We start from the raw sequence: 57,671 nt of genomic DNA, 5'->3' as shown, positions 1-57,671 counted from the left end.
CTTCCCTGTTAACAACGTCCCACCAAAACATGTCGCTTCTACCAATTTTGTGGGTTATATATCCAAGCTCGTTATTTGCTTTTGAAAAAATGGTTTTTCCTGTTTGCAAGTTGTGTTCCCAAACGTTATCGCCAATTTTCTCCAGCGCAAGCCTGAAACGGGCTTCCGATTCTTTAATTAACTCCGATGCATTTTTTTCGGAGGTGATATTTTCTTCAACCGCAAAAAAACCTATCAAGCCGCCATTTGAGTTGTGTATAGGTTGCCCTTGTATCCGTAGCCAATAGGCGTTGCCCGACTTTGAGTAATTTAAAATTTCGGTATTAAAGGGCAAGCCTTCAGTGATCTGATTTTTTAAATAGGCTATAGTTTTGGGATCTGTATCAGGGCCCTGTAGCAAATGCCCTGGTTTTTTATTGATTGACTCGTTGAGTGTGTAGCCTGTTACCTTAGTAAAGCTTTTGTTAACCCAGGTAATTACGCCTTTTTCGTCCGTTAATATTACCGGGTTAAGGTTGTCCTCAGCTATTTTCGATAATACCTCGAGTTTCTCTTCCTTCTGTTTTTCGAGGGTTATGTCTTCAACTATAGCAAAACATTTTAGCTCCTGGGTATCGCCGTTTTTATATAATTTACCTTTTACCCTCCCCCAAAACCACGATCCATCCTTCCGATAGTGTATTAGTTCTTCAGTAAAAGAGGTCTTTTTGCCAATTGACTTTGCGATATCCATTATAACAGAATCATCGGTTAAAGGTCCCTTGCAAAAATCTAGCGGTGATTTACCTATAATTTCACCAGAACCATACCCGGTTAGCCTGCAAAAACTTTCATTTACCCAAAATATTTTCCCATCGGCGCTGTTGAATACCACCCCGTTGTCGTTTGCACTTGCAACCAGCGAGAGTTGTAATAAATCCTGGCTTGCTCCATCCAGGGTACAATCATCAACCAAAAAAATTTGTGGATCCATGTTTTAGCTATAATTAAAAACAAAAACCATCCCGTATTAAGGCAATAGTTCATGATATTTTATTATGTAGCTAAAAATTGTACCAATTAGACTTGTGATAATAAGTGTCTTATTATCAAATAGATACAATCAATTGTTTTAATTCGACTTCCATATTTTGGAAAAAAATCCAAATTGGAGATGCTATCAATTTAGTTCGCCGCTCTGCATCATTTTATAAATGGTGCTTTTGCCAATATCAAGCGCTTTGGCTGTTGCGATTACGTCATTGTTATGCTTTTGAAGATAAATCTTAATTATTTCGCAGTTTTGCTCTCGCAAAGTTTTGCCCTCCATCACAAATACATCGCCTTTGCGGGTAGAGTTAAAGGTTATATCGTCCCCTCTAATTTCGTTATTGTCGCACATCACGGCAGCTAAGTCAATAATAGCCTTTAACTCCCTTATATTTCCCGGAAACGGGTAGTGTAATAATTTATTCTTTGCATCCTGCAATATGGTGATCGCTCCCATTTTGTTTTGCTTTGCAAAATCATCGGCGAAATGTTTGGCCAATATCAGTATGTCATTCCCGCGGTCACGCAAGGGTGGCAGGTCAATGGGTAAACCAATTATCCGGTAGTAAAGGTCCTCCCTGAAATTTCCTTTTTTAACTTCTTCTGCAAGGTTTTTATGTGTAGCCACAATTACGCGGATGTCCAGGTTTATCTTGTCGTTTCCACCAACCCTTACTACTTCACGCTCCTGCAGCACCCGCAATATTTTGCTTTGAACTGCCAAATCAAGTTCAGCAATTTCATCTAAAAATATAGTGCCGCCGTTTGCTTCTTCAAACTTGCCAATTTTACGCGCTACAGCGCCTGTGAAAGCTCCTTTTTCGTACCCAAACAATTCGCTCTCAATTAATTCGCGAGGTATGGCGGCCATATTTACAGGCACAAAAGCTTTCTTTTTACGATCACTATTGTAATGGATGCCCTTAGCAACAACTTCCTTCCCTGTACCCGTTTCACCGGTAATTGACACATTTATATTTGTTTTGGATGCTTTTTCCATCATCACAAAAATCTTCTTTAATGCATCACTTTGCCCGATAATGGTTTTCTCGAATGAGAATTTTTGCCCAAGTTCCTCCCGCAGCGTTTCAACCTCTTTTTTTAGTGACTGGGTTTCCCTGATCCTTATAATACTGTTCCATAATAAATCTTTGGTCGAATCATCTTTTACCAGGTAATCGCTCACTCCCATTTTTAACAGGTTAACCGCCACGACAATATTTTCCTGCGAACTGATCATGATAACCGGAACCTGCGAGTTTATTTCCCTTATTTTTTGATAAAGCTTATCGCCAAGCATATCGGGCAGCGAGAAGTCAAGTGTTATCAAATCAGGCTGCAGGTATAATTTATCCAGTAGCTCCTTTCCGGTTTCAAAAAGGGTTACTTTATAGTCTGGGTTTAAGCTAATATGGTACTGGAGTATTTCTCCATACCATTTATCGTCTTCAACAATAAAAATATTATAAGCGCTCATATTATCGGACAGGTTTTAAGGGTGGGTTCATAAATTTTTGATACGCAAATCAAAAATAAAAGTTAGTAATATAAGTTTATTTAAATTTAACAAATCGCATATTTAATATTAAAATTACATAATGTCCTGAAAAATAGTTAATTGCAAATAGTTAACTATAGATTAAAAACATTTACACCCTCAAAAATACCGTTAAAACACGGGTTGTAGATATTAATTATTATTGTAACATTTATCTATTCATTCTGCCCGTTAAACCCTGTAGATGTAAGAATAGCTTTTTTTGAATTATAACAAAAGCTATTGAATAACTATCCAGGTATTTTTTACTGTTGCTGAATTAACAATATGTCAATAAAACCTAATCCTGAAACTACAAAAAAGGCTCCCGATAAAATACCTGACAAGCGGCATATAGCCGATGAAAAGCTATGCAGGGCAATGGTTAACAGCATTATAGATTATGCAGTAATTTTAACCGACCCGCAAGGCTTAATTATCAGCCTGAATAAAGGTGCGGAACTTATCCTGCAGTATAAAGAGAGCGAAGTAATAGGTAAATCGATAGCTATTTTTTATCCGGGCGAAACGTTATCAACAGATGGTCCCACACCAAATTTGCAGGAGGCCCTTATAAACAACAATTACCAGGTAAAAGGCTGGCGGTTAAAAAAGAATGGCGACAAATTCCTGGCAAATATTCACTATACTGCTTTATATGATGAAAGTCGTGAATTATTAGGGTATACTAAAATAATATACGAGATAAAGGAAGATGACATTGCGGAAAAGTCGGCTAAAATAAAGCATAACCCTACAGAAAGTAACATTAGCTTCCGCAAGCTTATTGAACATAGTTATAGCGGGATATCCCTTCTTGATAAAGACTTTAAAATTATTTACCGGAGCCCCTCAGCTGAAAGAATTAGAGGTTGGAGCACAGTCGACTTGAAAAAGCGCGGCATGAGTGAATTAACTCATCCTGATGACAAAGAAAGGGTACGCCTGGTGATGAACGATATATTAAAGTCGCCGGGTGAACCTAAGTCCTGCACATTTCGGTCAAGTAACTCCTACGGGGATTATATATGGCTGGATTGTGTGTTTACCAATTTTTTAAATGAGCCCAATGTTAATGCCATTGTATGCAATTTTATTGATGTTACCGCCAAAAAAAATGCGGATAATTTACTTCATCAAACTGTACAAGAGCTTTCGGCTTATAAATATGCATTGGATGAGTCGGCCATAGTTGCAATTACCGACCAAAAAGGCATCATACACCACGTTAATGATAATTTTTGCAAGATCTCGAAATACAGCAAAGAAGAGCTTATTGGGAAAGATCACCGTATTATTAATTCTTCGTACCATGACAAAGCCTTTATTAAAACCCTGTGGACTACCATCGCCGCAGGAAAAATATGGAAGGGTGAGCTTAAAAATAAAGCTAAAGATGGCAGTTTTTATTGGGTTGACACAACGATAGTTCCTTTCATTAACGAAAAAGGCAAGCCGTACCAGTATATAGCAATCCGCTCCGATATCACAGAACGAAAACTTGCCGAGCAAGAGATCAAGAAAAAAACCGGGCAAATTGAAAACCTGCTCGAAAACATTTCGGACGGCTTTATAGCGCTCGATGAAAAGATGTGTTACACCTATGCTAATAAGCAAATTGGCGATTTTTTAGGCATCCCGCCCGAATCTTTAATTGGAAGATATATTTGGGATGTTTTCCCGGATGCAATTGGTTCCGAAACCTATAATGCCCTACAAAAGGCTTATGCCGAAAAGACATATGTTACCAACGAAGATTATTATGCACCGTTAACCTTGTGGCAGGAAAACAGAATTTATCCAACCGAAGGTGGTGTTTCGATGTTTGTAAGAGACATAACCGGGCGAAAACAGGAAGAACAGCAAAAGGCTTTGCTTGCCGAAATAAATATCATATTTAATGAACCTATTGCATTGAATGATATTCTTTTAAAGGTGCTGAATCGATTAGCTGATTTCGGTGATTTCAGCATGGCCGAGGCATGGCTGGTTTCGCCAGACAAAAGAAAGGTTAACCTGGTTGTTAAATATCCTGCCACGGCAGCTATGCAAAACTTTTATAACGAAAGCGCTGCAATAAGGAGCCTGAGAAAAGGCGAAGGAATACCGGGCTTGGCATGGGAAACAGGCAAAATTCAATTTGTACAAAATGTTGCCGGGGACGAAACCTTTTTGAGAAAAAAAGCCGCAATAAAAGCAGGGCTAATAAGCGTTTATGGGATACCTGTGCGATTTAAAGATGAAGTAATTGGCGTTTTAATATTAGGATTAAACAGGGAAGAAAAGCAGGAAAACGATTACGCGGTATTATTTGAAAACTTCAACAATCATTTTGGAACTGAAATAAAAAGGAAACAACTTGAAGAGGAGTTGAACCAACTATTCAACTCAGCGCCTGACGTTATATGTACCGCTAGTGTTGACGGATATTGGAAAAAAGTTAACCCGGCAATGATAAAATTGCTTGATTACACTGAGCTTGAGTTATTAAACCGGCCATTGATGGAATTCATTCATCCCGATGACAGGCCTGATTCAATAAACCAGTTCCAGGAAATTACTGATGGCGAAGCGGTGATTTATTTTGAAAACCGGTATATAACAAGGTCCGGCAAAATAAAGTGGCTGGCCTGGACCACTTCAGCAGCTTCGCCAGAGGGCTTGATTTACTGCGTTGCTAAAGACATTACAGACAAGAAAGAGCTTGAGGACTTACTAAAAAAGGCAACCAGCCTGGCGCGAATTGGCGGTTGGGAAATCGACCTGGTAAAAGGAACAATATATTGGTCTGAGATTACAAAGGAAATACACGAGGTTGATGCCGACTTTAAACCCGATTTGGAAAGCGGGTTAAGCTTTTATAAGGGAGGCGACACCAGGAGTTATATAACAAAAAAGGTTAAGGATGCTATAGAGAAGGGAATGTCGTGGGATGTAGAGTTGCAAATTGTTACAGCCAAAGGGAACGAAAAGTGGATAAGGTCTATAGGAGAGGCTGAAATGCAAGGCAATAAATGTATAAGGGTATATGGTAGTTTCCAGGATATTGATGCACGTAAAAAAGCTGAGATCTCAGTTACGGAGATTTTGGAGGACCGAAACACAATATTAGAGAGCATTGGCGATGCTTTTTTTGCGGTAGATAAAAACTGGATAGTTACCTATTGGAACAATATGGCCGAAAAGGTATTAGGAAAGCAAAAACAAGAGATGCTTAACCACAACTTGTGGGACATATTTAGTGACGCCGTAGGTTCTGAATCATATAAAAACTATCACCAGGCAATTGAAAGCGAAACGGCAATTCATTTTGAGGATTACTATCCGCCGCTAAATAAATGGTACGAGGTAAGCGCATATCCATCGGGAACTGGGCTGGCTGTTTATTTTAAGGATATTACTGAAAGAAAAGTTTCTGACAGCCGCCTTAAGGAACTGAATGAAAACCTGCAACTGCAAACAAAGGAGCTGGCAACGTCAAATGCTGAGTTGGAACAATTCGCTTATGTAGCATCGCATGATTTACAGGAACCGTTAAGAATGGTAACCAGTTTTTTAACCCAGATAGAGCGAAAATATGGCGATATGCTGGATGAAAAAGGCAAACAGTATATAAACTTTGCAGTGGATGGCGCTAAACGGATGCGCCAGATAATACTCGATCTGCTTGAATTTTCGAAGGTTGGCACCCTTGAAGATAGCCTTGAAGATATAAAACCCGACAAGCTTGTAAGCGAAATTACAGCCCTTTACCGCAAACAAATTGAAGATAAAAAAGCAATCATTTTATTTGACGATTTGCCGGTAATTCATTCATACAAAACCCCGCTAAGGCAAATATTTACAAACCTGATCAGCAACAGTTTAAAATACTCCAGGACCGGTATCGTGCCCGAAATTAAGATTGAATGCAAAGAAACAGCAAGCCACTGGCGATTTTCAGTAAGCGATAACGGGATAGGCGTTGAACCGGCATACTTTGATAAGATCTTTATAATTTTTCAGAGATTGCATAACAAGGAGGAATACCCGGGCACAGGGATGGGATTGGCTATAGCTAAAAAGATAGTAGAGAATTTAGGAGGCAGAATATGGGTAGAATCCACTTTGGGTGAGCGAAGCACTTTCTATTTTACCATTTTAAAAAATGAGGACTTATGAAATCAATAAACATTTTGCTGGTGGAGGATAACGAAGGCGATATTTTGCTCACTACAGAGGCCCTTGAAGAATGTAAAATAATTAATGAGATTACCATTATCAGGGACGGCCAGGCAGCTATTGATTTCTTTGAAAAGCTAGAGGACACTAACAATATCCCGGATATAGTTTTACTGGATATTAACCTGCCGAAAATGAGCGGGCAGGAAGTGTTGATTTATTTAAAAAATCATGTTAAATATAAACAGGTACCGGTAATAATGTTAACTACTTCATCATCAGAAAAGGACATAATGGCTTCTTATAAAAACCATGTAAACTGCTATATAACTAAGCCCGTTGATGTTACTGACTTCATTAAAGCTATAGCAAAGATCGAAGATTTTTGGATCAACATAGTTTCAATCCCTAAAAAATAAGACAATGGCCACCGATAAACGGGAATATAAAGTTTTGGTAATTGAGGACAACCCAGGCGATTTTGCCCTCGTTGAAGATTTTTTATTTGAACACATTGCATCCCCTATAGTCTCAAATGTTACAACTTACAGATCTGCACTTGAATCTTTAGCAGGCAATAAATTTGATATCATCCTGCTGGATCTCTCCCTGCCTGACAGAACCGGTGAATTACTGATAGAAGGTATTATTGAAAGATGTGCAAATACCCCGGTAATTGTTTTAACCGGATACACCGATTTCTCATTCGGTGTGAAGTCTCTTTCCCTGGGTGTTTCAGATTATATGCTAAAAGACGACTTAACTTCCACATCGTTATATAAAAGTGTTATATACAGTATTGAACGCAAGAAAAACATATCCGAGCTCAGTTTATCCGAAATGCGTTACAGCAATTTATTTAACCTCAGCCCGCTGCCCATGTGGGTAGTTGATTTAAATACATTGCAGTTTCTTGATGTGAATAATGCTACTGCAAATCATTACGGATTTAGCCGCGACGAGTTTTTGCAGATGACACTTAATGATATCCGCCCGGTTGATGAAATCGCAAACCTTGAAAAGGCGCTTGCGGAAGACAGGTTAAATCCTGAACGGCGTTCGCAGTGGTTAATGGTTCATAAAAAGAAAAACGGAGAAATTATTAATGTTGAACTTCAAATAGCGCCTATTCAATATAAAGGACGTAGTGCTAATCTTGTTATAGCTAACGATGTAACAGAAAGATACAGTTATGTTAAGGCGATTGAAAAACAGAATGAAAAGTTGAAGGAAATTTCGTGGATCCAATCGCATGTTGTACGGGCCCCCCTTTCGAGAATTATGGGCCTTGTGCCCTTAATTAGCGGGGCAAATGAATGCGACGAGGAAAGAGAAAAAATGCTTGAATACATTTTAATTTCAGCAAATGAGCTGGATGAGGTAGTTAAAAGTATCACTGATAAATCAAGAGTGGAAGATTTTCAGAATTTGTTAAATCAAATAGAAAAGGAAAAGGTTTAGACTTTTACTTTTACCCATTCTTTTTTTTCAAAATCATATTGTTTGATAACTTTTGCTGGATTGCCTGCGGCTATGCTGTAAGTAGGAATATTTTTAGTTACCACCGAGCCACCTGCCACAACGCTGTGCTTGCCAATAGTTACCCCGGCTGTAATAACGGCGTTGGCCCCAATCCAAACTTCGTCTTCTATTACTATTGCGGCGGTTGTTACTTTTTGAAGCCGGATGGGTACAGTTACATCCGCATAGGTATGGTTTAAGCCACTTACAACTATGTTTTGAGCTAAAATTACCTGGTTACCCATGGTTACCGGGCCAATTAGCACGCTGCCAATGCCAATCCGTGAGTCATCACCAATAACAACGTCGCCAACACCATTGTTTACGGTGCAATAATCTTCAAATGTGAAATATAGGCTTTTTGATAATTGGATTTCATTCCAAATCATGGAAAGTTTATCCATGTAACTTTACTCATATTCAATTAGTTATGAATTGGCATGTTTATAGGGCCCCGATCTAAGTTAATCGTAAACATTAATAAAACTTAAAAATCAAGCTTATGAATTTTTCAAATCAAAATAATATTAAAATACTTGTGGTTGAGGATGACTTGTATATGCAAGCGATTTTACAGGAATTTTTACAAACAACTTATGAAGTTGCAATTTATCCAAATGGCTTTGATGCCCTGGCCTGCCTGCAAAGAGGGAATCTCCCGGATTTAATTATAGCCGATTTAAATACCCCGCAGTTTAGCGGGGTTGAGCTTATTGAACAAATAAAGATCAGTGATTTTTTCAATTCAATAGCAATCATAGTCCTGTCGGGCGAGGAAAGTACCGCAAAAAGGATAGCGTGTTTAAATGCGGGGGCAGATGATTTTATAGTAAAACCTTTTAACCCCGCCGAACTTGAAGCGAGGATAAAGGTTATTTTGAGGCGGATGGGCAAATTAGCTGTATGTATATAAGTACTGAGTACACTCTACGATCGGCCACGCCAATTATTGCTATTGTTGGGTTTGAAGATGATCAGCTGGCAATAATTGCAGCATGTAACTTTAAGTACAGGTTTATAGTACCTTTTATTAACGATATAAAAATGGCGTCGGCATAGCAAGCAGACAACCTTAATATCGTTGCCATTATCTCCTTTAGTGAAATTATGACACCAACAGGGCTTCCACTAATTGAGGCACCTGCGATAGCGCATGTTTGCTGCCGTTTTGATTTACCTTTTCTGCATAAATTTCTTTATCCAGGTTCTCTTTTGTTTCGGCCACATACCTGGTTTGCTCGTAATAATTTATAACCCGGTTTTTCTGGCCCAATAATGTAACTTTTTGTTTCATGGTGCTTTTATTAAGTTTATTGGATAAACTCAATACAAGTACCATTAAGCAACTTATTGATAATAAGATATTTAAATTATGTTACATTTCCATTTTTAGGAATATTTCCAAAAAAGTCAGGAATTTTGGTTTACCGGCTTTTATAATCTACTAGTATCAACGCTTGGCGATTAATACTTTCGCATAATTTTAACCAGCATTTGCGCTATCCGCTCGTGTCCCTTATCTGAAGGGTGCAGGCCGTCATACGTCATGTTCATCGCATTTACCGGGTATGGATAATCGTCGGTAGCGGGATGATATGGTATTGTGATAAAATCCGGATAGGTGTAATTTTTATATTGCCCGGTTTGAGGATCGCGAAGCCTGCGGTAATTAACCGCATTTTTTAACGTTACACCGCTTTTATAATAGAGATCAACCAGCTTAAAATCCTCGGTTTCAGCAATTGTTTTGATCGCATCTGCATATTGTGACAAAAACACACCATTCTTAGCCGTATAATCTCCGGGAATGAAAACCGATGGATTATTCAGATCTACATAATCGGTTCGCTGCAATGGGGTCATCAGGATAATTACCGCCTTGCTATTCAGGCTGAGGATCTTGTTGACGATAGTACGATAAGACCCATACACCGTTTGGTTGCCGGTATTATTTTGATAATCGCTAAGGGTGCCGATCGGGAGGCCGGTCCACCAATCATTTGTCCCGAGAAACACTGAATAAAAATCAGCCTTTTCCAGGCCTAAATTCTCAATATTATCGGCAATGGCTTTTGCCGTCCAGCCGGAATGTCCCTGATTTACAAAATGGATATTTGGTAATTTTTTAACCACCTCATTCATGTATCCCGTGCTGATCCGGTTTTTAGTAAGTTCAGGCCGTCCGTTCAGGTAAGTTATAGAATCACCAATGGCAGTCCATGTCAGCTCTTTAGGAGTATTAAAGGAGGTAAACACGGTTAAAACAAGCAGTAAGGCGATTGTTTTTTTCATATTAATTTAGATTGGGCCTATATTGGTAACCGTAAATTTAAGGATGTTCCGCATTTTTCAACAGGAGCTTACCAAATAAAACCAGGAAGGCGGATAGTATTGACACTATCCGCCTTCCCTGCTTATTACTTTTATGATTTTTCCTTATTGATTTGATCGATAGCCGCTGCCGCTGCCCCGGCAGATTCACTGTCATTAAGCTTCTTCCTGGCATCTTCTATTTGCTGTAACGCAGCTATAAGCTTCGGCGCAATATTGAACCTTTTGAAACTGATGGCCAAATCCTTAATCGAGGTTATCCCCTGTAACACATATGTTTTGTTATCCAGACGGCAGATCATTTGCGTAAGCGGCCCCTGTGTCAAATTAAACTTCTGCTGAACGGAACTTTTGCCATAGGCATCAATCACGTATAGCCATTCCTTATCAGAGCCGCTGGTAGCATAAACAGTAACAATGGCTTGTCCTAACTGGCCCTTGCCATCAGTCTCCACGCTTTTGGCGCTTTTAAACGCAGCATCCGGGTCTACACTATTTAAAGCAATAAGCGCAGCACCTTTAACGGTGTATGACGGGCTTGCAAGTGAAGCCTTATAGATCTCCACATACTCTTTCGATTTTGTTTTACCTAATACGCCGATTACTGCGGCCCTTACCGGGTAATTTGCATCATGACTCGCCAAATCGGCAAGGATAGGCAAAGCCGCTTTGGCTACCGTTGCGCTATCCATTTTAAGCGACCTGATCGCTTTGATGCGCAGGCCATGGTATTTGTCCTTTAACGCTGATAAAACAATGCTTAGGCCTTGTTCTGATGTTTCCTGTGCAATTGCTGCATTTATAGCTTCCAGCCTGTCAAGGTAAAGCGGGGCATGCTGGTATTGGTAAGCAAACTCCGCAAGTGTTTTATGATCGGTTTTTTTGGTGATCAGGATCTTGTCGGCATCAACATTAACCAGATCAGGTTTTGCAGGCAGATCAAAAGTAAGCGTGTCGTCTTTCTGTGAAAGCCAAACTTGTTTCCTTATTGTTTTTCCACCGGCATAAAGATCGACAGCGATAGGCACATGGAAAGTCTGGCCATCCTGTTTTTGGCTGATGAATACTTTTTCCTTATGGTCTGCATCGCTCCATTGGTAAGTGATATCCAGCACCGGGTGACCTGCACCATAGTACCATTGATTAAAGAACCAGTTTAGATCCTTACCCGAGATCTCTTCTTCAGCAAGCCTCAAATCCTGCACTTCGCCATTTTTAAAAGCATGGGTTTTCAGGTAAAGGCCTAATCCTTTAAAAAAGGCGTCGTCGCCAAGGTAATTCCGAAGCATGGTTAAAACCAGGCCACCTTTGTCATAGATATTCGAGCCGTTAACGCCTTCCTCGTCAGTATACACAAAGGGTGTAAGCGCTTGTTGATAGGCGGTTTTGTTATTGAGATAGGCCTGCAGTTCGTCATAACGTTTTGCGTCGCCGTCATCTTTGCCGTACGTTTTCTCATTCCAGTATTTTTCACCAAACACCGCGAACGATTCGTTCAGCGTTTCATTACTCCAGCTCTCACAAGTCACCAAATCGCCAAACCATTGATGAAATAGTTCGTGCGCTATTGTTGTTCCTCCCGATCCATTCGGGTCGTCGATCAGATCCCAGGGCGAATTCTGCACATATGCGCCATGCAGGGTGGCCGAACTGTTTTCCATCGCGCCAAGCGGGTAATCGCGCACTACTATTTGTGCATATTTCTCCCATGCAAAATCAACACCCAGCGCCTTCGAGAACAACTCCATCATCGCCGGGGTTTGCCCGAAGATCTGTTTGGCATAAGGGAAATAAGCGGGCTCCAGGTAATAGTTAACCTCTTTATTTCGCCATTTATCCTTATAGATCTTAAAGTCGCCCACTGCCATCATAAACAGGTAAGGGCAATGCGGCAGCGACTGTTTCCAGGTATCGGTACGCGTGCCATCGGTATTGGGTTTCTGGCTGATGAGCAAACCGTTTGACAGTGTGGTATATTTTGCAGGCACCGTCATGCTCACCTGCTCGGTTGTTTTTTGATCGGGCTTGTCGATAGTGGGGAACCAACAGGAGGAACTTTCCGCCTCTCCCTGCGTCCAGATCTGGGTTGGTTTGTCAAGCTCCGTACCTAAAGGGTTTACAAAATACAACCCCTTGCCGTCGTACTTAAAGCCCGGCTTGCTGTGTACGTCATTCGGTTTGGCAACATAGTCGATATAAAGCACGTAGCGTTCATTGTTCTTGTAAGTCCTGTCCAGCTGAATGGCTACGGTGAGGCTGTCCTGGTATTCGTATTTAAGTGGCGTTACCTTCCCATTTTCCATAATTCCGATGGTTTTGATGTCCATCCACTTGGCATCAAGCCTTACCGAATCCGTAGGATAAAAATGCGGTTTCAGGGTTACCCATTCCTTACCTATCAAATGTGAATGCTGATAGTCGAACTTTACGTCAAGTTTTGTATCTACCAGGTCATTGATCTTGGGAGCGGTTGCGTGGTAATACGGAACATTTGCAGGATGAAGATTTAGCTGAGCTTCTGCGGATTGAGAAATAGCGCAGGTAATTGACAGGCTGCCAAGCAGCGTCGTGTATAGTTTTTTCATTAAATCAGTTAATGTTGACAAAGTGCAAAGCTAAACACCTGTAATGAAGTTTGGTGTAATTTTTACAATACAAAGCGCCTGTTTATTTTCAATATTGTTAACGGCACAGAGGTTTCTACTGCTGTCGGAATTACCTTAAACGGAAGCAATTGTCAAATTGCTTCCACAACATAAGGCCAGCTATTTATTCCTTTTAACGATTGAACATTGGGAAAATGCTAAAAAAACAATGGCCTATAAGTAATTACAGGCCATTGTTTCTATTCTGCGGTGAGGTAGGGAAACAAACCCAACCCATAACGCGCTGTATTTCAAATATTTATATTGTCTTATTTATACCACTACACGAATCGTGCAATGACATTTTGAGGCTTATTTGAATCGTTAAATAAAGGTACAAATTCCGCCCTAAAAACACAAGAAAAATCTTCAGATTTAATATTTTAGGTTGCCAACCTTGCTCCTACCTTTTTGCTAACTCACCTTGCCAGAACTTTGCTATCCCAAATTTTTCATGATGACAATAGAGTTTATAACTAAGGAAGATCTGTATGTATTTAAAAACGAGTTGTTGCAGGAACTTCTGGCTGCATTGAAGCAACAACCCCAAAAGAATAATCAATGGTTAAAGAGCTGCGCGGTCAGGAAAATGCTCAACGTTTCACCCAACACGTTGCAGCGCCTGCGCATAAGAGGCGTTCTGAAATTCTCAAAAGTGGGCAGCACGTTCTACTATAAAGCCGATGATGTTCAAAAAATGCTGGAAGGAAAGGTTACACGATGAGCGATCAAAAAGATATTCTTTTCGATTTTTTAGATAAAGCAAGCTGCGACGAGCGCTTGCTGCCTTCTCACATTTCATTGTTTACTGCAATGTACAACCTATTAAGGCAGACAGGCGCAGGAAACAAAGTGAGGATTTCCCGGAAAAAATTAATGCCCATGGCAAAAATTCAATCCATCTCCACTTATCACCGATGTATTAGTGATCTGACAGCATTTAATTATGTTATTTATCAACCTTCTTATGATCATTTTTCCGGGAGTTTCATTATTTTCAACGATACTGGAAATTAAACCTATCCTTTCCCCGGCATCTGCCCTCCCCGCACGTTTTCCCAACCGTACTGCCTGATATAATCCATCAGCAGCCGGTTCTTCAACTCAAGATAACTCCCCGCATCCGGCTTGATTGTAATCATCTCACACACCCTGAGTACCCGGTTGTCACGCGTCCAGGCAATTCCCTTTCCACTAAAATGTTCGCCAAGTGATTTTCCCAGGCGCTGGCAACTACCTATATAATAGCAGTCATTCTCCAACTCCAGCACATACACGTGCCAATCGTCACAGGTGCCAAACAGGTAATGGCAACCGGCAACATAGTACCTTATTTTATTGAGCTCAAAATCGTAAATGTGTTCCAGCCGCTCCTGCAGCCTGTATGACTCGACAATGGTAAAATCGCCGCCCCTGACGTTTTCCCAGCCAAAACGCTCCATTTGCTGCAGCGTCATCCAGTTTTCGTGCAGCATCGCTTCCGCCGGGCTATCAACCGATAATTCTTTCGTTAACAGGATATGCAGCGGTTTGTGCAGCCTGGTCCACTTCGCACCCTTTCCCGAAAGGTGTTCGCTAAACCTGAAATCAGGGTTATCCGTTTGACCGACGTAATATTTATCGTTCTCCAACTCTAATAAATATAGCTTCAGTAATATTGCCATTTCCAGGGGCGGAAATCCTTTTTGTTATGCTGAATTCCCCAACCAGCACTAAGTTAAAGGCAAACTTATTACGAGGTGGTAGATAACAAAGATTTTAGGCAATAATTTATTGCAAAACCCCGGTCCCGCTGATTAGGCTTTTGTATATTTTTAATGCGTTTGGCGGGCGTGGGCTTCGTGCCAGGTGTTGGATAGCAACGTATTTATTCAAAAAAGTCGGCTTGGAGGCCATCTAGTCGTCATAACGGTCATTCCGCCAGGGATAAGCGGTATTGGAATAACCCCGCTCCTCCCAAAAGCCGCGTTTATCAGCCGTAAGGAACTCTATCCGCTTGATCCATTTGGAACCTTTCCAGGCATAGAGTTGCGGCGTGATCATGCGGCAAGGCCCGCCGTGTTCTTTGGCTAAGGGTTGCCCGTCGAAAGTATGCACCAACAGCACATCAGGCTTGAGTGCTTCTTCCAGCGACATATTGGTCGAATAAGTATCATAACCGTAGCAAATGATGTGTGTTGCGGTTTCTTTTGGGTGTACCAGCGCAGCCAGGTCCAGCAGGCTCACCCCTTTCCAGTGCATATCCAGTTTCGACCAGGTAGTCACACAGTGAAAGTCAGAGGTATCTTTGGTTTGCGGCAGCGCCATAAAATCCTTCCAGCTCAGCCTGACCGGGTTTTCCACCGCGCCGTCTATTGTCAGCCGCCATTTATCCAGCGGGATGTTAGGGTGATGCCCCAGGTCAAGCACCGGCCATTTATAGGTGACTGTCTGGCCAATTGGCAGCGTGGGCATGCCGTGCCTGTTCGGTTTGCCGGAACCTTTTGGGGTGTCATCAGCGACAGAAGGTATCGAGGTCATTTTTTCTTCAAATCGTGCCTTGAGCTTCATCCTCGCCTCGATAATCCGCTCCAGTTTTTCTGGTTCTTCCATACCCTAAATTAAGCTAATTTCATTACCTCCGCAAATAAACGGAAGGATTTCAGTTTAGCCTTGTGATCGTAAACGTGGGTAGTAGCCATAATCTCATCCAGGCCGTTTTCTTCGACAAAATCAACCAGCTTTTTACTTATCGTTTCTTTACTGCCAATAAACGAATAAGCCAGCATTTCCATCACCGCCGCTTCCTCAAAAACACTCCAAACAGTCTGCATATCATCTACCGGCGGTTGCAGGAGCTGTCTTCTACCGGTAATAACCCCCATAAACATTTGCTTAACTGACGTAGCTAAATATCCTGCTTCTCCGTCGGTATCAGCCGCTACGACATTCACGCAAGCCATCACATAAGGCTTGGACAATTGTGCCGACGGTTGAAAATTATCCCTGTAGATCGCAATCGCCTCTTTGAAGTAAGCCGGCGCGAAATGACTGGCAAACGCATAGGGCAAACCTTTGGCAGCAGCAAGTTTTGCGCTGTCGGTACTTGAACCCAATATCCAGATCGGGATATCCAGGCCCTCGCCCGGGATCGCCCTTACCTTGCCATCAAAGTTATCCGCCGAAAAATAACGCTGCAAAGCTTCCACATCCTTTGGGAAATAAAAAGCAGCGTTCATATTCTGCCCCCGGATAGCCTGGGCGGTTGCCTGGTCGCTGCCCGGCGCACGGCCTAAACCCAGGTCGATCCGACCGGGATATAGGGTTTCCAGCGTGCCGAACTGCTCTGCCACCACCAGCGGGGAGTGATTCGGCAGCATGATGCCACCTGACCCCACGCGAATCTTGTCCGTATTGCCGGCGATATAACCGATTAACAATGACGTCGCTGAACTGGCTACGGAGATCATGTTATGATGCTCGGCGAACCAGTAACGCGAATAACCCAGGGCTTCCGCCTGCCTGGCATTTTCTAAACTCTTATGATAAGTATCCGCTATAGAATACCCCTCAACGACGGTCGCCAGGTCCAGCACGGAATAGGCGATATCTTTTAATGCTTTTATACTCATTTTATGGTTAGCTAACGATCAGTTCAGCCATCGCTGCTTTAGTGAAATTCCTCAATTCGCCCAGTCGGCCCTCGTGGATCTTTTTCGGCCAGAAAGGATCGGCCAATATCGGCCTGCCCACGCCAACCAGGTCGAAGTCACCCCGGTCCAGGCGGCGAAGCAGTTCATCCAGCGAGCTGGGTTCCGAACTTTCACCGGCAAAGGAGCCGAAAAAGTCACCGGAAAGGCCCACCGAACCAACCGTGATAGTCGTTTTGCCGCTTACCTTTTTGGCCCAGCCTGCAAAATTCAGGTCGGAACCTTCAAATTCAGGTTCCCAAAAACGGCGCTGCGAACAATGAAAAATATCGATCCCTGCATCAGCCAGCGGATTTATCCAGGCTTCCAGTTCCTCCGGCGTTTTAGCCAGCTGATAGGTATAAGCAGATGGCTTGAATTGCGACAGGCGGATAATAACCGCAAAGTCCTCACCTACCCTTTTACGGACTTCCTTAATAACTTCAATGGCAAAACGGCTGCGTTCCGGCAAAGTTTTGCCGCCAAAAATATCGGTACGTTTATTCGTGCCTTCCCAAAAGAACTGGTCGATCAGGTAGCCGTGCGCGCCATGGATCTCCACGCAGTCAAAGCCCATTGCTTTGGCGTCTGCCGCAGCTTGTCCGAAGGCGGCGATCGTGTCGGCAATATCACTTTCGGTCATGGTGTTGCCGTTGCTGAAATCCGGATTGTTCAGGCCCGACGGCCCTTCGAAGGGAACCGGCGGCAGCCATCCCGAGTGATGATTTTGGGAAATGCCCTGGTGCCAGATCTGCGGCCCCATAGCACCGCCTTCGGCGTGTACGCCCTCGACCACCGTTTTCCAACCGGCCAGGGCAGCTTCGCCATAAAAATGCGGGATATTAGGGTCGGCAGATGAGGAAGCGCGGTTGATGACCGTTCCCTCCGAAAGGATCAGGCCGGCTTCGCCTTCCGCGCGTTTGCGGTAGTAGGCCGCCACATCAGCAGTTGGAACACCATTGGGCGAGAAGGCACGCGTCATGGGCGCCATGACAATGCGGTTTTTAATATGTAAGGATTTCAGGCTAAAGGGCCTGAACAAGCTGTTGTTTTCCATAGTATATAATCTTAAATGTCAGATTCGATTAGTTTGCTTAAGGCGGCGAAAGTTTCCTCGTTGCGCCGGTAATAGGTCCATTGCCCGACACGGGTTGCGGTAACCAGGCCCGAACGCTGGAGGGTCGTGAGGTATTCGGATACGGTAGATTGTGTCAGTCCTGCCTTTTGCTGGATTTGCCCGACACAAACGCCATTGTCGTAGCCGTATTGCCCCTGGTCAGGAAAGTTCTTTTCCGGGTCCTTCAGCCAGTTCAGTATCTGCAAACGGCTTTTATTGGAAAGTGCCTTGAATATCTCCAGTTGATCCATGTCGCAATATATATCGGGATTTTCCGATATGTCAATTTGATAGTAAAAATGACATAAAACCGATTAATTAACCGACTTCCGGAATTCCAGCGGCGACAAACTGGTTTTCGATTTAAATAACGTGCTAAAGGACTGGGGATGTTCAAAGCCGAGCTCGTAAGCCACCTCGCTTATCGACAGGTTTGTTGTCGATAGTGTTTGGTGTTATCAATCAGCTTCAGGTGACTGCTGATATTGCCCAAAGCGCCTGTTAATACAATTTTCATATATGATTTGATAGACCAGAACGGTCAGCAAACCCAATAGCCACATTATAGCCAAAACGTCTTTTCACATAACCAAAACGCTTGTGGTTCATGCCGTTTCTTCGTAATTTTGCTCCCATGCAAAGAATTGGCCTCGGCGGATCCTGTCACTGGTGTACCGAAGCGATCTTCCGGTCGCTAAAAGGTGTCACAACCGTTGAACAAGGCTGGATCGCTGCCGATGGAGAAGATGCTGATCCGTCTGAAGCGGTGATCGTCAATTTCGATCCTAATGCAATAAGCCTGAAAACACTCATTGCAGTTCATTTGCATACCCACAGCTGTACCGTCAACCATGATATGCGCATCAAATATAGGTCCGCTGTTTACACCTTTACAGAAGAACAAGCTACTGCTGCAAATTTGGCGCTGCAAAATTTGCAAGCCGATTTTAACGAGCCCATCATCACGCAGGTACTCCCCTTTCAATCATTTAAACTGAACGAAGAAAATTACCTGGATTATTATTACAAGGATCCCACCAAACCGTTTTGCCAAAATATCGTTGGTCCCAAACTCAAAGCTCTACTGGCCCGCTTCAGCAAGGAAATCCACCCGGAAAGGCGGGGCCACCTGCAAAGTTTGTAAACTACGCTCAGCGCGCCCGCCTCGGTCTTTTGGCTCTTGGTTCGGCAGGTGCCGGCCCATCGGCCGCATTTTTTGTCTCTGCTATCCTGACGCTCATTTTCCGGTCACCCATAGCCATACCGTCCAGCGCCGAGACTGCTCGGTCTGCACCTGCTTTATCGGTCATGGCTACAAAGCCATAGCCCTTGCTTGCGCCGGTTTGCTGATCGGTGACAATCGTAATAGAATTAACCGTTCCATGAACGCTGAACATTTCCAGCAGTTCAACGTCCGTGCTGTCCTTCGGAAAACCAACAACGAATAATTTTGCCATAGACTTATAATTTAGGGATCTCCGGTCCGCTATACGGTGATTCCAGCGCATTTTTTATTTGCAGGAGCCGGTGCCTGGCGCGGCCGTTATCCGCATTCAATAACATGGTCGCAATGTTCCGTTCCACGGCCTCTTTTACGTCGAGCTGGTCGTTTTCAGAGCTTTCTTTAAACTTCGAAAAATCATGATTAAAAGCGGTGTGGATTACGCCATCGGCGGCGGTAGCTCCGCTTCGCAGGCTGTCTAAATTATTAAGATCACCGCGATGCGCCTGCGCACCAGCTCCTATAAGTTTCTTATCCGACGCTTCATTGCGGGAAAGGCCAATAACCTGGTGGCCGGAATGAATTAATTCCTGAACGATGGCTGAGCCTACAAAGCCCGTTGCGCCTGTGACGAATACTTTCATATTTTATGTAATTAGATGATATGCAAAGGTGGGCAGAAACGGGAGCGTAAAAGTAGGCTAATCCACGCGTGTTGTAGCCAAAACCTTAGCTTGTAGTCAAAACCGTCGCATGCGGGTAACTTCAACAAACCGAGTTATCTCGCTTTCAATATTATAGTAATGGGGAGATACCCTTACGGCCCAGTACCAGTTCACTGCCTTTTTATTTGTAGTTCCGACTGCCTGCTTTTTATACCTTCTGATAACAGGCTTATTGGCAATCATTCGCTATTTTCTTGTTGAATAATCCATCTTAAATGCCAAAAAGTCCATTTATTTAATTGCGGAATGATGGTAATTTTAATTTTTAAATACATTCAGTCAAACTTAAACCGAAATAATGAAACATCTCCTGTTCTTACTATCCTTAGTTGTTGTTCTTTCTTGCAAGCAGAATACTTCCACCAAAGCCACTAAATTATCCGGAAAATATGCTGTCGCTGGATTCAAAGTAAAATCCGATATGAAAAAAAACGGCGGCCGGTTGGTTGCTGCAACAGATGGTGAAAGTTATGCCTTTAACTTTACGAGTGACCATTCGCTTTTACTCAATCCAAAACTTGCCAAAGCGTATTTTTCCGATTCGGTTTATCAATACAGGATAACAGACACTGTACTGTATCTATCGGACAAAAATAATGAACATAGAATTCCGTATAGGCGGGATGGCGGGATTTTAAACCTATTTATTAACTCAAATGGGATTGATACCTTACAAATCATCCCGGTTAAGCAGGCGGGATTAAACTGATCAAAAGATTAATGCGCTATCGGTAGCGTAACCGGCAGTGCCGGGAGTAAGCGGGTTGGTCGAACCGAAGGTGTGGTATAAGGTTATTCCTGATATTTCGGTAGCTTTGAAACAAATTAAAAACCCGGGCCAGCCATTTTTTTTTGCTATAGTAACTCCTATCCAGATACGGTACGCAGAAGATCAGAATCTGTCTGCCGGACGCTGCAATTACCCATCAGCATCAAACGCGATTAATTTTGACTAGTTCCCCAGGTAACCCAGCCAGGCCAATGGTGAATAATGGTCACCGATACAGGACTCCAGGATGGCTTGCGAAGCCCCCTCGAAATTTTCGCTATTGCTTAGGATGACTACGGCGATACCTTTTTTCGGAAAGGCGATAAAATAGTTCTGGTTCGCGTCACCATGACCGGCATGAAAGAAAGCAGGGCCGTAAGGGGTATGGCAAAGGCCTGTCCCCAGCCCCCAGGCCAGCTTGATTCGGTCATTGTCGGTTGTAATGCTGTCTCTAAGCGGACCGAAGCCGCGCTTGCTGCGGACCATGAACTGTGGCGACAGCATCTGTCTGTACAAGCGCTTGGACAGGCCCTTGTGCGCCATCAGGTTGATCACAAATTTGGCGTAATCGGCAGCGGTGGTGGTCATCGACCCTGCTGCCCTGCCATTCTCTCTTCTTTCTGAACCATACTTCTTGCCATCCTTGAAATAAGCAAAAGAAAAATTCTTCTCAAAGGCACTTTCCCAGATCATGCTGGTATGGCTCATTTGTAAGGGCGCGAACACCTCTTTCCTGGCCAGGTCCTCCAGCCTTTTACCGGTATACTCCTCGATCATAAAACCCAGTAGGTTCATTCCTTCGTTCGAATAATAGAACTTTTCGCCCGGCCGGGAGATCAGGCTGACCTTGTTGCCGTACATGCCCCGGAGCACCGGCATACCGGAACTGTGTGTGAGCAGCATGCGCGGGGTGATGCGGTTAAAGGCAGCCGTGTCGCCTGCGAGATCCTGCCATTTCGGGTATTGGCCTATGGATAGTTTAAGGTAGTGATGAACCGGCTCGTCAAGGCTGAATATGCCCTGATCTACCAGTCGCAGGAACAAGTAAGCGCTCACCACTTTTGTTAATGATGCCGCGTACATCTCGGTGCTGTCATCCAGCAGGAGCTGTTTTTCGGTATCCTTATAGCCAAAACTTTTGGTGTAGGCAATTTGACCATTATGAATGATCGCTACCTGCAGGCCGGCGACCTTCGCACTGTCGGCGATATGCGCTATTCTTGCGCTCAATGCGCTGGCCGTAACGGAATTTCCGTCCAGGTGCTGAACAGATGCGATCATTTGCGCGGAAGCTGCGGTCAGGCCAAAGCAGCAGGCCAGTAAATAGATTAACTTTTTCATCGGGTTATTTTTTTCTACAAATCTCCGGCGAAAAACCCTTGTCCGCAACGACACCTGCCCGACACCAGCGCGACAAATCGGCCTTTACAGCTTCAAAAAGCGCCAGGACAGCGGATAATTGATTTTTTTTAGATTAATGGCTCGGAAAAGATTGACCAGGGTCATCACGACCATAAACAAATAGACCAGCATCGTCAAAGGGAAGCCCAGCGGGAAAAAATAAACCATCAGCACGATGGACGGAAAGAAAAGGATGCTCATCGTCAGGTGAAAATTGAGTACCTGCCTCCCCTGCCGGTCATAAGCCTGATCCGCATCTCTTTTGAACAGCCATAAAATAAAAGGCAGGATGATGTTCAATATAGGCATGCCTAAACCCAATAGCGCAGCCACATGAAACAGCGGGCTAAGCGTAGCAGGTTTTGCAGCCGTCGCAGGGGCGCTGCCTTCCGGCTCATCCATCAGCACTTCCGCCTCAATATCCAAACAGGCCGCCAGGATCTTCAGCGTCTGCACATGCGGCACGACCGCCCCTTTCTCTATCCGCTGGATGGTACGGCTGGTGACGCCGGATAGTTCAGAAAGCTGTTCCTGGGTCAGTCCTTTCTTTCGGCGGTAAAGCGCAAGGGCGGTGGCGGGCATAAGGTTGATTTTTTTTCGAATATGGATAAAAAAAAGGAAATTTAATCATGCCTGTCAAGGCAATATCGGATGAACTTTATTTGGCATATTTCCGGAAAGCGATCAATATTTGAAAAAGAAAATAGGATAATAGCAGACGCTCTAAAAAAACCAAGTATAAAAGGCAAATGACCGCTTGAGATTTGCCACAGATTCATACAATTCGGTAGATTTATGTGCCGGGTTAAAAAGGCTAAACATATTAAAGGCATTATCATTTAGGTAATTGATTGTTGGTTTAATATTTTGAAAATCAGGCACCCAGAAAAGGCCGGGGTTCGCTGAAATAGCAAGTACAGCATAAAATACCATTACTGTTGCCAAAATGAATCCAAATGGCTTTACATTGCGACGAAAACGAAGTCTACTGTTATGATCTCCCTTTTTTCCATTGCAAATTTTAATTGCCTGTAAGTATCTTTCAGCAAGGCCGGATTTCCCGTCCTCAGTTTTGTTTCGTCAAACCAACTGACCGAATTGGTGACAGGAAATCGCCCTCAGTTTCCGGCAGGTGAACCACGATATGTCTTTTAAACAAGATCGGCCCCAATCGAAGGGGCATTTTGCACGAATGAGGATTACAATGGTTTCCTGCAACATTTGTATAATCATTGTGTCGGATGATTTTTATCCTGCAAGTAAATCAGGAGGAGGTTCAGTTTATGTGTCGTTGCCAATGCAAACTTTTTTTGCTCCAATTTCACGGTTTGTTCATCTTTACTCAAAGCTGCAGATAAGGACAAATGGGCGATGGCATCACCGGTTTGCGAGTTAATAAATTCATAGTAAATTTTCGCGTCCATATTGACGGTTAAACGAAGCAATAAAAACGGGTAATTGATATAGGGCTTAGAGAATAACATTCTTTTAAAATTCAGCATCGATCCATGTAATAGGGTTACGACTTATTAAGAATAATTTTCAATGTTACATTTTTTTAATAATTCCTTAATTTAGGCGCACTAATTAGTATGGCAGACTATAGCGCATATTCAGATGCTGATCTGGCTGGTTTTTTAAAAACCGGCGACCGCTCTGCTTTCGCCGAAATTTATAACCGCTACAAATTCATACTCCATAACCACGCCTGGAACAAAACCCGTAATACCGCTGAAGCACAGGATGCACTACAGGAAGTTTTCGCCGCGCTCTGGGCTAAACGAGAAACTATCAATTTAGGCAGCAATTTATCGGGTTACCTGTACACCGCCATACGCAATCATATCCTGAATGGCATTGCACGCAAGGATGTCCAATCCAGGTACGTATCCTCCATTCAACAATTTTCTGCCGAAAATGTAACGGTAACTGACCATCTGGTACGCGAAAATCTGTTTAAAGCCTTAATAGAAAAAGAGATCGCCGCACTGCCGCCCAGGATGCGTGAGGTGTTTGAACTAAGCCGTAAACAGCATTTAAGCCACAAACAAATTGCTGAAATTATGGGTACCAGCGAGCAAACAGTAAAAAAACAAATGACCAACACCTTAAGAGTGCTCCGTTCCAAATTAGGGTTAGTAGTTTATATATACTTGTTAATCACCATCCGCTAATCTTTGTTTTTTATTTTTCTTCCCGATACCTCTTGTGCGGAGCCTCTTTGTCTTACACCCAAAGCCTGATGCTATGGTAACGTAACCACAGAAAGAGGCGCTGATCAAAATTGGTGAAAAAAAATATAGTAAGCGTAGAACACCTCTCGCACAAGTACAGTAAAAACTGGGCGATAAGAGATATTAATTTCGAGATAAACCAAAAAGGCGTATTGGGATTACTGGGCTCCAACGGCGCCGGTAAGTCCACAACCATGAATATCCTTTGCGGAGTGCTCAACCAAACAGAAGGAAAGGTTTTTATTGATGGCATTAACTTACGCGAACACCCGGAGCAGGCCAAGCGGTTACTGGGCTTTTTACCGCAAAATGCCCCCCTGCACCTCGACCTTACTGTTGACGAATACCTCCGGTACTGCGCATTTATACGAAATATAGAAAAAAAACAGGTAAAAGCAGCGGTTGAAGCGGCAAAGGCGAAGTGTGGTATTACGCACTTCAGCCACCGGTTGATTAGTAATTTATCCGGCGGATACCGGCAACGCGTAGGCATCGCGCAGGCGATCATTCACCAACCCAAGCTGGTTGTGTTGGATGAACCCACCAATGGCCTCGATCCTATACAGATATTGGAGGTACGCAAGCTGATCAGGGAAATAGCCGAAGAAAGGTCGGTGATCTTTTCTACCCATATCCTTTCAGAAGTTCAGGCCACTTGTAACGATATCCGGATGATAGAAGGAGGCAGAATGGTTTTTGCAGATACGATGGATGCTTTCAATAATTACATCTTACCCAACTCGCTGCTTGTATCTCTTGATAACCCCCCTGCGCTCGCCGAGCTTGAAGCTATAGAGGGCGTAACAAGCGCAGAACTATTGAATGACAACAGCATCCGCATCCGGTTTAAAGCATCGGGTACAATTTCAAAAAGAATTGTTGAACTCAGCATAAACAACGGCTGGCAGTTAAGTGAGATACTGCTTGAAAAAAGCTCGCTCGACGAAATATTCGCCCAACTCTCTAACCGTCCTTTACGATAACAGCCATGCTAAAAACTATAAAAATCGCTCAACTGGAAATCAGCATCTTATTTTATTCGCCGGTAGCCTGGCTTGTACTGGTTATTTTCATGGTACAATCAGGCATGGGTTTCTTTAATATGCTGCAAGGTGTGCAGGAAGCTTTATTGATGGGCTCGCGGATGGGCGACCTCACTTTTACCGCTTTCCCCGGCGTAAGCGGCCTGTTTGCAAAAATTACTGAAACTTTGTACCTCTATATTCCGCTATTAAGTATGGGACTCATGAGCAGGGAAACCAGTAGCGGCTCCATCAAACTGCTGCTCTCATCGCCCGTAAAGATCAGCGAGATCATCTTTGGAAAATACCTGGCCATTGTAACCTACGGCTTCCTGCTGATTTTGATACTTGCCATCTACTCCATTATTGGGGTTATTGCTATAAAGGATGCCGATCTTACCCTTATCCTATCCGGCCTTATCGGGCTTTTCCTGTTAACTTGTACCTATGCGGCCATCGGCCTGTTCATGTCAAGCCTAACCAGTTACCAGGTTGTGGCTGCCATAAGTACGCTGGCTGTATTTGCAGCACTTCGCTTTGTAGGAGGTATAGGCCAGGAGATCAACTTTGTAAGAGATCTTACCTATTTCCTATCCATATCCGGCCGGGCCGATGACATGTTAAAAGGCCTCATTACCACTAAAGATGTATTTTATTTTATTATCATTATTGTATTATTCATTTCGCTTTGTATCCTTCGCCTGCAGGCTGGCCGCGAAGCAAAACCATTGGGTGTACAAGCTGGCAAATATGTTGTATTGGTTATAATATCCCTTATGCTGGGCTATGTAAGCTCAAGGCCATCTTTGATAGGTTACCTGGATATGACGGCTACAAAATCACGAACGCTTACCAAAAACAGCCAGGAGGTGGCAAAAAAGATAAATGGCCCGTTAACCATAACAACCTATGTAAACCTGCTTGATCAGGACGTATATTCGGGTTTGCCCGCCGCGCGAAACAGCGACCTTGATATGTTTGCAGACTATAGGCGTTTCATTCCAGGCTTAACCATGAAATATGTTTATTACTATGATGCTACCGACCTCCAGAATAACCGTAACATGATATACCAGGGAAACATCAAGGGTTTGAGTATAAAACAGGTGGCTGAAAAGGTTGCGGACAATATGGGGCTTGATCTTGACGATTTTATGCCGCCCGCCGAGATCCGTAAAATTATTGATCTTAGTAAGGAGAATAACACCTTTGTTCGTGTGCTCAACTACAAAGGCAAAACAAGTAAGCTGCGTTTATATAACGAAATTAAACGGTTTCCGGAAGAAGCGGAGATAACCGCAGCCATAAAGCGCCTGGTGGTAACCGTACCCAAAATTGGTTTTATAACCGGGAATAACGAACGAAGCATTGATAAAACAGGCGACAGGAACTATCAAATGATCATCAATGACAGAACCGCCCGCCAATCACTCATTAACCAGGGGTTTGATGCAGAGAATATCGACCTAAATAACCAAGTTATTCCCGGCGATATTACGGTGCTGGTACTTGCCGATCCAACTACTGCTTTGACTGATGCAGCATTGCAAAAAATCAAAAACTATGTCGACCGTGGCGGCAACATGCTCATTACCGCCGAACCGGGCAGGCAACAGATCCTCAACCCCTTGTTGGATTATCTAGGGGTGCAATTAATGAATGGCATGTTGGTAGCACCAAGTAAAAATGAAACGCCGGATATGGTATACGCTACAATTGCAAACCAGGCACCAGCAATTGATCGCATTTTTGGGCGGTTACAACAAACCCATAGTTTTGTGGCCATGCAGGGGGTAGCAGCAATTGCTTTTGAACAACAGAAAAAATTCCAGATAAATATGCTATTAGAAAGTGCAACTTCAGGCTGGAACAAAACAGGCAAAACGGACCTTACATCCACAGAAGTAACTTATGATGCTGTTGCAGGCGATAAAAAAGGAAGTTTCCCGGTTGCAGCTGCGCTTTCGAGAACTATCAACTCGCGCCAGCAAAAGATCATCGTATCCGGTGATGCCGACTTTATAAGTAACCTTGCACTTAAAGCACCTAAAGGCTATAACTTAACTTATGGCCAATCGCTGTTCAAATGGTTTTGTGATGACGCGTTTCCGGTAGATGTAAGCCGTGTTGCGACAACAGATGATACTTTACAAATAAAGCGAAAACAACTCTCTACTTTTAAGCTGGTTTTTCTGGGCATTGTGCCGGCCTTAATCGTAGCTTTAGGAGCATTTATCCTGATTAGCAGGAAGAGAAAATAAATTTCATAAGCTGATACCCCCTGCACGGGCATCAGCTTGTCTTACAATACAAAAGGGATGACCAGCCGATTAAAATGGACGAGAACGAAGTAAAAGACCTGCTAAACAGATACAGATCAGGAACTGCCACCGATGATGATAAGGCATTACTGGAAAGCTGGTACCTTAATTTTCAGGAATCGGGGCTGGAAGAATTGGGGATGGATGAAAGGTTACGCGCGGTAAATGCAGCCTGGCAACATTTAGATGGGGGTAATACCCATGTAAGAAAAATAGGCAGCTGGCCTCGTATTGCGGCCGCGGCCGCCATCCTCGTGTTTTTGTCCATAGTCACCTATTTCCTGGTCAATAGAAATTCAACCGCCGGAATAGGTACCGCACAACTGGCTCATACTAAATTTGATATAGCCCCAGGCAGCAACAGAGCCACCTTAACCCTTGCCAGCGGCAAGGTAGTTAACCTGAGCAATAGCCAATCAGGTGTTATTATCAACGCGGCCCGGCTTGTTTATAATGACGGCAGTAAAATTGACACATCAGCAAAAAACAATAGCTCAAATGCCAATGAAAAAGTAATGCTAAGTACACCCAGGGGCGGCACCTATCAATTGTTAATGCCAGACGGTACCAAAGTTTGGCTCAACGCGGCTTCTTCCATTACTTTTCCTTCCACCTTTGCCGGTTTAACGCAGCGTAATGTTGAACTTACCGGCGAAGCTTATTTTGAGGTTGCTAAAAATAAAGCAGTCCCGTTCCGGGTTTCCTCAGCCGGGCAAGTTGTTGAAGTGCTGGGCACCCATTTTGATATCAATGCCTATGCTGATGAACCCGTTGCCAAAACCACGCTTTTACAGGGCAGCATCCTGCTCAACAAAACATTGCTAAAACCTGGCGAACAGGCCCGGCTTACTTCGGGCGGCGTAATAGTTGCTGCAGCCAACGTTGACGAAACCATAGGCTGGAAGAATAATTACATTGTTTTTGAAGATGAAAAAATAGAATCGGTAATGCGGAAAATAGCCCGCTGGTATAATGTGGAAGTGATTTACGAGGGTGAGAAACCGGCAGATGACTTTGGAGGAAGGGTAAGCCGGGGCGCATATGTATCACAAATATTAACGAAACTCGAATTAACCAATAAAGTGCACTTTAGAGTAGCAGGAAGGAGGATTATCGTTACCAAATAATTACTGCTACACCGGTGATCCTTTTAAAACAAAAGGCCAGCAGTGCTTGCAACACAACTGGCCAATGCCTGGATTACGTCAATAAAACTTCAGATCGTATTAACTTCTTAAAACAGACTTAACAAATGTATAAAAATTATACAAGCAAATTTGGTGTGTCCAAACGGCGCATCCATAAACTATTGCTGATTATGCGGTTAACCACCATAATTATTCTGATAACTATCATGCAGGTGAGCGCTAAAAGCTTTGCCCAGCAAATAACGCTGTCAGAAAAAAAGGCAAGCCTGAAAGCAATATTCCTTAAAATTCAGCAGCAAAGCAATTACAATTTTGTTTACACTACCCAGCTATTGAAAGACGCCAGATTGGTCAATATCAATGTTAAAGACGCCGAACTGAAAAGTGTTCTTGAACAGCTATTTAAAGACCAGCCATTGACTTATACTATTGATGAGCATACCATTGTAATTAAGCAAAGGGAGGCTTCTTTTTTTGACAATGTTAAAGACTTTTTAACGTCTATTAATATTACCGGCATCGTAACAAATGATAAGGGGGAACCACTCCCCGGAGCTTCGGTAAAGATAGAAGGAACTCAAAAAGTAGCCGTAACCGATGCCGATGGAAAGTACTTCCTTCAAAACGTCCCCAATGAAGGTAACCTCATCACATCCTATATCGGCTATCAAACAGATACGATTGGTATAAGGGGATTTACAGAGATCAACATAAAGTTAAAACCGCAGTCGCTGGCTATACAGGCGGTAACCATCGTATCAACGGGTTACCAGGACTTACCTAAAGAAAGGGCTACCGGCTCTTTTGAACTGGTTACCAAACAGCAGTTGGCGCATAGTACCGACCCTAACCTGATCAGGCGGCTGGAGGGAATAACCACCAGCCTGGATTTCAGGAACGACCTGCGACCTACAAATTCCAGTAATCCTAACGCAAAACAATCGCCTTTGGCATTACTGACCATCCGTGGTAAAAACACCCTTAATGATGCGGTAGGTGCCGACTTGAACGGAAATACCAGCGGCCAGGTACTGGTTGTTATTGATGGTATAGCAAGCCCCTACGCTATTGATAAAGTGAACCCGAATGATGTGGAAAGCGTCACCATATTAAAAGATGCAGCCGCGGCCTCTATCTGGGGATCAAGGGCTGCAAATGGGGTTATTGTAATCAAAACCAAAAGAGGAGCTTATAACCGGCCAACGCAGATCAGCTTTAACAGCAATGTTAGTATTACCGAAAAGGTAAACTTGTTTTACAATAAAACCATGAGCACGTCCGACTTTATTGACGCGCAAATGGCCCAGTTTACCCAAACCAACCGCGTATTGCCTGCTGTAAGTATTTCTGATCTTTACGGCCAGCAACCCGTATCTCCGGTTGCCGAGATCATGGATGCCTGGAAAAATAAAAACACGCTTACAGCTACGCAGGCCAACCAGCAGATTGACGCTTTACGCGGCAACGATATCAGGCGGGATTATACCAAATACTTCCTGCGCAGCGCCGTTACCCAAAGCTATTCGTTGGCTGTTGACGGCGGATCGACCCTGGTGAACTATCGCCTGTCCGGTGGTTATGATAAATCCATCAACAATACAAGATCATCTGGGTCCGACCGCATCGTTGTGGCTTCAAACTTTTCGGCACGGCCGGCAAAAAACTTGGATCTGCAAGCCAATATCAGCTACAATGTTCAGCATACCAATGACCAGGCTCCTGAAAATGCCATTACCGGTGCCACAAACTCGGTTTTTCAGCCGTATACCCGTTTAACCGACGATAATGGCAACCCTGCCCTGGTAACCAAAACTTACCGGCCTGGCCTGGTAGATCTGTTGGCAAGCACCTATGGCGATAAGATCCAAAGTCTCCAATACCGTCCGCTGGATGACATTAACGAGGGCTATAATAAAGTTAAATCGCAGAATATCAACCTGAATTTCCAGGCCAACTATAAAGTGATCGACGGGCTTTCAGCACAGATAGCTTATAATTACAATTCGGGGCGTAATGATGATAATACGCTTTACAGGCAAAACTCATTTTTTATGCGAAACCTGTATGATTACCAAACTACATCGCCCTACTCATTTGATGAGCAAACGGGCGAATCGGTACCTGCATTTGTTCATCACCTGCCTTTGGGGGGCCAATACACGACCAATTTGGTTAAAAGCAGCAATCAAACCTTGCGCGGGCAATTAAACTATGATAAAACATGGCACGAAAAGCACCAGCTATCGGCCATAGCCGGTATAGACGTAGCCCAAAACTACAGCATTACCAAAGTTGACGGCTATTACGGCTATAATGAAACCACCCTGCAAAGCGCTAACGATATCAATTATCATGACCTGTTACCTATACTTTTCGCATCCGATTTTAGTGGTTATGCCAGCGAGTATATCCCCAAGATAACCACCGGGTTTGTGGATACCAAAGTGAGAACCTACAGTTATTACGCCAACGCCGCTTACACCTATAACCGAAGGTATACCTTATCCGGCAGCTTCCGCCGCGACCTGTCGAGTGAATTTGGGCAGGGCACCAACAACAGCGGCACTCCTTTTTACTCTTTCGGCGGCAGCTGGACCATTAACGAGGAAAAATTTTATCATTGGGCACTGTTTCCGATGTTGCGGTTAAGAGCAACGTTTGGCTACAATGGTAACGTAAACCCGGTCGTGTTAGCAAGGCCGCTCATCAACTACTCCACCTTTAACGGTACAAACAACCTTCCATACGCTTATACCGATGCAAGCTCGGGAGTTTCCAACAGCTTATTGCGCCCGGAAAAGACCGGTATATTTAACGTTGGATTAGATTTTGCAGCAAAGGGAAACCGGATCTCAGGAAGTATAGAATACTATAACAAAAGAACAAAGGACTTATTGGCTAATGGCGCTCTTGACCCTAGTACAGGCTATACTAACACCACATTCAACACCGGCGACCTGAAAGGTTACGGGATGGATATCACCGTTAACTCGGTTAACGTAAAAGCCGGAAATTTCAGGTGGACCAGCAATTTACTATTTAGCTATAATAGAGTAAAAGTTACCAAACTTTACGGCACGGCGGCAAGTTTGGCAGGCCAGGTGGTATCTAACAGCACCGGGTCATATAATGAAGGCTTCGATTTGTCCCGTGTCTTCGGCTATCAATGGGCAGGCCTCGATCCCAAGACGGGCGACCCGAGAGGATATGTAAACGGCGTTGCTACCGCTATTTCAAATACAGCCGACGGAACAGCCGCCTACAACGCTATCCAGAATGCGCCGCTATCCACTCTGCATTATTTCGGTTCGGCTGTACCGGTTTATTACGGTTCCTTCCGAAATACATTGAGCTACGGTTCATTTTCGGTATCGGCTAACATCCTTTACAAGTTAGGTTATTATTTCAGACGGCCGGCTTCGCAGATAGTGAGCTATAGCGCCTTATACAGCAGTACGCCGGTACTACAGGGTGCTGAATATAACAACAGGTGGCAAAAGCCTGGCGATGAAGTCCATACCAATGTTCCATCTGCGGTGTTTTCGTCTACCAATCAAAACAGGGATCTTTTTTACCAATACTCGGAGATTAATGTTTTAAAAGGCGATCATATCCGGTTGCAGGAAATTAATTTGTCCTACGCAGTTAATGCCCCTAAAGGGTGGTTAATTAAAAACCCAAGGGTGTATGCCAACGTAACAAACCTGGGCATCCTTTGGCGGGCAAATAAACTTGGAATTGATCCCGAGGTATATGATTACCCTATTCCAAAAACCTACAGTATTGGATTCTCTGCTAACTTTTAACCAAAATCATCATGAAATTACATAAACATATATTGATACTGATGATGCTAAGCCTGGTATTTGCATCATGCCAAAAATACGTGGACATTAAAAAAAGCAGTTTGCAATCTTTCGTAACAACGGCTAATGACTGCCAGCTTTTACTGGATAATTATACTTTGTTCAATACCGGCTATCCATATGACGGCGAAGCTTCGTCAGACGATTATTACCTTACAGACGATATATACAACACGCAGGATTTTATCAGCGTAGAAGATCTTAGTGTATATACCTGGCTACCCGGTTCTATTCGCGCAGGTTCTGATCAATGGGTTGGCCCTTATAATAAAGTTTACCATGCCAACCTAATTTTGGAGGCATTGGATAAACTGGCGGGCAAGGAAGATCAATCGGTGATAAATAACCTGAGAGGTTCTGCCTTGTTTATGAGGGCTTATTCTTTTTGGAATGTGGCGCAGCTTTATGCTAAACCATACGGCTCAACCGCATCATCCGATCCCGGTATTCCTATTCACCTGGTTTCTGATGTGAATAATACACCTGGACGTGGAACGGTAAAGGAAACATATGACCGCATTATCCAGGATTTAACCGATGCAGCGGGATTACTGAATGCCACTTCAAGCATATCGTCCAGGCCCAATAAGGCTGCCGCTTATGCCATGCTGGCCCGGGTTTACCTATCCATGGAAGACTATCCGAATGCGCTTATCAACGCAAAAGCCGCTTTGGACTTAAAAAGCACTTTGCTTGATTTTAACACTATCGACCCGGAAAACCCTGCCCCCTTCAGACGCTTCACAAATCCCGAAGTCATTTTTCATTCCATCCTGGCTAATAACGATTTCCTGGCCAGCGGTTCGGCAGATTTTACAACTGCTAAAATACAAGCGGACTTTGTAAGCAGTTATAATAGCAACGATTTAAGAAAGATATTCTTCTTCCAGCAAAACAACGATGGCAGCTACCGTTTTACCGGCAATTACGAACCAACAACAGGCTCCAACCTGTTTAATGGATTAACTACAGATGAGCTTTACATTACACGCGCAGAATGTTATGCCCGCGCCGGTAATGCTACTGCTGCGCTGGCAGATTTGAATACTTTACTCAAAGCCAGGTGGGTAACCGGGACTTTTGTAAATATAACCGCCACCAATGCAGATGATGCCCTTACAAAAATACTGGCAGAACGCCGTAAAGAGTTGATTATGCGAGCCCAAAGATGGACTGATCTGCGCAGGCTAAACAAGAATACCCGTTTTGCAATAAACCAGGCACGCGATATCATAACAGGTGCAGCAACAAAAACATTTACGTTGCCGGCTAATGATCCGCGGTACACCTTATTGATACCGCAGGAAGTTATTACGGGTTCAAAACTCCCTCAAAACCAGCGTTAAATACGACTTTTTCATTTTAATCGTCAAAATACATCCGGGCAAAAAATCCGGGTGTATGGGCGGTTTTATTTCATTTTTTCGACACAAAGTTACTTCTAACTATGAACAAAAAAATAATTCTAATGGCTATTTGCAGCATAAGCTGCTTAGCGGTTTGCGCACAGGTAAAGCTATTACCACTTGATCCCAAGGTACGCACTGGTAAACTAAAAAATGGTTTCACTTATTACATACGGCATAACACGGAGCCGAAAAACCGTGTTATTTTTTACCTGGTTAATAAAGCAGGATCGGTATTGGAAAATGAGGACCAGCGCGGGCTGGCGCATTTTATGGAGCACATGACATTCAATGGCTCCAAACATTTCCCCAAAAATACCCTGATGAATTACCTCCAAAACGCCGGCGTTAGATTCGGCGCTGATATCAATGCCTACACAGGATATGACGAAACTGTTTACCAGTTACCCATTCCAACAGACCAGCCTGGCTTGGTAAATCAGGGAATTCAGATTATACGGGATTGGGCTCAGGATGCGACCCTTGCCCAGGTAGAAATTGACAAGGAACGTGGTGTGGTGCTGGAAGAAAAAAGATTAGGCAAAGGTGCCGCTGAAAGGTTACAGCGTCAATATTACCCTATGATCCTGAATAACTCCCGCTATGCAGAACGCAGCCCCATCGGCACCGACGAGGTGTTGAATGGTTTTAAGCCGGAAACGATCAGAAGCTTTTACCATACATGGTACAGGCCGGACTTGCAGGCTTTGGTAGTGGTTGGCGATATTGATGTAAATAAAATGGAAAATGCCATCAAAATAAAATTTGCCGATCTTAAAAACCCGGTTAATGAAAAAAAACGGATTAAATATACTATTCCGCTAACGGGTAAAAACCAGTTTATCGCATTAACAGACAAAGAATCAACCGCGACCGTAGCCGAAATAATGATCAAACATGAGGCAAGAGCTTTACACACTGCGGCTGATTACAGGTTTATTATACTACGCAATTTGTTTAACGGCATGATGGGCGAACGTTTTGCCGAACTTGCGCAGCAGGCAAACCCTCCGTTTATCCAGGGTAACGCCGGTATTAAAAATTTCATGGCCAACATAAGCACTTACAGCACTACAGTTGTAGCCAAACCGGGCGAACTGGAAAAAGGATTAAAAGCGCTTTGGCGGGAAACGGAAAGGGTCAAAAGATTTGGTTTTACGCAAACAGAGCTTGACAGGGCAAAAACCAATTATTTTACTCAAATAGCATCGGCAGTGCGAGAAAAAGATAAAACCGGCTCCGATTCCTATGTGCAGGAGTATGTTGATCTTTTTTTAAAGGGTACGGCTTCACCGGGAATAGCTTATGAATACCAGCTGGTTAAAAATTATTTACCTGGCATAACCTTAGCGGATATATACCAGCTTGGTAAAGAATATATCGGCACCACAAACCGTGATATTATTTTGCTTGCCCCGGGTAATCAACAAAGTAATTTGCCCGATGAAAAAACATTTCTGGGTTGGATGAAATCCGTAGGCCTGGAGCAATTGCAACCCTATGCAGATCATACCAGTTCACTCCCTTTGTTAGCTCGTGACCCCATACCAGGCAAGATCATTAGCGAAGAAAAGGATGTGATTTTAGGACTGACCACTATAAAATTGAGTAATGGTGTAAAAGTTATACTCAAGCCAACCGATTTTAAGAACGATGAGATCCTGTTCAGGGCCTTCGCTCCAGGCGGAACTTCGCTATACAACGATGAGGATTCTCCTTCTGCTGCAAATGCGGCCGGCATTATTTCTTCGTCGGGCGTGGGAAATTACACGGCAACCGAACTGGATAAATTTTTGACCGGTAAACAACTGGATGCCAAACCTTACATTGGTGAGCGCTATCAGGGTATAGAAGGCGGCGCTGCTCCTAAAGATATAGCAACCGCGTTACAGCTTACCTATGCTTATTTTACCGAACCCCGGAAAGACACTTCGGTGTTTAAAGCCATCATAACACGTACCAAGGCACGTTTAGCCAACCGGGCGAACGACCCAAACAGCGTATTCGGAGACACTGTGACTGCTGTTTTAGGCAACTACAATGTGAGGCGTACAGGTCCGTCCGTTGAAAAACTCAGCCGTATCAACCTTAACAGATCCTTTGAAATATACCGGGACCGTTTTGCGGATGCTTCGCAAATGACTTTCGTTTTCACAGGCAATATCAACACAGATACCATAAAACCTTTATTGGAAAAATACCTGGGCTCGTTACCGGGCCCGGGTAGGGAAGAAAAACCTAAAGATCTGGGCATCCATATTCCGGAAGGCCGCATCAGCAAAAACGTTTACAAAGGCTCTGAGCCCAAAGCTACTGTTATGCTCGTTTATTCCGGCCTGTTTGATGATACCCCTATGAACAGGATCCAGTTTGACGCTATCCAGGAAACGCTGAATATCCGATTGATAGAGCGGCTTCGGGAAGATGAAAGCGGTGTATACAGCCCGAATGTGTCATTGAGTACTAATAAATTCCCCCAATCGCGTTTCAGCCTGGTCATCCGCTTCGGATGCGCTCCGCAAAACGTAGACAAACTCGTTGCTTCGGCTACTGATGAAGTAAACAAATTAAAAACTGAGGGCCCGCTGAGCGCCAATATTGCAAAGTGGAAAGCAGAAGACAGCAGGCAACGGGAATTGCAGGTTAAGGACAACGGCTGGTGGCTTGGTTACCTGACCACTCAGCTCCAAAACCAGGATAATCTTGATCAATTTAAATCGGACATCCATTTGGTTGAACAGGTGAACCAGGAAGATTTGAAAAGGTTTGCAAAAAAACACCTGCTGGATGCCAATTTCATCCGTTTGCAATTACTCCCGGACAATCACAAGCCATAGTTCAAGCGCTATTAAAAAAACTCAGTCGTTCTTTATTCTATCATAACCTTATGAGATCAGTTAGTTAATCAGAAGCACCCCCTTTGAGCAGGGGTGCTTTTAAACTGTCAGAACGCATTGTTGGTGGTGCTGTATTTATCTTTAATTGGTCAATTAGAATGCAACAAAGATTGTTACAGATGCCAAAACACCTTGGTGATTTATTAATTATAGTGACTTTTATACAATTTGGGGTTAACAGAATATCACCTATTGAGGAAAGTTCGGCCCAAACTATCAATACGGATCAATATCTATCATTTGATCATGCGGATAACAGTATGCCCAGTATTCACGGGGCTCGGCAGATATCACCACCGGGTGATGACTGTGCGCAGCGTGTTTGGATGCATGCCGGTTTGGCGAAGAATCGCAACATAAAACCACACCACAGGTTTGACATGCCCTGAGGTGGACCCAGGGACTTCCCGTTTTAACGCATTCTTCACAAAAGTATTTATCAGGTGGGATTACTACCAGTGATTTCAGGTGTTTACAAATATCGCTTTCCATTTTATGAGTGTTTTTCTTTTAAATAACGGTGTACAAAAGTAACGGCCATTGCTCCCTCACCAACAGCGGATGCTACCCGTTTAATAGAGTTATGGCGTACGTCACCTGCTGCGAAACAACCGGGGACACTTGTTTCTAAAAACGCCGGCGTAAAGTCACCATTCCACCTGTTTAAAAATTGCGGTTTATAGAGATCCGCCCCGGTTACCAGGTAACCAGCATCATCCCGTACGATGGCGACATCTTTTGCCCAGATGGTATTAGGTGTGCCCCCAATGCATACAAAAACGAACTTTGTAATATAATTAACGGCTGTTTGTTTAACGGTATCCGTCACAGTAATTTCATTTAGGGTACTATCGCCATTTAACCCGGTGATGGTTGAATTGTACAGCACCTCTATATTTTTCTTCTTCAGTATTCTTTTCAGCAGGTAATCAGATAGGGTTGCCGCCAGGTCTTTACCCCTGATGACCATGGTTACTTTTTTAGCATACTCGCCAAAGTTAAGCGCCGCCTGACCGGCAGAATTACCTCCGCCAACAACAAATACCTGTTGGTTGGCACATATGGCAGCCTCGCTGGCCCCGGCGCCATAATAGATCCCCAGATCAAGGTATTTATCCTCATCAGGCAAACCGAGCCGGTTATACTGAACACCCGTAGCTGTAACATTGGCTTTAGTAATTATTTTACTTCCATCAATAAGGTCAACATGAAGTTTGCTATCGATAAACTGTGCCTTTATCCCCTTCCGGATGAGCAGGATCTCTACTCCAAACTTCACTGCCTGCTGCCTGGCCCGCTCAGCAAGGTCTGCACCGGTAATGCCTGCGGGGAAACCGAGATAATTTTCGATACGTGAGCTGGTGCCTGCCTGTCCGCCGATGGCTTCACGTTCTACCAAAACGGTGCGTAAGCCTTCAGAAGCAGCATAAACAGCAGCACTTAGCCCGGCAGGTCCGGCACCGAAGACCGACACATCATATTCCTTATGTTTTGGCTTACTAATCCAACCCAGGCTAAAAGCGATATTTTCAATAGTTGGATCGAATAACAATTTACCGCCGGGTAATTCAACAACCGGGAGAATACCATCATCCGGGATGCTTAATGGAAAGCGGGAACGCAATGTATTGATATCCGTAACCGGAATCCATTCATAGGTTACGACGCTTCTATTGAGAAAATCCCTGATCACATAGGCATCCCTCGATTCCTGGGTTCCGTAAACCTTTACTTTTTCTAATATTGCTTTATCAGATTCCATAGGAATAGTTGTTGAATAAAAAGTTAAAAAGCCCTTTTGTATTGAAATGGGATCGGCGCAGCCTCGCCAAGTGTTTTTGCGGCATGCAAAGGAAAATAAGGATCCCGCAAAAATTCACGGGCTATTATTGCGAGGTCAGCTTTACCGGATGCAATGATGTCATTAGCTTGTTGAGCTTCCGTGATCGCGCCAACAGCACCGGTTAGGATACCTGTTTCGGTTTTGATCTTTTCTGCAAAGGGTACCTGGTAAGATGGAAATACCCTTGATTTATCAAGGAATACAAAACCTCCGGCTGAAGCGGTGATCAAATCAACGCCTATTTGCTTGAGTATGCCTGCCAATACAATACTATCCTCAATTTTCCAGGCATTTTCCTCTTCGATGTAATCCACCGCCGATATCCGTATCATTAGCGGCATGGTTTGAGGAATAAGGTCTCTGATCCCCCTGGCGGTTTCTATCAACAACCGTATGCGGTTTTCAAAGCTTCCTCCATACTGATCCTTTCGATGATTGATGATATTGGAGTAAAACTGGTGAAAAAGATAACCGTGACCGGCATGCAACTCTATAGCATCAAAACCTGCAGAAACGGCCCGGAGCGCCGCCGTTAAAAAGTCCTTTTTTATTTTGTTGATGTCACGTATGGAAAGTTCACGAGGCAGGCTCATGTTATTAAAAGGTGCTACGGCTGAGGAGCTTTTGGTTTGCCAGCCACCATTTTCAGGCGTTAAATACTGGAGCCCGTCATTGGGATGCGACCTGCTCGCCTTGCTGCCAAAATGTGCTATTTGCGCGGCCGTCTTCGCACCTTGTTCATGAATAAATTTATTGATCGTTCTCCATCCGGCAATTTGCCCGTCATTCCAAAGCCCGGCATCGTAATGGGTACTCCGGCCCTCTTTGTTTACTGCCAGGCTTTCGGTAATGATCAGGCCAGCGCCACCAACTGCCCTGCTACCTAAATGCACCATGTGCCAATGCCCTACTTTCCCGTTAACGGCACTGAATTGCTGCATTGGCGATACAACTATCCTGTTTTTTAAGGCCATGCCCCGGATTTGAATAGGACTGAATAAATTTAAAGACGTCATATGCTTTATTTATCAAAAAAAATACCATTAATAACAACCTGTAAATTAGTTATTTACTTACATTGAGACAAAAACAGGTTACGATATTTCGTGAATTTACTTTAGGTTTCCTTTTGCCAAATTTTAAGATTTGACACCTTAACCACGATATATCGTACCGCACTTTCATCAAATGATGTTTATCCTAAACCACTCCGCTTTAGCGAGTTTCCATATTTAATCGAGCAATTCACCCATATGCTTATACCCTGACTTTACTGTGTCCAGAACTTCCTGGAATTTTCCGCCCAGCATAAGCCTGGTCATAGACAAAGCCATGCCTTTAACCATTTTCAATTCTACCTTTGGCGGCATAGCTAACGCATTGGGATCAGTAAATACGTTTACCAAAACAGGGCCATCGTGTTCAAATGCCTGTCTCAATGACGTCTCAAGGTCATTGGGGTGGTTTATCGTTATTCCCTTAATACCCATCGCACCGGCGATCACCGAGAAATCAGGGTTTTCCATGTCTGTTTCCGAATCAGGCAATCCCGCAACTTCCATCTCTAGTTTTACCATACCCAATGACCGGTTGTTAAACACGATAATCTTAATTGGCAATTTGTACTGTTTAATTGTTGCCAAATCACCTAACAACATAGAGATGCCGCCATCGCCGCACATGGCCACCACCTGGCGATCCGGGCATGACAATGCTGCTCCTATAGCATGTGGCATGGCATTAGCCATTGATCCATGAGTAAATGAACCAAGCATGTGCCGCTTGCCGGTGGCCTGTATGTAGCGGGCTCCCCAAACACAGCACATGCCGGTATCTACTGTAAAAATGGCATCCTCTGTCGCCAGTTTATCCAGGCAGGCTGCAACAGCTTCAGGGTGTATCGCATTTTCGGCGCCTTTATCTTCCACGTAAATATTCAGGTGTTCTTTTACCTTGCCATAAATATGTAACTGCGCCTTCAAAAAACTATCGTCATCCTTACGGTTCAGCAGGGGGAACAGTGCCGTTAACGTTGTTTTTATATCACCATGCAAACCAATATCTAATTTTGCCCTTCTCCCTAATCGTTCGGGCTGAAGATCCACCTGGATAATTTTCTTGTCAGTTGGCATAAACGGTACGTAAGGAAAATCTGTTCCCAGCAGTATAATGAGATCACTCTCATGCATACTATGATACGCTGAGGGAAGCCCAAGCAAACCGGTCATGCCTACTTCATAAGGATTATTGTACTGTATACCCATTTTTCCGCGGAAGGAATAACCGATAGGTGCATTGATCATTTCAGCAAGTTGCACAACTTCATCATGCGCATCCGCAGCCCCTATTCCACAATAAATGCTTACCTTTTGATATCGGTTTATGAGGCTGGCCATCCCAGCGATATCTTCATCGGACGGTCTTATCAACGCCTTAGAAAAATAATTTTTGTTTGATGAAATATTTTCAACAGCAGCCATAGCACTAACGTCTCCCGGCAGGCCCAATACCGCTACACCCTTCCGTTGCACAGCATGCTGTATTGCGGCTTGCGTCATCCGGGGCAGTTGTGCCGCAGTTGCAGCAATCTGGTTGTAATGGCTGCAATCATCAAAAAGCTTAGTAATATTTGTTTCCTGGAAATAGCCGCTGCCAAATTCTGTTGTTGCGCAGGTTGATGCAATAGCCAATACCGGCACATTTGCCCGGTGCGCGTCGTACAAACCATTTATTAAGTGAATATGGCCAGGGCCGCTGCTGCCTGCGCAACAGGCTAATCCTTTCAATTCAGCTTCAGCTGCAGCTGCATACGCCCCTGCTTCTTCATGCCTCACGTGAACCCATTGTATCTGGTCATTCCTTCTTACCGCGTCATTAAGTTCGTTTAAACTATCTCCCGTAATCGCGTAAATGCGTTTAATGCCTGCCTGTACCAGCATATCTACCAGTTGTTCCGCTACTTTTTTTGACATAGGGTTTTGTTTTAATTTACCTATAAACGGCAAAATTCGAGCTACTCCATAAGTTAGTGACCATGAGCTATTTAAGGCCATTTCAATATTTTCTCGCTAACGATATTTCGTTATTTTATGATTTGGCTGGCAGGGCTTGAACAACGGGCATGTTTTGATCCCTGATGATAGAACCAAAGTGATTCGTTTTTTTGGTTAATCACCATTAATTCATAGATAGATGTAAGTAAAATGATGATATATCGCCAGTTTTTATTTGGCATAATTTATTAATCATTTGATTTTTAGTTAATTATTATTTGGCTTATCTTTTGCTTTCTATGCGTTAAAGCAAACGATATGGAAGACAATCAGATATTGAATCATATTAAAAACTTAACCGAAAACGAAGAAAAGCTTTGGGGCAAAGAAAACCTTTCGGATGCAGAGGTAAACAAATTGCATCAGATAAAACTTGAACTTGACCAATGCTGGGATTTGCTGAGACAAAGAAGAGCACTGCGTGATGCCGGCGAAAACCCGGATAAAGCACAGGCAAGGGATATTGACACTATTGAGAATGATCAGCGATAAAAAATCCTTACACGATGAATAGCTATGACAGAACACTTTATTTCGGTGAAATGTTCCCAAAAACCATCAAGGCTATCATGATGGTACACGGTAAGGGATCAGAAGCGGCCGATATTGTAAACAGCTTTGAGGGCGTACTGCCTATCAACGATTATTACATAGTAGCGCCAAATGCAGATCGCCATACCTGGTACCCTCAACGCTTTCTTGCCCCGCAGGAAGAGAATGAGCCTATGTTAGGTAATGCGATCAGTTTATTAAATGACCTGGTAAATGATCTTACCGCGACAGGTTATGAACGGGAAAATATTTTCATCCTCGGCTTTTCACAAGGGGCCTGTTTAGCGCTGGAGTTTGCAGCCCGGAACGCTGGTAAATTTGGAGGGATTTTCGCTTTAAGCGGTGGCTTAATCGGGGATATTTTAGATAGTACAAGGTATAAAGGAGATTTTCAGGGATCACCTATTTTCCTGGGTTGCAGCGATTCAGACAGCCACATTCCACCTGAACGCGTTCACGAGTCAGCCGCTATTTTAAAAAATTTGGGCGCCAATGTTTTTGAAAAAATATATCCCGGTATGGGACATACGGTTAACAAGAATGAAATAGACGAAATTTCAAATATTTTGAAATAACAGATCCCTTAATAAATTAAGAAATGCAATGAGCGAGCATGTAAATGTTGTAAATAATGAAGAAAAATTACGCTTTGAAGTGAGTTTGAACGGTGAGTTCGCTTATATCGAATACCGGTATTACAAAAAGGATATCGCCTTTATGCATACCACTGTGCCCGACCCTTTCAAGGGTAAGGGGATAGCGTCAGCAATGGCAGTAGCGGCACTTAATTTCGCAAAAAATCGGCATTATAAAATTATGCTTTACTGCCCGTTTGTGTCCAGGTACGTTAGAGAGCATCCTGAATATCACGCGTTAGTAGACACAGATTATCATCCCTCGTTCGGGAACGACGCTAAATAATGGCAAGCCAGGGGGCAATTCATGGAGACTAATATAACATGCAGCCATTATCTACCGGTTATTATATCGACTGACCTGGTGAATACTGGAGCCCATTGCCGTCAGATATCTAAAAATGCTTTTTGCTGAGCCCCAATCGTTTTATTTTTGAATTGAGCGTTGTGGCGGGCACCCCCAAGAGCTTCGCTGCACCTTCGGGGCCGGATATGCGCCCTTTACAGATTTGCAGCACGGCGAAAATATGATCACGCTCGTTCTCATCAATGGTTTTGATCTTTTGCCGTACCCCGTCGTTGTCAGTGATGGTTTTTTCTTTCGTTGGAAGATCGATAACGCTGATAACAGTTTTTTTGCTGAGGAGAACCTGCCGTTCAATCAGGTGCTCCATTTCCCTCACATTTCCCGGCCAGCTATAATTACTCATTTGTTGTATAGCACCTCGCGTAAATCCCGCTAGCTGTTTACCTGCCTTATGGGCATACTTTGCCAGGAAATGGGTTGCCAGCAATGGAATATCTTCTGCCCGTTCCCTAAGCGAAGGCAATGAAACCGGGAAAACATGAAGCCGGTAATACAGGTCTCTTCTAAAACGCCCCTTTTCAACTTCGGCAAGCAGGTTTTTGTTGGTTGCCGAGATAATTCTTACATCCGTTTTTATAGTGGCCTTGCCACCAACCCGTTCAATCTCTTTTTCCTGCAGCACCCTAAGCAATTTCACCTGTAAGATTAACGGCAACTCACCAATTTCGTCAAGGAATAAAGTACCGTTATCGGCAAGTTCAAATTTTCCTATCCGCCTGTCTGTAGCCCCCGTGAAGGCCCCTTTTTCATGGCCAAAAAGTTCAGACTCTATCAGATTTTCGGGAATAGCGGCGCAATTTACCTTCACCATTGCCTTATCTTTTCTGGCAGAACCCTCGTGAATAGCACGGGCAATCAGTTCTTTGCCCGTACCTGTTTCACCCAATATTAAAACAGTCGATTCTGACCCGGCTACCTGATCCAACAACCCAAAAACTTTTTTCATGCCCTGCCCCTCACCTATAATTTCAGGATAATGGCCGGTTGGACGGGTATCTTCATGGAGATACAATTTTTCATTTTCCAGTTGTTTTTTGTAGGTATCAATCTCGTCTAACTGTGTTTTGATCTTTTCATAATCAAAAAGGAATAGCTTTGCAGCCTGGCTAATAAATTCACCTAATTCAGTTATCTCGCTGAGGGCCGGGGCCTGCGCAGCCAATTTCAACAACAAATCCGGGTTCGGAACAACTTCAGGTTTGCAGCTATTGTTATCCTGTTGAATTTTAACATTAATTATTGTTGAACCATTTAAATTTTGGCTTGCAGGTGTTGTACGCTGTAAAAAAATAATTTCGGCTAGCAGATCTGCAATACCACAGCAAAATGTTAAGCATTCGGCACCCAATTCCCTAACGTTGTTGTGTAGTTCCAGCGTACCCAGCACCTGGTTATTAACTTCGAGGGGTATATAACAGTGGTGCGTGTAATGCGTTTCGCCATTTACCAGACAGTGATTCACGTTTTCCTCCTGTATCCATTCTTCCATTGATTTTATAACGGGGAAACAAAATTCTGCAATACCTTTCTGTATTGCAGTAAGTTCGGAAGGCTGGTTTAAAACTTCGGCATTTGTTTGCCCTGAGTCACTTTGATACGTAGCTATATAAGCCTCCTTTATAACCGTTAACTGTTCATCATAGATCAATATCACCCCGCAATCAATAGAAAATAGCGGCTGTAGCTTTTTAAAAATGATGTTGAACAGATCAGTTAAGAATATAGGGCTATTGAAATTGCTACCTGGCAGGTGTGGCAATGAAACTTGTACTGACGATTGCCGGGCCATCTCTGAAAAAGGTATTTCTGCTGAACCACTCATATGATCACCTATTTATGCTAATACTCAACCAGGGTCAAGGATATAGAATTACAATAATGTTACAAATATGACTAATATATTGCTTAAAACGCCCCCTAACAAGGTCTTTTGAATCAATAGTTAAAAAAAGCGTTCTTAAGTTTTAAATTCAATACCACGTATTAAGGCCTTCTATGATACCTGCTGACCTTCGTGAATTCACGATATATCACAAATGATAAACTGCCTGCTTTACTATAAAATACTTATTATCAAATATTTGCCCAAATGGCATTGTTTATGCGAACTGTTTCCAAATTTTATTTATGAAACCAACGTCAGACTTATTAACTCCAGGCAATCATGTTTTGGTTCTTATCGGTTTTGAAGGACAAATGGGTGTTACTGATCGCTGCGATCTGCAGGCTGGTTCTATAATTCCTGATTCACCGTTAAATTTTAACGAAACACTTTAAAACGCAACGTCATGATAAAATTATTCACAAGCACCGGTAAACCCAGGCAGCAAAATTTCAGGATAACCTTTTCCGCTTTTTTATTGCTGATTACTGTCAATACTCATTTATGGGCGCAAAATACCGCGCCACGATTAGCTGATGTCGGTACTACGGCCGTTTTAGGTAAAGCCGATGGTATTGTTTTTGAGGCTAAGGTGCAAAGCCCGTCAGACCAGGCAACACCTCTTCAAATCATATGTATTTTTGAATATACTGAAGGGGATATGACAGGCCCGCAGGCGCTTCCAGCTGCGGCCAACGGCTTATTACATGTAGACCAGGCTTTAAATGGCTTGATTACAATGTTACGGAAAAGCGAAAAATTTGCCGGGCACGCCCTGGAAACATTGTTGATCATCCCGCCGAAAGGCACCATGCCGGCACAGAAGATTTTGCTTATTGGCCTTGGCAATCGCGACCAATTTAATCCGGAAATAATGACCAGTGTAGGCAGGGTAGGTATGCGCGAGGCTTTACGCCTGGGCGTTAGCAGCTACTCACATGCCAGCGATTTGAAAGATGCAGGTATCAACTCGCCAACAGGTGCGGTTGCGGTGAATGTGGTAAAGGGAGCATTAGATGCTTATGAAACAGAAGAGTTTCTGGTGAAGAAAAAAGTAACTACGCACAAGCCATTAACCAAAATAACCATTTTAGCAGGCCAACCCTTTTTCGCACCGACAGGCGATGCCATTAAAGCGTATTTATCAATAAAAAACTAAGCGCGATATATGAAAAAAGCAGCTATAAAAACGACCCGCCTGAGGAAACGTTCCTTACGTGTATCCCATTGGCCTTCTGCTTTTACCCAAAACCAATGCGGGCGCTTTCTCAACCGACCATTCTTTTTAATCACTTTTTTAACCGTTTAATATTTATAACAATGGAACCAAAGATCGGAATATCATCAGAAAACCTTGCCGGGGTGGCACATGCCTTAAATCACATCCTGGCCGATGAGTTTTTACTTTACACAAAAACGAGAAATGCGCACTGGAATGTTGAAGGTCCGGACTTTCACACAAAACATCTTTTCTTTGAAAGCCAATACGGCCAATTAGATGAGATCATGGATAGTGTCGCTGAACGCATCAGGTCGCTTGGCCATTATGCGCCTGCTACGTTAAAAAGTTTTTTAGAACTGACACACTTTTCAGAAGTACTGCATAACAAAAATGATAGCGCGGGGTTTATTACCGAATTGCTGAACGATCACGAAAGCCTGATCATACATCTTAGGGAAAACATCAATATTTTTGCAAATGAACTTAAAGACCTTGGCACGAGCGATTATATTACCGGGCTTATGGAAACCCATGAAAAAATGGCATGGATGCTGAGGTCGCATTTAAGATAATCATCATTGAAAATTCAAATAGTATCTGGTACGTTACCCTGTTGTTAAGTGCGGTAGCGCGCTTTGATACAGTGATCTTTCTTGCAGCCGACTATTTGGGCACATGGCAACCGGCACTTCATGGTGTTTGCTTACCGGGTTTTAAAAGAATCTGACAGCCAGGCATGGTTAAAGCTGGTTAGCTTCCAACAGGTAGCATAATTATCAAGATGCAGGGGACAAAAAATCTCCTGCATCTTATTTTAGATCGGTTGACAAATCCCTCTGTCTGCTTTTCCCTGTTTTATTTTGAACCGGAAAATAAACGGGCTTAAGTGTGTTTGATTTTTAAACCCGCTGAATTTGATAACTTAGATCATGTATTTGCCTGAAGTAGCAGGAAAGCGATCAATAAGAAATGGAAGAAAATATTTTAATAGTTGAAGATGAGTTTATAGTAGCAAATGATTTGAGAATCATGCTTCAAAAAGCAGGATACAAAGTTTGTGGTATTGCTCCATCGGTTACCAAGGCTGTTGAACTGATCAGGACAAAAAAACCGGACTGGATCCTGCTTGATATTTTTTTGCAGGGTACCAAAACAGGGATCGACCTGGGGGGCCAGTTAGGCGAAATGGGCATCCCTTTTATTTATATATCTGCTAATACTAACCAGGCCATTTTAGAAGCGGCAAAGGCGACGGCGCCTTACGGTTTTTTAGTTAAACCGTTCCGTGAAAAAGATCTTTTGATCATGCTTGATATAGCCCTATACCGACATGAACAGAGCAAGAAATTTAACCACCCAAAAGTGGTCAGCCTTGAGGAGCAGATTGAGCAAATAGCCGCAAAAGCAGACAGCAGAGAGGAAAAATTGAAGCAGGCTGCAACGATAATACAAAGCATAATTCCTTTTGATTATTTAAGTATTATCAAAACTGAAGCAGTGGCAGATGGGGAACATGCTTACCTGATAAAGAACGCTTTGAATATTTTCCAGGTATTGTCGCATAGCGAATTGCTTGATCTGATGGCCGTTTCGCAGCGGGACTACAGATCATGGAAATCGTCCCCGGCAGAAACCAAAAATCAGTTTTACAATAACTTCGATTTCAGCAGGTTAAAATTGGATAACTTATGGTTGAAAAGCCTGAGTGATCATTATAAATATCAGTCGGCTTTAAGCTTCCATCTAAAATTAACAGATGGACATGCTTATAAATTTAGTTTTTTGAGCGATGGTTCAGATAGTTATAATAAACTGCAGTTAGATCTGCTGCAAAAAAATGAAGCAGCCCTTATGAATCTGATCGGTGGTATATTACTAAAAAAAGATGCCATAGTAAAACCGGCACCGGCATTACGAGTGTCTTCAGTGCCGATTGCCCGAGCGGTTGCTGATCAAAATTTCAATGGTATCATTGGTCAAAGTCACCTGTTGAAAGCGGTATTTAATAAAATAACTATTGTTGCGCCCGATAATACTTCGGTATTGATCACGGGCGAAAGTGGTACCGGTAAAGAAAGAATAGCCCAGACCATCCATAAGCTATCGCCCAGGAAAAACAAACCACTGGTTACTGTTAACTGCGCCGCACTGCCAGTTAATCTGATAGAATCTGAACTTTTCGGGCATGAAAGGGGCGCTTTTACCGGTGCTACTGAAAAACGAACAGGAAAATTTGAACAGGCTGACGGGGGGACGATATTTCTTGACGAAATAGGCGAGCTTCCGCTGGACGCGCAGGTTAAATTGCTGCGTGTGTTACAGGAAAAAGAAATTGAAAAACTTGGAAGTAATCATACCAAAAAGGTTAATATCCGCATTATTGCGGCAACCAACCGCAACCTGGAAAAGGAGGTGGCTGAAGGCCGTTTCCGGCTCGATCTTTATTACCGGCTTAACGTTTTCCCGATAGAATTGCCGGCTTTAAGGCAACGCAAAGAGGATATCCCGGTATTAGCTAATTACTTTTTAAAGCGGTTTGTAAAAAAATCTAACAAAACCGTTACCGGCATTAGTGAACATGCTATGCAAAGTTTAATGGATTATGACTGGCCGGGCAACATCAGGGAACTGGAGCACCTTATCGAGCGGAGCTTACTGTTGTCCAAGGATGATTTGATCGAAAGCATTGACATCCCCAAAGTCGTTTCGGCAGGGCCGGCACAGGCAGCGGGAGGTTTCCGTATCCGGACCATGGAAGAAATGGAACGCGAGCATATCCTGGAGATATTAAAAGTATGTAAAGGGAAAGTATTTGGCCCCGGCGGGGCTGCGGAAATGTTGAACATTCCGTCTACCACACTTAATTCAAAAATTAAAAAACTCGGTATTCATTACGAATACGTAAAATAATCGCGCCAAACTTACATAATAATATCTGGCGTCTTTTTATTTAAGTGACAATAGCTGGTTCTGAAATTTGACTACTATTTTTATGATGATGATGGATGGAAGGTGACACTAATCATCGTTCCGCCGCGAGAATGGATTTTGAATTTTCCGCCCAGTTGCGCTGTGAGCCCTATCATCAAATTTATCCCCAGTGAGGTACACGAAGCCGGATCGAAATCACCAGGTAAACCCTTTCCGTTATCGCATACGCTTAATTGGTATTGCCCTTCCATAGTTTCAAACATCGAAATAGTAACAATCCCTTGCTGCCTATCTGCAAATGCATACTTAACACTATTGGTGATAGCCTCATTTAATATTAAACCTAAAGGCACAGCATCGGCAGTGGTCAGGCGTATTTCTTTGATATCAAAAATAAATTTAAGTTTTTGTTTAACTTGAAAAGAATCCTGGATGCTGTGTACAAGTTCTTCCATATAAACCTGCATGTTTATAGTCGCCAGGTCATCTGCCTGGTACAGCTTCTGATGTACTATTGATATCGCTTGCATCCGGTTCTGGCTGTCCCGTATGGCTGTCAGCGCCTCCTCATTATCCAGATAAGAAGATTGCGTGTTTAACAAACTGGAGATGATCTGCAAATTGTTTTTAACACGGTGGTGTATCTCTTTCACCAGCCATTCCTTTTCATTCAATAGCTGGTTAAGCTGAATGTTTTGCTTATTGATCTCATCCTGCCGAAATTTTAGCATCCTGTTACTTCTCTGTTTGGCGCGATAAAGGTATACCATAAGGCCGATAACAAGCACAGACCCCAGCAGCGCCATGGTGATCAGTTTTCTATTAAGGCCCTCCTTTTCCAGCTCGCTGCGCTGTAAATTGTTTTTGTTGCGGAGCACCAGGTTTTCATGGTCTCGCTGAGCGGTTTCGAATTGCAGTTGCAATTGTTCGGTTTGCCTCAGTTTTGCTTTATTGAAGATCGAATCTGTAATGGATTTTGAAGCTTCGAAATACTTTATTGCCGATAAATAATCGCCCTTGGCAGAGTCTGCCTTAAATTTATACTGATATATTGCTGCCAGATCCGATACGGGTATGAGGCCTTTATTTGCTTCAAGCACCCGCTCCAGGTAAAGAGCTGCTTTATCATAGGCTTTTTGCTGAATATAGAACGAAGCAACGTTTCTGTAACCCCAGTAATAATAGGCATCTTTCGACTTCCGCTTTTCAAATGCGTCAATTACCTGTAAATAAAACCGCTCGGCAATAGCTGGTTTACCTAAAGCGGCGTAACAGTCACCCCGCAACATAGGTATAAAATAAACTCCGGTGAAATCCGGCGGATACTTCTGAATAGCCGCATCAAGCTGCCACAGCACTAACCTTGCTTTTCCCTCCATGATCAGCTCCGACGCCAATTCCCTGAATACAGAATAACGGAAAATATTATCTACACGGATAGATGTTTCCAGGCATTTTTGATACCATTGAATGCTTTGCTTTCTTTGTCCGAGGTCTTTGCAAAGCTGAGCCAATCTCAATTGCATGAAGACCAAACCAGCCTCTGTGCCATTTTTCTCTGAATAGGACACGGCCGCGAGCCCGTAACGCATCGCCGTTTCGAAATTACCCTTTGCTGTAGAGACAACGGCTAACAGATCGTAAACATATTGTATATTTTTATAACCCAGATCTGAATACATATTGAGTACACTTTTAAGCTGTACTTCCGAAGCATCCAGATTTCCCATCCAAAGGTGCAGATCAGCAATTTCTTTCAAACACCGTATGGACAAAGCCGTATCTCCGGCCGTCCTGGCAATCAGTGATGTTTTATTGTAATTGATAATCGCCTGTTTTTGCGATGGTGTATTTGCAGATTTTATAAACCATATTTGCGCTTCCGCACGCCCGTTTTTATAAGTTTGGCAAAGCGCTACCGTTTTATCAAACGCTTTATTGCACAGGTTGCTGTCAAGTCCCCTTTCCAGCATTAAATTATAGTGATAAACGCTGTTTGCTAATGAAAGGCCGGGCATTTGATGCTTTGCTGTATAATGCTGCACTAGCGCGAAACAGGAGTCGGCTTTATCCAGGTCGGTTTTCTCTTCGCCGGGTTTCTCCAGAAAATATCGCCCTAAAAGTATCTGGAGCCGGCAATATAACGAGCCTGATGCATTATCCACCATATGCTGGACATCGGCAAATTTCTTTTGCAAAATTAACCCGCTTGCAATTGCCACGCCGGCGTCGTCCAATCCCTTTTTATAACGCAACACCCTGCTCATGCTTTCTGCAACAAGCCCGTAATGTAAGGAACTATCAATATTGGCCGGCGAACAGCCTTTATTGTTCCGGTAGAAATTACTGATAGTCAACGCAAGCTTTACCGAAGTAGTATCATGTTTTGATCCGGCATATTTAGCGGTCAGCTCCGGCAGGGAGTGTTTCATGTCAACCTGAGACCATGCAGCTATACGCTGTAAAATCAATAACAAAGTTAAGCTAAGCTTTAATATATAACTACCTGTTTGCCGGGTCATCTAAGAAGTTTAAGTAATATGCTTTACGAAAGGGCAAATTACGGAAGCCGGGTGTCAAATTTAAGCTTAATTTTATAATACGTTATAAATCAGCATAATATTGTAAAAAGGGCATCCCTGGTTGGGATACCCTTTTACTTATTTAATGAGCCAATACCCAATTTTCCGTCAAGATTGAATAAAAGCCAATAGATCAGCATTTATCGTTGCCGCTTCCGTAGCCGGCATGCCATGAGGAAACCCTGGATAAGAGATTAATTTTCCATTCTTTAACAGTTTAACAGCTTTCGCTCCTGAGATAGGGAAAGGAACTACCTGGTCATCCTCGCCATGAAGCACCAATACCGGAATGTCTACACTTTTCAGATCTTCCGTAAAGTCTGTTTCTGAAAAAGCCTTGATACCGTCATAATGTGCTTTAATTCCGCCCATCATTCCCTGGCGCCACCAATTGTCCCTGGTACCCTGGGATATTTTCGCTCCTTCGCGGTTATATCCGTAAAATGGGATAGTGAAATCCTGGAAAAACTGCGGCCTTTGAGTTGCAGTGCTCACCCGAATTTCATCTAAAACAGCTAAAGGAACACCTTCGGGGTTACTTTCACTTTTTACCATTATGGGCGTAACCGCACTGATCAGTACCGCTTTAGCTACGCGGTCCCTGCCATATTTCGCGGCATAACGGATAACTTCGCCGCCGCCAGTGGAGTGACCGATGTGCACCGCATCTTTCAAGTCAAGAAATTCGGTAAGTTCAGCCACATCAGCTGCATAGGTATCCATATCATGACCGATAGAACCCTGGCTTGATCTGCCGTGCCCCCTGCGGTCATGGGCAATTACCCTATATCCCTTTTCTACGAAAAACATCATCTGTGCATCCCAGTCATCGCTGGATAAAGGCCATCCATGATGAAAGACTAAAGGTTGTCCTGTGCCCCAGTCCTTGTAATAAATTTCGGTACCGTCTTTTACTGTAATCTTCATGTTTTTGTGTTGTTAAAAAATTGACTCCTGTTTAAAAGTTGATCTGAACTACAGGTCCGTTCCGGACGCCATAACAATCGCATTGTAGCCATCCATTACCACGCCACTCTATAAATTATTAAAGATCAACAACTTAATAAGAATTACAACATTTTTACTATTACGTTATATCGTTAATTTACGGCAACGCAGAACATGCTAACACCCTCGATGAAAATGGCTACAATAGTACATCATTCCAACAACGACAATGAGCATCTACCAACAGGACACTTTCCCAATGTTGTAAAAGGCGATGCGTGTCATAGGCAAATCGAACCTGAATACTTGCGGATCAACGAAAAGGTGATTGATATCGTGAAGTATTTTATGGAAAATAACAAACCTGTTGCTGCTATATACCATGTGCCGCAGATCAGCCATCCTGAAAGTATTGGGCGTGAAAAATGAATTATAATGCCGGATGCTATTTTTCAGCCCATGATAAGGATCATTTTTTCGGCTGAGGGCTGTCATAATGAACAGCCGGGGATCTCCATAGCTTTGTTTACCTATACCAGGGGCTCTTAAAATTGGTATCGTAAAAAAATCATTTTATAAAAAAACAAGTTATGTATTACAGTAAAGGAAATTATGAAGCATTTGCACGACCGAAAAAACCTGCAAAAATAGATGAAAAATCAGCCTACCTAATTGGTTCCGGACTGGCATCTCTTTCTGCAGCTGCATTTCTGATCCGTGACGGACAGATGAATGGAAAAAAGATCCACATTTTAGAAGAGCTGCCCCTGCCTGGCGGAAGTATGGACGGAATTTGGAATGAGCAAAAGGGATACATCATCCGTGGGGGGCGGGAGATGGAGATTCATTTTGAGACTTTGTGGGATTTGTTCCGTAGTATTCCTTCTCTTGATACGGAGGGAGCATCTGTATTGGACGAATTTTATTGGCTGAATAAAGAAGATCCTTCTTTCTCTCACACAAGGGTGATCCTAAATAAAGGAGCGCGTCTTTCTACCGATGGAAAACTTACCTTAACGCCAAAGGCCGTACAGGAATTGATAAAACTGATTTTGACTCCCGAAGAAAAATTGCAGGATGTACAAATAGACCAGGTATTCACCGGAGATTTCTTCAATTCTAACTTTTGGTTATATTGGGCCACAATGTTCGCTTTCGAACCTTGGGCAAGTGCTTTGGAAATGCGCCGGTATGTGCTGCGTTTTATACCCCACATAGGCAAAATTGCCGATATGTCTTCGCTTCGTTTTACCAGGTACAACCAATACGAGTCATTGATTTTACCCCTTGTTAGTTATCTGAAGGAACACGGCGTCCATTTCCAGTACGATACGAAAGTTCAAAACATTCTCGTCGATACAAAAGACAATAAGAAAGTAGCCCAGTACATAGAGCTGATTCAGAATGGTGAAGAAAAACTAATTCATTTAACCGAAAATGATTTGATATTTATAACCAATGGATCTATCACAGAAAGCAGCACTTATGGTGATAACAATACGCCGGCGCCTGTAACACAGGATATTGGCGGCAGCTGGAAACTTTGGAAAAATCTGGCACATCAAGATGACAGCTTCGGAAAACCTGAAAAATTCTGCGAAAATATTCCGGAAGCCAATTGGGTTATTTCCGGCACCATCACATTGACAGATGATAAAGTATTGCCTTATATAGAAAAAATAACAAAGAAGGCCCCAAAAAGTGGCAGCATTGTTACCAGCGGACCTGTGACCATCAAAGATTCAAGTTGGTTATATGGTTTTTCTATCTCCCGCCAACCCCACTTCAAAGCACAGAAAGACAATGAGGTGATTGTTTGGGTATATGGCTTATTTTCAGACAAACCGGGTGACTATATTAAAAAAAAAATAACAGAATGTTCCGGAGTCGAATTGTGCGAAGAATTGCTTTATCATATTGGCGTTCCTGAAAGTGAAATTTCAGCTATTGCCAAAAACTCAGCAAACACCATCCCTTGCCGTATGCCCTATATTACTTCTTATTTTATGCCCCGTGCACAGGGAGACCGTCCATTGGTCGTTCCGAAAGGTTCTGTTAACCTGGCATTTATCGGCAATTTTGCAGAAACTGAAAAAGACACGGTATTTACCACAGAATATTCTGTGCGTACGGCAATGGAAGCAGTTTATACTTTATTGGACGTAGACCGGGGCGTTCCTGAAGTTTTCGCTTCATCTTTCGATATCAGGGTACTTTTAGAATCCATTTATTTTCTGAATGACAAAAAGAATCTGAAAGCGTTGGATCTTCCCTGGCTGTTAACGCTCATAGAAAAATACGGACTGAAAAAGATTGAGGGTACATATTTTGAAGAAGTATTACGGGAAGCGAAACTCTTGTAATCAACCAATACCAGCAGCCATGTACAACATTTTTTCAATCGGTTACTGGTTTCGCAATTTCTAATTGGATCAATCTCCATTAGAAATATCTCATACCTATTTCGTAGGTGGTGGTTTGGACAGTTTGGCCGGGGCCGTTTATTTGTTGGAAGAGGGTGGCTTTAAAGGAAAAAGCATGCATATCATAGAGGCGTTACCTATTTCGGGCGGACTGCAGGGCGCAAAACGCAATTGTTTTCGGAAAATGTAACGGCACTAACTAAAACCACACAGATGTTCGTTAAAGGAAACGCAGCACCATTGTTTCAATTCAGATCCTGCGTAATAGGCGTTTAGCCGCCTGTTGGTATCTTTGCACCCAGTATGGCAAAATTATTCATAGTGGGGTTTCCCAAAGATTTCCAGCAGATCGCGCTGGTTGAATTGTTCAGTGCCCACGGCATGGTGAACACGGTGACGCTGGTGACCGACAAGGAAACCGGCGATCCCAAGGGTTATGGTTTTATTACGATGAGTGATGAGGTGGGCGCCAACCGGGCTATACAGGCGCTCGATGGCACCAGCATTGATGGCCGGACGGTTAGTGTGCGCTTTGCTGAAGAAAAGCAAGGAGTAAAACCGGCCGGCGCCGGCGCTGCTTATCCCCGCCATGATAACCGGGTACAGCAGAAGCCCAAACGCCCCAGGCGTTCATGACTGTGCATCAAGCCATCCGTGATTATATATACTTGAAATTCAATCAGTAGAGCACGGTCAAAGTTAAAGGCAGAGGGGAATCTTCTTTAAAGGCGGAGCATATTAGCGGCGCAAAAAAAGCCTGTTCTGCCTGAAATAGGCCAGGTTGTTACCCCTTTTTTCTCATGAAATTCGCAATATGTCCCTTGCGATAGGGCGGTATTAAATCGAAGGCAACCAATGTTACGACAGTTAATAACAGGCAGATATAACTATCCATGTGCTTTAAAAATTACTATAAGTTAAATCAATTGTCGTAAAGGTTAATATAAAAATCGGCATTCGCTAATTTTTCTGATGTAGTATTTGCAGCGCGACCGGCAAAAAGCATCCGGCAACCACTGATCCTGGTATACAAGTAAAACCTGGTCTAACCTCATTCTAACCGGGAAAAGCTCAGGTATTCTGATCAGCCCGATTTTGCATTTTCACCATCGGTTGCATCACCCGGAACAAATTTCGCCATGCACCCTGAACGCGTTTGAACCACCTGGAAATTGGCAAAGCTCAGGAGTACGATGTAAAACGCCCTGTTTTATGGTTAATTTCGTCACATTAAAACAATTACCCATTTGCCTGCTTGTAATAATGAATAAAAACAATTTCCTTGCAGGTTAAAAGCTAAATTTATAAAGAACCCAAAACCGTATCCAACTCGTTCCTAAAGTTTCTTCCCTTTTTTGGCTTTCAATAAATCAGCGTATTTATAGAAATGTATGAAACAAAAGCGAATTATTGACGATCACCTGTTCAGGAAATTATTTGAAAACAATCATTCAGGTATAATGCTCCTGGATGCCTCCTTTCAAACCATATACCACAGCCCTTCGGCACAGCACATAAACGGCTGGGATGTATTGGAGCAGTCTCAAACAAGCATTCAAGAGCCGGCGCATTTCGATGATCAGTTGATCGTTCGTAATACCTTACAAAATGTGTTGGCCGTACCCGGCTTATCACTCACCTGCTGTTTCCGGGCAAAACCGGAGATCTGGCTGGAATGCACCTACACGAATATGCTGGTTGACCCTGCCGTTGCCGCTATTGTGTGTAACTTCAGGGATGTCAGCAAACAGAAAAAGGAAGAAGACCGCCTGAAACTGCTGGAGTCCGTGATCACCAATACGATGGATGCCGTACTTATTACGGAAGCAGGACCGTTTGATGAACCGGGGCCGCGGATTTTATATGTGAATGAAGCATTTACCAAAATGACGGGTTATACAGCCGACGAGGTGATCGGTAAAACACCCCGTATGTTACAGGGGCCGAAAACCGACATGCAGGAAGTAAAACGGCTAAGTGAATGTATGCGCCGTTGGGAATCCTGCGAGGTGACACTCATTAACTATAAAAAGAACGGCGAAGAATTTTGGATAAATTTTACCCTTAACCTCGTAGCCGGCGAAAAAGGCAGGTTTACGCACTGGATAGCCATTGAACGCGATGTTACGCAGCGCAAAAATGAAGAAATGAAAAAATCCCTTTTATCCGGGATCAGCCTGATTTTCAATGAACCCCTTGCGCTGAACCTGTTA

General features: G+C 43.3%; 50 protein-coding genes and 1 pseudogene (2 of these 51 cut by a window edge). 27 read left to right on the top strand and 24 right to left on the bottom strand.

Features of this window, described 5'->3' with window-relative positions:
• On the bottom strand, positions 1-973 hold the 5' portion of the coding sequence (locus KXD93_RS02905; RefSeq protein WP_258135361.1) for a PAS domain S-box protein. 2,504 nt of this gene lie to the left of the window's left edge; 973 of the gene's 3,477 nt are visible here — the first part of the coding sequence; the start codon lies at positions 971-973; the stop codon falls past the left edge of the window.
• Between the two features lie 186 nt (positions 974-1,159).
• A complete protein-coding gene (locus KXD93_RS02900) occupies positions 1,160-2,506 on the bottom strand; it encodes a sigma-54-dependent transcriptional regulator (protein WP_258135360.1) in 1,347 nt (448 codons plus the stop codon).
• Positions 2,507-2,854: 348 nt separating this feature from the next.
• Between KXD93_RS02900 and KXD93_RS02895 the strand changes: the two genes are divergently transcribed.
• Genes KXD93_RS02895 through KXD93_RS02885 form a run of 3 tightly spaced genes read left to right on the top strand, consistent with a single transcriptional unit; the run spans position 2,855 to position 8,188 of the window.
• Positions 2,855-6,727: a PAS domain S-box protein gene (locus KXD93_RS02895; RefSeq protein WP_258135359.1), complete on the top strand. Its 3,873-nt coding sequence runs from the start codon at positions 2,855-2,857 to the stop codon at positions 6,725-6,727.
• Positions 6,724-7,146: a response regulator gene (locus tag KXD93_RS02890; RefSeq protein WP_258135358.1), complete on the top strand. Its 423-nt coding sequence runs from the start codon at positions 6,724-6,726 to the stop codon at positions 7,144-7,146. Before KXD93_RS02895 ends, KXD93_RS02890 begins: the two co-directional genes overlap by 4 nt.
• A gap of 4 nt (positions 7,147-7,150) precedes the next feature.
• Positions 7,151-8,188 carry a response regulator gene (locus KXD93_RS02885; protein ID WP_258135357.1) on the top strand — a complete coding sequence of 346 codons (1,038 nt, stop codon included), beginning with the start codon at positions 7,151-7,153 and terminating at the stop codon, positions 8,186-8,188.
• On the opposite strand, the gene KXD93_RS02880 is transcribed toward KXD93_RS02885, so the two are convergent.
• Positions 8,185-8,652: an acyltransferase gene (locus KXD93_RS02880; protein WP_258135356.1), complete on the bottom strand. Its 468-nt coding sequence runs from the start codon at positions 8,650-8,652 to the stop codon at positions 8,185-8,187. The two genes, KXD93_RS02885 and KXD93_RS02880, sit on opposite strands and share 4 nt — an antisense overlap.
• A 98-nt stretch (positions 8,653-8,750) precedes the next feature.
• Here KXD93_RS02880 and KXD93_RS02875 point away from each other — a divergent pair, with 98 nt between their 5' ends.
• Positions 8,751-9,161, top strand: a complete 411-nt coding sequence (locus tag KXD93_RS02875) for a response regulator transcription factor (protein WP_258135355.1) — start codon at positions 8,751-8,753, stop codon at positions 9,159-9,161.
• Positions 9,162-9,353: 192 nt separating this feature from the next.
• Here KXD93_RS02875 and KXD93_RS02870 read toward each other — a convergent pair whose 3' ends face one another.
• The 3 genes from KXD93_RS02870 to KXD93_RS02860 all read right to left on the bottom strand — a co-directional run bounded on the left by KXD93_RS02870 (position 9,354) and on the right by KXD93_RS02860 (position 13,164).
• Positions 9,354-9,542: a hypothetical protein gene (locus KXD93_RS02870; protein WP_258135354.1), complete on the bottom strand. Its 189-nt coding sequence runs from the start codon at positions 9,540-9,542 to the stop codon at positions 9,354-9,356.
• Between the two features lie 170 nt (positions 9,543-9,712).
• Positions 9,713-10,540 (bottom strand): SGNH/GDSL hydrolase family protein, encoded by an 828-nt coding sequence (locus tag KXD93_RS02865; protein WP_258135353.1) that lies wholly within the window; start codon positions 10,538-10,540, stop codon positions 9,713-9,715.
• Between the two features lie 131 nt (positions 10,541-10,671).
• Positions 10,672-13,164, bottom strand: a complete 2,493-nt coding sequence (locus KXD93_RS02860) for a M1 family metallopeptidase (protein WP_258135351.1) — start codon at positions 13,162-13,164, stop codon at positions 10,672-10,674.
• 514 nt (positions 13,165-13,678) lie between these two features.
• Here KXD93_RS02860 and KXD93_RS02855 point away from each other — a divergent pair.
• Together KXD93_RS02855 and KXD93_RS02850 are read left to right on the top strand one after the other, a co-directional pair.
• The gene (locus KXD93_RS02855) at positions 13,679-13,948 is read left to right on the top strand and encodes a helix-turn-helix domain-containing protein (RefSeq protein ID WP_258135350.1); all 270 of its coding nucleotides are present in this window, start codon (positions 13,679-13,681) and stop codon (positions 13,946-13,948) included.
• Positions 13,945-14,241, top strand: a complete 297-nt coding sequence (locus KXD93_RS02850) for a hypothetical protein (RefSeq protein WP_258135349.1) — start codon at positions 13,945-13,947, stop codon at positions 14,239-14,241. The genes KXD93_RS02855 and KXD93_RS02850 overlap by 4 nt, the downstream gene beginning before the upstream one ends.
• Before the next feature lie 2 nt (positions 14,242-14,243).
• On the opposite strand, the gene KXD93_RS02845 is transcribed toward KXD93_RS02850, so the two are convergent.
• The 6 genes and pseudogenes from KXD93_RS02845 to KXD93_RS02820 all read right to left on the bottom strand — a co-directional run.
• Positions 14,244-14,888: a GIY-YIG nuclease family protein gene (locus KXD93_RS02845; protein WP_258135348.1), complete on the bottom strand. Its 645-nt coding sequence runs from the start codon at positions 14,886-14,888 to the stop codon at positions 14,244-14,246.
• 232 nt (positions 14,889-15,120) lie between these two features.
• Positions 15,121-15,816 carry a sulfite oxidase-like oxidoreductase gene (locus KXD93_RS02840; RefSeq protein WP_258135347.1) on the bottom strand — a complete coding sequence of 232 codons (696 nt, stop codon included), beginning with the start codon at positions 15,814-15,816 and terminating at the stop codon, positions 15,121-15,123.
• Positions 15,817-15,824: 8 nt separating this feature from the next.
• Positions 15,825-16,835 (bottom strand): LLM class flavin-dependent oxidoreductase, encoded by a 1,011-nt coding sequence (locus KXD93_RS02835; RefSeq protein WP_258135346.1) that lies wholly within the window; start codon positions 16,833-16,835, stop codon positions 15,825-15,827.
• A 7-nt stretch (positions 16,836-16,842) separates the two neighbouring features.
• Positions 16,843-17,949 (bottom strand): NADH:flavin oxidoreductase, encoded by a 1,107-nt coding sequence (locus tag KXD93_RS02830; protein WP_258135345.1) that lies wholly within the window; start codon positions 17,947-17,949, stop codon positions 16,843-16,845.
• An 11-nt stretch (positions 17,950-17,960) separates the two neighbouring features.
• Positions 17,961-18,260: an ArsR/SmtB family transcription factor gene (locus KXD93_RS02825; RefSeq protein WP_258135344.1), complete on the bottom strand. Its 300-nt coding sequence runs from the start codon at positions 18,258-18,260 to the stop codon at positions 17,961-17,963.
• 63 nt (positions 18,261-18,323) lie between these two features.
• A pseudogene (locus KXD93_RS02820) lies at positions 18,324-18,461 on the bottom strand (helix-turn-helix domain-containing protein); the annotation flags it as partial.
• 182 nt (positions 18,462-18,643) lie between these two features.
• Here KXD93_RS02820 and KXD93_RS02815 point away from each other — a divergent pair.
• Positions 18,644-19,153, top strand: coding sequence for a peptide-methionine (S)-S-oxide reductase (locus KXD93_RS02815; protein WP_258135343.1), 510 nt, complete (start codon positions 18,644-18,646; stop codon positions 19,151-19,153).
• Between the two features lie 7 nt (positions 19,154-19,160).
• On the opposite strand, the gene KXD93_RS02810 is transcribed toward KXD93_RS02815, so the two are convergent.
• Together KXD93_RS02810 and KXD93_RS02805 are read right to left on the bottom strand one after the other, a co-directional pair.
• The gene (locus KXD93_RS02810) at positions 19,161-19,466 is read right to left on the bottom strand and encodes an RNA recognition motif domain-containing protein (RefSeq protein WP_258135342.1); all 306 of its coding nucleotides are present in this window, start codon (positions 19,464-19,466) and stop codon (positions 19,161-19,163) included.
• A gap of 4 nt (positions 19,467-19,470) precedes the next feature.
• On the bottom strand, positions 19,471-19,875 hold the full coding sequence (locus KXD93_RS02805) for an NAD-dependent epimerase/dehydratase family protein (protein ID WP_258135341.1): 405 nt from the start codon (positions 19,873-19,875) through the stop codon (positions 19,471-19,473).
• A 502-nt stretch (positions 19,876-20,377) separates the two neighbouring features.
• Here KXD93_RS02805 and KXD93_RS02800 point away from each other — a divergent pair.
• Positions 20,378-20,665, top strand: a complete 288-nt coding sequence (locus tag KXD93_RS02800; RefSeq protein WP_258135340.1) for a hypothetical protein — start codon at positions 20,378-20,380, stop codon at positions 20,663-20,665.
• Positions 20,666-20,908: 243 nt separating this feature from the next.
• On the opposite strand, the gene KXD93_RS02795 is transcribed toward KXD93_RS02800, so the two are convergent.
• The 3 genes from KXD93_RS02795 to KXD93_RS02785 all read right to left on the bottom strand — a co-directional run bounded on the left by KXD93_RS02795 (position 20,909) and on the right by KXD93_RS02785 (position 23,610).
• Positions 20,909-22,066 (bottom strand): serine hydrolase domain-containing protein, encoded by a 1,158-nt coding sequence (locus KXD93_RS02795; RefSeq protein ID WP_258135339.1) that lies wholly within the window; start codon positions 22,064-22,066, stop codon positions 20,909-20,911.
• 84 nt (positions 22,067-22,150) lie between these two features.
• Positions 22,151-22,708, bottom strand: a complete 558-nt coding sequence (locus KXD93_RS02790) for a helix-turn-helix domain-containing protein (protein WP_258135338.1) — start codon at positions 22,706-22,708, stop codon at positions 22,151-22,153.
• A gap of 647 nt (positions 22,709-23,355) precedes the next feature.
• Complete coding sequence (locus KXD93_RS02785; protein WP_258135337.1) at positions 23,356-23,610, bottom strand: hypothetical protein; 255 nt, start codon at positions 23,608-23,610, stop codon at positions 23,356-23,358.
• Between the two features lie 108 nt (positions 23,611-23,718).
• Here KXD93_RS02785 and KXD93_RS02780 point away from each other — a divergent pair, with 108 nt between their 5' ends.
• The 7 genes from KXD93_RS02780 to KXD93_RS02750 all read left to right on the top strand — a co-directional run bounded on the left by KXD93_RS02780 (position 23,719) and on the right by KXD93_RS02750 (position 36,960).
• On the top strand, positions 23,719-24,300 hold the full coding sequence (locus tag KXD93_RS02780) for an RNA polymerase sigma factor (RefSeq protein WP_258135336.1): 582 nt from the start codon (positions 23,719-23,721) through the stop codon (positions 24,298-24,300).
• A gap of 113 nt (positions 24,301-24,413) precedes the next feature.
• Positions 24,414-25,343 carry an ABC transporter ATP-binding protein gene (locus KXD93_RS02775; RefSeq protein WP_258135335.1) on the top strand — a complete coding sequence of 310 codons (930 nt, stop codon included), beginning with the start codon at positions 24,414-24,416 and terminating at the stop codon, positions 25,341-25,343.
• A 5-nt stretch (positions 25,344-25,348) separates the two neighbouring features.
• Complete coding sequence (locus KXD93_RS02770) at positions 25,349-27,643, top strand: Gldg family protein (RefSeq protein WP_258135334.1); 2,295 nt, start codon at positions 25,349-25,351, stop codon at positions 27,641-27,643.
• A gap of 74 nt (positions 27,644-27,717) precedes the next feature.
• Positions 27,718-28,830, top strand: a complete 1,113-nt coding sequence (locus KXD93_RS02765) for a FecR family protein (protein WP_258135333.1) — start codon at positions 27,718-27,720, stop codon at positions 28,828-28,830.
• A 125-nt stretch (positions 28,831-28,955) separates the two neighbouring features.
• Positions 28,956-32,657, top strand: coding sequence for a SusC/RagA family TonB-linked outer membrane protein (locus KXD93_RS02760; RefSeq protein ID WP_258135332.1), 3,702 nt, complete (start codon positions 28,956-28,958; stop codon positions 32,655-32,657).
• A gap of 11 nt (positions 32,658-32,668) precedes the next feature.
• A complete protein-coding gene (locus tag KXD93_RS02755) occupies positions 32,669-34,063 on the top strand; it encodes a RagB/SusD family nutrient uptake outer membrane protein (protein ID WP_258135331.1) in 1,395 nt (464 codons plus the stop codon).
• Between the two features lie 101 nt (positions 34,064-34,164).
• A complete protein-coding gene (locus KXD93_RS02750) occupies positions 34,165-36,960 on the top strand; it encodes a M16 family metallopeptidase (RefSeq protein ID WP_258135330.1) in 2,796 nt (931 codons plus the stop codon).
• Between the two features lie 276 nt (positions 36,961-37,236).
• Here KXD93_RS02750 and KXD93_RS02745 read toward each other — a convergent pair whose 3' ends face one another.
• The 4 genes from KXD93_RS02745 to KXD93_RS02730 form a co-directional block, all read right to left on the bottom strand.
• Positions 37,237-37,512, bottom strand: coding sequence for a UBP-type zinc finger domain-containing protein (locus tag KXD93_RS02745; protein WP_258135329.1), 276 nt, complete (start codon positions 37,510-37,512; stop codon positions 37,237-37,239).
• Position 37,513: 1 nt separating this feature from the next.
• Positions 37,514-38,782 (bottom strand): NAD(P)/FAD-dependent oxidoreductase, encoded by a 1,269-nt coding sequence (locus KXD93_RS02740; RefSeq protein ID WP_258135328.1) that lies wholly within the window; start codon positions 38,780-38,782, stop codon positions 37,514-37,516.
• Between the two features lie 23 nt (positions 38,783-38,805).
• Positions 38,806-39,879 carry an NADH:flavin oxidoreductase/NADH oxidase gene (locus tag KXD93_RS02735; protein ID WP_258135327.1) on the bottom strand — a complete coding sequence of 358 codons (1,074 nt, stop codon included), beginning with the start codon at positions 39,877-39,879 and terminating at the stop codon, positions 38,806-38,808.
• Between the two features lie 216 nt (positions 39,880-40,095).
• A complete protein-coding gene (locus tag KXD93_RS02730) occupies positions 40,096-41,835 on the bottom strand; it encodes a thiamine pyrophosphate-dependent enzyme (RefSeq protein ID WP_258135326.1) in 1,740 nt (579 codons plus the stop codon).
• 339 nt (positions 41,836-42,174) lie between these two features.
• On the opposite strand from KXD93_RS02730, the gene KXD93_RS02725 reads away from it, so the two are divergent.
• From KXD93_RS02725 to KXD93_RS02715, 3 genes are read left to right on the top strand one after another with little or no spacing between them, the layout of a single operon-like run.
• Positions 42,175-42,408 carry a DUF2630 family protein gene (locus KXD93_RS02725; RefSeq protein WP_258135325.1) on the top strand — a complete coding sequence of 78 codons (234 nt, stop codon included), beginning with the start codon at positions 42,175-42,177 and terminating at the stop codon, positions 42,406-42,408.
• A gap of 14 nt (positions 42,409-42,422) precedes the next feature.
• Positions 42,423-43,043 (top strand): alpha/beta hydrolase, encoded by a 621-nt coding sequence (locus tag KXD93_RS02720; RefSeq protein WP_258135324.1) that lies wholly within the window; start codon positions 42,423-42,425, stop codon positions 43,041-43,043.
• 28 nt (positions 43,044-43,071) lie between these two features.
• Positions 43,072-43,389: a GNAT family N-acetyltransferase gene (locus tag KXD93_RS02715; protein WP_258135322.1), complete on the top strand. Its 318-nt coding sequence runs from the start codon at positions 43,072-43,074 to the stop codon at positions 43,387-43,389.
• Positions 43,390-43,498: 109 nt separating this feature from the next.
• Here KXD93_RS02715 and KXD93_RS02710 read toward each other — a convergent pair whose 3' ends face one another.
• A complete protein-coding gene (locus KXD93_RS02710; protein WP_258135321.1) occupies positions 43,499-45,292 on the bottom strand; it encodes a sigma-54-dependent Fis family transcriptional regulator in 1,794 nt (597 codons plus the stop codon).
• Positions 45,293-45,597: 305 nt separating this feature from the next.
• On the opposite strand from KXD93_RS02710, the gene KXD93_RS02705 reads away from it, so the two are divergent.
• The 4 genes from KXD93_RS02705 to KXD93_RS02690 all read left to right on the top strand — a co-directional run bounded on the left by KXD93_RS02705 (position 45,598) and on the right by KXD93_RS02690 (position 49,484).
• On the top strand, positions 45,598-45,747 hold the full coding sequence (locus KXD93_RS02705) for a hypothetical protein (protein ID WP_258135320.1): 150 nt from the start codon (positions 45,598-45,600) through the stop codon (positions 45,745-45,747).
• A gap of 11 nt (positions 45,748-45,758) precedes the next feature.
• Positions 45,759-46,511: a M17 family peptidase N-terminal domain-containing protein gene (locus tag KXD93_RS02700; protein ID WP_258135319.1), complete on the top strand. Its 753-nt coding sequence runs from the start codon at positions 45,759-45,761 to the stop codon at positions 46,509-46,511.
• Between the two features lie 161 nt (positions 46,512-46,672).
• Positions 46,673-47,146, top strand: a complete 474-nt coding sequence (locus KXD93_RS02695) for a Dps family protein (protein ID WP_258135318.1) — start codon at positions 46,673-46,675, stop codon at positions 47,144-47,146.
• A 397-nt stretch (positions 47,147-47,543) separates the two neighbouring features.
• Positions 47,544-49,484, top strand: coding sequence for a sigma 54-interacting response regulator (locus tag KXD93_RS02690; protein WP_258135317.1), 1,941 nt, complete (start codon positions 47,544-47,546; stop codon positions 49,482-49,484).
• A gap of 80 nt (positions 49,485-49,564) precedes the next feature.
• Here the strand turns inward: KXD93_RS02690 and KXD93_RS02685 are convergent, their stop codons facing one another.
• Positions 49,565-52,027, bottom strand: coding sequence for a sensor histidine kinase (locus KXD93_RS02685; protein ID WP_258135316.1), 2,463 nt, complete (start codon positions 52,025-52,027; stop codon positions 49,565-49,567).
• Positions 52,028-52,195: 168 nt separating this feature from the next.
• Entirely contained in the window at positions 52,196-53,014 is an 819-nt protein-coding gene (locus KXD93_RS02680) for an alpha/beta fold hydrolase (RefSeq protein WP_258135315.1), read from the bottom strand.
• A gap of 216 nt (positions 53,015-53,230) precedes the next feature.
• Between KXD93_RS02680 and KXD93_RS30545 the strand changes: the two genes are divergently transcribed.
• The 5 genes from KXD93_RS30545 to KXD93_RS02660 form a co-directional block, all read left to right on the top strand.
• On the top strand, positions 53,231-53,464 hold the full coding sequence (locus KXD93_RS30545) for a DJ-1/PfpI family protein (RefSeq protein WP_308726278.1): 234 nt from the start codon (positions 53,231-53,233) through the stop codon (positions 53,462-53,464).
• 161 nt (positions 53,465-53,625) lie between these two features.
• Entirely contained in the window at positions 53,626-55,398 is a 1,773-nt protein-coding gene (locus KXD93_RS02670; protein WP_258135314.1) for an oleate hydratase, read from the top strand.
• A 64-nt stretch (positions 55,399-55,462) separates the two neighbouring features.
• Positions 55,463-55,648, top strand: a complete 186-nt coding sequence (locus tag KXD93_RS30595) for an oleate hydratase (protein WP_373417342.1) — start codon at positions 55,463-55,465, stop codon at positions 55,646-55,648.
• Positions 55,649-55,761: 113 nt separating this feature from the next.
• On the top strand, positions 55,762-56,094 hold the full coding sequence (locus KXD93_RS02665; protein ID WP_258135313.1) for an RNA recognition motif domain-containing protein: 333 nt from the start codon (positions 55,762-55,764) through the stop codon (positions 56,092-56,094).
• A gap of 755 nt (positions 56,095-56,849) precedes the next feature.
• On the top strand, positions 56,850-57,671 hold the 5' portion of the coding sequence (locus KXD93_RS02660; RefSeq protein ID WP_258135312.1) for a PAS domain-containing protein. It continues 2,154 nt past the right edge of the window; 822 of the gene's 2,976 nt are visible here — the first part of the coding sequence; the start codon lies at positions 56,850-56,852; its stop codon lies off the right edge, out of view.

The sequence above is a fragment of the Mucilaginibacter phenanthrenivorans genome (genome assembly GCF_024721155.1).
Taxonomy (GTDB): Bacteria; Bacteroidota; Bacteroidia; order Sphingobacteriales; family Sphingobacteriaceae; genus Mucilaginibacter; species Mucilaginibacter phenanthrenivorans.
Note: the sequence above shows the minus strand (reverse complement) of the source record. Positions and strands in the feature narration are given on the sequence as shown.

Excerpts from the sequence above, each read along its gene's own strand:
- KXD93_RS02900 (WP_258135360.1), bottom strand. The coding sequence starts at position 2,506 with ATGAGCGCTTATAATATTTTTATTGTTGAAGACGATAAATGGTATGGA.
- KXD93_RS02895 (WP_258135359.1), top strand. The coding sequence starts at position 2,855 with ATGTCAATAAAACCTAATCCTGAAACTACAAAAAAGGCTCCCGATAAA.
- KXD93_RS02890 (WP_258135358.1), top strand. The coding sequence starts at position 6,724 with ATGAAATCAATAAACATTTTGCTGGTGGAGGATAACGAAGGCGATATT.
- KXD93_RS02885 (WP_258135357.1), top strand. The coding sequence starts at position 7,151 with ATGGCCACCGATAAACGGGAATATAAAGTTTTGGTAATTGAGGACAAC.
- KXD93_RS02880 (WP_258135356.1), bottom strand. The coding sequence starts at position 8,652 with ATGGATAAACTTTCCATGATTTGGAATGAAATCCAATTATCAAAAAGC.
- KXD93_RS02875 (WP_258135355.1), top strand. The coding sequence starts at position 8,751 with ATGAATTTTTCAAATCAAAATAATATTAAAATACTTGTGGTTGAGGAT.
- KXD93_RS02870 (WP_258135354.1), bottom strand. The coding sequence starts at position 9,542 with ATGAAACAAAAAGTTACATTATTGGGCCAGAAAAACCGGGTTATAAAT.
- KXD93_RS02865 (WP_258135353.1), bottom strand. The coding sequence starts at position 10,540 with ATGAAAAAAACAATCGCCTTACTGCTTGTTTTAACCGTGTTTACCTCC.
- KXD93_RS02860 (WP_258135351.1), bottom strand. The coding sequence starts at position 13,164 with ATGAAAAAACTATACACGACGCTGCTTGGCAGCCTGTCAATTACCTGC.
- KXD93_RS02855 (WP_258135350.1), top strand. The coding sequence starts at position 13,679 with ATGATGACAATAGAGTTTATAACTAAGGAAGATCTGTATGTATTTAAA.
- KXD93_RS02850 (WP_258135349.1), top strand. The coding sequence starts at position 13,945 with ATGAGCGATCAAAAAGATATTCTTTTCGATTTTTTAGATAAAGCAAGC.
- KXD93_RS02845 (WP_258135348.1), bottom strand. The coding sequence starts at position 14,888 with ATGGCAATATTACTGAAGCTATATTTATTAGAGTTGGAGAACGATAAA.
- KXD93_RS02840 (WP_258135347.1), bottom strand. The coding sequence starts at position 15,816 with ATGGAAGAACCAGAAAAACTGGAGCGGATTATCGAGGCGAGGATGAAG.
- KXD93_RS02835 (WP_258135346.1), bottom strand. The coding sequence starts at position 16,835 with ATGAGTATAAAAGCATTAAAAGATATCGCCTATTCCGTGCTGGACCTG.
- KXD93_RS02830 (WP_258135345.1), bottom strand. The coding sequence starts at position 17,949 with ATGGAAAACAACAGCTTGTTCAGGCCCTTTAGCCTGAAATCCTTACAT.
- KXD93_RS02825 (WP_258135344.1), bottom strand. The coding sequence starts at position 18,260 with ATGGATCAACTGGAGATATTCAAGGCACTTTCCAATAAAAGCCGTTTG.
- KXD93_RS02815 (WP_258135343.1), top strand. The coding sequence starts at position 18,644 with ATGCAAAGAATTGGCCTCGGCGGATCCTGTCACTGGTGTACCGAAGCG.
- KXD93_RS02810 (WP_258135342.1), bottom strand. The coding sequence starts at position 19,466 with ATGGCAAAATTATTCGTTGTTGGTTTTCCGAAGGACAGCACGGACGTT.
- KXD93_RS02805 (WP_258135341.1), bottom strand. The coding sequence starts at position 19,875 with ATGAAAGTATTCGTCACAGGCGCAACGGGCTTTGTAGGCTCAGCCATC.
- KXD93_RS02800 (WP_258135340.1), top strand. The coding sequence starts at position 20,378 with ATGAAAAAAAACGGCGGCCGGTTGGTTGCTGCAACAGATGGTGAAAGT.
- KXD93_RS02795 (WP_258135339.1), bottom strand. The coding sequence starts at position 22,066 with ATGAAAAAGTTAATCTATTTACTGGCCTGCTGCTTTGGCCTGACCGCA.
- KXD93_RS02790 (WP_258135338.1), bottom strand. The coding sequence starts at position 22,708 with ATGCCCGCCACCGCCCTTGCGCTTTACCGCCGAAAGAAAGGACTGACC.
- KXD93_RS02785 (WP_258135337.1), bottom strand. The coding sequence starts at position 23,610 with ATGTTATTCTCTAAGCCCTATATCAATTACCCGTTTTTATTGCTTCGT.
- KXD93_RS02780 (WP_258135336.1), top strand. The coding sequence starts at position 23,719 with ATGGCAGACTATAGCGCATATTCAGATGCTGATCTGGCTGGTTTTTTA.
- KXD93_RS02770 (WP_258135334.1), top strand. The coding sequence starts at position 25,349 with ATGCTAAAAACTATAAAAATCGCTCAACTGGAAATCAGCATCTTATTT.
- KXD93_RS02765 (WP_258135333.1), top strand. The coding sequence starts at position 27,718 with ATGGACGAGAACGAAGTAAAAGACCTGCTAAACAGATACAGATCAGGA.
- KXD93_RS02760 (WP_258135332.1), top strand. The coding sequence starts at position 28,956 with ATGTATAAAAATTATACAAGCAAATTTGGTGTGTCCAAACGGCGCATC.
- KXD93_RS02755 (WP_258135331.1), top strand. The coding sequence starts at position 32,669 with ATGAAATTACATAAACATATATTGATACTGATGATGCTAAGCCTGGTA.
- KXD93_RS02750 (WP_258135330.1), top strand. The coding sequence starts at position 34,165 with ATGAACAAAAAAATAATTCTAATGGCTATTTGCAGCATAAGCTGCTTA.
- KXD93_RS02745 (WP_258135329.1), bottom strand. The coding sequence starts at position 37,512 with ATGGAAAGCGATATTTGTAAACACCTGAAATCACTGGTAGTAATCCCA.
- KXD93_RS02740 (WP_258135328.1), bottom strand. The coding sequence starts at position 38,782 with ATGGAATCTGATAAAGCAATATTAGAAAAAGTAAAGGTTTACGGAACC.
- KXD93_RS02735 (WP_258135327.1), bottom strand. The coding sequence starts at position 39,879 with ATGACGTCTTTAAATTTATTCAGTCCTATTCAAATCCGGGGCATGGCC.
- KXD93_RS02730 (WP_258135326.1), bottom strand. The coding sequence starts at position 41,835 with ATGTCAAAAAAAGTAGCGGAACAACTGGTAGATATGCTGGTACAGGCA.
- KXD93_RS02725 (WP_258135325.1), top strand. The coding sequence starts at position 42,175 with ATGGAAGACAATCAGATATTGAATCATATTAAAAACTTAACCGAAAAC.
- KXD93_RS02720 (WP_258135324.1), top strand. The coding sequence starts at position 42,423 with ATGAATAGCTATGACAGAACACTTTATTTCGGTGAAATGTTCCCAAAA.
- KXD93_RS02715 (WP_258135322.1), top strand. The coding sequence starts at position 43,072 with ATGAGCGAGCATGTAAATGTTGTAAATAATGAAGAAAAATTACGCTTT.
- KXD93_RS02710 (WP_258135321.1), bottom strand. The coding sequence starts at position 45,292 with ATGAGTGGTTCAGCAGAAATACCTTTTTCAGAGATGGCCCGGCAATCG.
- KXD93_RS02705 (WP_258135320.1), top strand. The coding sequence starts at position 45,598 with ATGAAACCAACGTCAGACTTATTAACTCCAGGCAATCATGTTTTGGTT.
- KXD93_RS02700 (WP_258135319.1), top strand. The coding sequence starts at position 45,759 with ATGATAAAATTATTCACAAGCACCGGTAAACCCAGGCAGCAAAATTTC.
- KXD93_RS02695 (WP_258135318.1), top strand. The coding sequence starts at position 46,673 with ATGGAACCAAAGATCGGAATATCATCAGAAAACCTTGCCGGGGTGGCA.
- KXD93_RS02690 (WP_258135317.1), top strand. The coding sequence starts at position 47,544 with ATGGAAGAAAATATTTTAATAGTTGAAGATGAGTTTATAGTAGCAAAT.
- KXD93_RS02685 (WP_258135316.1), bottom strand. The coding sequence starts at position 52,027 with ATGACCCGGCAAACAGGTAGTTATATATTAAAGCTTAGCTTAACTTTG.
- KXD93_RS02680 (WP_258135315.1), bottom strand. The coding sequence starts at position 53,014 with ATGAAGATTACAGTAAAAGACGGTACCGAAATTTATTACAAGGACTGG.
- KXD93_RS30545 (WP_308726278.1), top strand. The coding sequence starts at position 53,231 with ATGGCTACAATAGTACATCATTCCAACAACGACAATGAGCATCTACCA.
- KXD93_RS02670 (WP_258135314.1), top strand. The coding sequence starts at position 53,626 with ATGTATTACAGTAAAGGAAATTATGAAGCATTTGCACGACCGAAAAAA.
- KXD93_RS02665 (WP_258135313.1), top strand. The coding sequence starts at position 55,762 with ATGGCAAAATTATTCATAGTGGGGTTTCCCAAAGATTTCCAGCAGATC.